The sequence below is a fragment of the Streptomyces sp. NPDC088812 genome, from assembly GCF_044750285.1.
Classification (GTDB): domain Bacteria; phylum Actinomycetota; class Actinomycetes; order Streptomycetales; family Streptomycetaceae; genus Streptomyces.
Map to the genome: position 1 here is coordinate 78955 of NZ_JBIVJP010000007.1, position 57671 is coordinate 136625.

Annotated in this window: 41 protein-coding genes, 1 pseudogene and 1 riboswitch; of the genes and pseudogenes, 18 read left to right on the forward strand and 24 right to left on the reverse strand. The window is 73.6% G+C overall.

What is annotated here, in order from left to right:
- Positions 1–693 precede the first annotated feature (693 nt).
- Positions 694–1374, reverse strand: coding sequence for a phosphatase PAP2 family protein (locus ACIP67_RS14345; protein ID WP_401691696.1), 681 nt, complete (start codon positions 1372–1374; stop codon positions 694–696).
- A gap of 476 nt (positions 1375–1850) precedes the next feature.
- Entirely contained in the window at positions 1851–3185 is a 1335-nt protein-coding gene (gabT, locus tag ACIP67_RS14350; protein ID WP_401691698.1) for a 4-aminobutyrate--2-oxoglutarate transaminase, read from the reverse strand.
- A gap of 337 nt (positions 3186–3522) precedes the next feature.
- On the opposite strand from gabT, the gene ACIP67_RS14355 reads away from it, so the two are divergent.
- The 4 genes from ACIP67_RS14355 (at position 3523) to ACIP67_RS14370 (ending at position 14413) form a co-directional block, all read left to right on the forward strand.
- Positions 3523–8736, forward strand: coding sequence for an NB-ARC domain-containing protein (locus ACIP67_RS14355; protein ID WP_401691699.1), 5214 nt, complete (start codon positions 3523–3525; stop codon positions 8734–8736).
- A 117-nt stretch (positions 8737–8853) separates the two neighbouring features.
- Positions 8854–9909, forward strand: coding sequence for a hypothetical protein (locus ACIP67_RS14360; RefSeq protein ID WP_401691701.1), 1056 nt, complete (start codon positions 8854–8856; stop codon positions 9907–9909).
- Positions 9910–10071: 162 nt separating this feature from the next.
- Positions 10072–12702: an ATP/GTP-binding protein gene (locus tag ACIP67_RS14365; RefSeq protein ID WP_401691703.1), complete on the forward strand. Its 2631-nt coding sequence runs from the start codon at positions 10072–10074 to the stop codon at positions 12700–12702.
- A 112-nt stretch (positions 12703–12814) separates the two neighbouring features.
- A complete protein-coding gene (locus ACIP67_RS14370) occupies positions 12815–14413 on the forward strand; it encodes a PucR family transcriptional regulator (RefSeq protein WP_401691704.1) in 1599 nt (532 codons plus the stop codon).
- A 579-nt stretch (positions 14414–14992) separates the two neighbouring features.
- On the opposite strand, the gene ACIP67_RS14375 is transcribed toward ACIP67_RS14370, so the two are convergent.
- The 7 genes from ACIP67_RS14375 to ACIP67_RS14405 form a co-directional block, all read right to left on the reverse strand.
- A complete protein-coding gene (locus ACIP67_RS14375; protein ID WP_401691705.1) occupies positions 14993–15487 on the reverse strand; it encodes a hypothetical protein in 495 nt (164 codons plus the stop codon).
- A 192-nt stretch (positions 15488–15679) separates the two neighbouring features.
- A complete protein-coding gene (locus ACIP67_RS14380) occupies positions 15680–17113 on the reverse strand; it encodes an NAD(P)/FAD-dependent oxidoreductase (protein WP_401691707.1) in 1434 nt (477 codons plus the stop codon).
- A gap of 22 nt (positions 17114–17135) precedes the next feature.
- Positions 17136–17936: an ABC transporter permease gene (locus ACIP67_RS14385; protein WP_401691709.1), complete on the reverse strand. Its 801-nt coding sequence runs from the start codon at positions 17934–17936 to the stop codon at positions 17136–17138.
- Positions 17936–18865: an ABC transporter permease gene (locus tag ACIP67_RS14390; protein WP_401691711.1), complete on the reverse strand. Its 930-nt coding sequence runs from the start codon at positions 18863–18865 to the stop codon at positions 17936–17938. Before ACIP67_RS14390 ends, ACIP67_RS14385 begins: the two co-directional genes overlap by 1 nt.
- Positions 18865–20022, reverse strand: a complete 1158-nt coding sequence (locus tag ACIP67_RS14395; RefSeq protein WP_401691713.1) for an ABC transporter ATP-binding protein — start codon at positions 20020–20022, stop codon at positions 18865–18867. Before ACIP67_RS14395 ends, ACIP67_RS14390 begins: the two co-directional genes overlap by 1 nt.
- Complete coding sequence (locus ACIP67_RS14400) at positions 20019–21266, reverse strand: PotD/PotF family extracellular solute-binding protein (RefSeq protein WP_401691715.1); 1248 nt, start codon at positions 21264–21266, stop codon at positions 20019–20021. The genes ACIP67_RS14395 and ACIP67_RS14400 overlap by 4 nt, the downstream gene beginning before the upstream one ends.
- A gap of 50 nt (positions 21267–21316) precedes the next feature.
- Positions 21317–22861, reverse strand: coding sequence for a gamma-aminobutyraldehyde dehydrogenase (locus ACIP67_RS14405; RefSeq protein ID WP_401691717.1), 1545 nt, complete (start codon positions 22859–22861; stop codon positions 21317–21319).
- 211 nt (positions 22862–23072) lie between these two features.
- Here ACIP67_RS14405 and ACIP67_RS14410 point away from each other — a divergent pair, with 211 nt between their 5' ends.
- Positions 23073–23630, forward strand: coding sequence for an NADAR family protein (locus tag ACIP67_RS14410; RefSeq protein WP_401691719.1), 558 nt, complete (start codon positions 23073–23075; stop codon positions 23628–23630).
- A gap of 10 nt (positions 23631–23640) precedes the next feature.
- On the opposite strand, the gene ACIP67_RS14415 is transcribed toward ACIP67_RS14410, so the two are convergent.
- On the reverse strand, positions 23641–24513 hold the full coding sequence (locus tag ACIP67_RS14415; RefSeq protein WP_401691721.1) for a DUF4190 domain-containing protein: 873 nt from the start codon (positions 24511–24513) through the stop codon (positions 23641–23643).
- 354 nt (positions 24514–24867) lie between these two features.
- On the opposite strand from ACIP67_RS14415, the gene ACIP67_RS14420 reads away from it, so the two are divergent.
- From ACIP67_RS14420 to ACIP67_RS14430, 3 genes are all read left to right on the forward strand, one after another.
- A complete protein-coding gene (locus ACIP67_RS14420; RefSeq protein WP_401691723.1) occupies positions 24868–25902 on the forward strand; it encodes an adenosine deaminase in 1035 nt (344 codons plus the stop codon).
- A gap of 14 nt (positions 25903–25916) precedes the next feature.
- Entirely contained in the window at positions 25917–26606 is a 690-nt protein-coding gene (locus ACIP67_RS14425) for a glycerophosphodiester phosphodiesterase (protein WP_401691725.1), read from the forward strand.
- Between the two features lie 218 nt (positions 26607–26824).
- Positions 26825–27997: a serine hydrolase domain-containing protein gene (locus ACIP67_RS14430; RefSeq protein WP_401691727.1), complete on the forward strand. Its 1173-nt coding sequence runs from the start codon at positions 26825–26827 to the stop codon at positions 27995–27997.
- Here the strand turns inward: ACIP67_RS14430 and ACIP67_RS14435 are convergent.
- Together ACIP67_RS14435 and ACIP67_RS14440 are read right to left on the reverse strand one after the other, a co-directional pair.
- The gene (locus tag ACIP67_RS14435) at positions 27990–28523 is read right to left on the reverse strand and encodes a hypothetical protein (protein WP_401691729.1); all 534 of its coding nucleotides are present in this window, start codon (positions 28521–28523) and stop codon (positions 27990–27992) included. The genes ACIP67_RS14430 and ACIP67_RS14435 overlap by 8 nt on opposite strands.
- Before the next feature lie 76 nt (positions 28524–28599).
- On the reverse strand, positions 28600–34413 hold the full coding sequence (locus ACIP67_RS14440) for a TIR domain-containing protein (protein WP_401691731.1): 5814 nt from the start codon (positions 34411–34413) through the stop codon (positions 28600–28602).
- 149 nt (positions 34414–34562) lie between these two features.
- On the opposite strand from ACIP67_RS14440, the gene ACIP67_RS14445 reads away from it, so the two are divergent.
- Positions 34563–35945 (forward strand): SLC13 family permease, encoded by a 1383-nt coding sequence (locus ACIP67_RS14445; RefSeq protein WP_401691733.1) that lies wholly within the window; start codon positions 34563–34565, stop codon positions 35943–35945.
- Here ACIP67_RS14445 and ACIP67_RS14450 read toward each other — a convergent pair.
- From ACIP67_RS14450 to ACIP67_RS14460, 3 genes are read right to left on the reverse strand one after another with little or no spacing between them, the layout of a single operon-like run.
- Positions 35908–36843, reverse strand: a complete 936-nt coding sequence (locus ACIP67_RS14450; protein ID WP_401691735.1) for an inositol monophosphatase family protein — start codon at positions 36841–36843, stop codon at positions 35908–35910. The genes ACIP67_RS14445 and ACIP67_RS14450 overlap by 38 nt on opposite strands.
- Complete coding sequence (locus ACIP67_RS14455; protein ID WP_401691737.1) at positions 36815–37477, reverse strand: hypothetical protein; 663 nt, start codon at positions 37475–37477, stop codon at positions 36815–36817. The genes ACIP67_RS14450 and ACIP67_RS14455 overlap by 29 nt, the downstream gene beginning before the upstream one ends.
- Positions 37478–37505: 28 nt before the next feature.
- Entirely contained in the window at positions 37506–38474 is a 969-nt protein-coding gene (locus tag ACIP67_RS14460; RefSeq protein ID WP_401691739.1) for a hypothetical protein, read from the reverse strand.
- A gap of 218 nt (positions 38475–38692) precedes the next feature.
- Between ACIP67_RS14460 and ACIP67_RS14465 the strand changes: the two genes are divergently transcribed.
- The 3 genes and pseudogenes from ACIP67_RS14465 to ACIP67_RS14475 all read left to right on the forward strand — a co-directional run.
- Complete coding sequence (locus tag ACIP67_RS14465; RefSeq protein WP_401691741.1) at positions 38693–39643, forward strand: 5'-nucleotidase; 951 nt, start codon at positions 38693–38695, stop codon at positions 39641–39643.
- A 213-nt stretch (positions 39644–39856) separates the two neighbouring features.
- Positions 39857–40057 carry a hypothetical protein gene (locus ACIP67_RS14470; protein WP_401691743.1) on the forward strand — a complete coding sequence of 67 codons (201 nt, stop codon included), beginning with the start codon at positions 39857–39859 and terminating at the stop codon, positions 40055–40057.
- A 186-nt stretch (positions 40058–40243) separates the two neighbouring features.
- A pseudogene (locus tag ACIP67_RS14475) lies at positions 40244–40396 on the forward strand (transcriptional regulator); the annotation flags it as partial.
- 38 nt (positions 40397–40434) lie between these two features.
- Here ACIP67_RS14475 and ACIP67_RS14480 read toward each other — a convergent pair.
- Positions 40435–41637, reverse strand: coding sequence for a spermidine/putrescine ABC transporter substrate-binding protein (locus ACIP67_RS14480; protein ID WP_401691745.1), 1203 nt, complete (start codon positions 41635–41637; stop codon positions 40435–40437).
- A gap of 225 nt (positions 41638–41862) precedes the next feature.
- A complete protein-coding gene (locus ACIP67_RS14485; protein ID WP_401691747.1) occupies positions 41863–43302 on the reverse strand; it encodes a gamma-aminobutyraldehyde dehydrogenase in 1440 nt (479 codons plus the stop codon).
- Positions 43303–43470: 168 nt separating this feature from the next.
- Here ACIP67_RS14485 and ACIP67_RS14490 point away from each other — a divergent pair, with 168 nt between their 5' ends.
- The 6 genes from ACIP67_RS14490 (at position 43471) to ACIP67_RS14515 (ending at position 49376) form a co-directional block, all read left to right on the forward strand.
- A complete protein-coding gene (locus tag ACIP67_RS14490) occupies positions 43471–43986 on the forward strand; it encodes an Lrp/AsnC family transcriptional regulator (protein WP_389520219.1) in 516 nt (171 codons plus the stop codon).
- 19 nt (positions 43987–44005) lie between these two features.
- Entirely contained in the window at positions 44006–45370 is a 1365-nt protein-coding gene (locus ACIP67_RS14495; RefSeq protein ID WP_401691750.1) for an aspartate aminotransferase family protein, read from the forward strand.
- Between the two features lie 217 nt (positions 45371–45587).
- The gene (locus ACIP67_RS14500; RefSeq protein WP_401691752.1) at positions 45588–46331 is read left to right on the forward strand and encodes an ABC transporter ATP-binding protein; all 744 of its coding nucleotides are present in this window, start codon (positions 45588–45590) and stop codon (positions 46329–46331) included.
- On the forward strand, positions 46313–47827 hold the full coding sequence (locus tag ACIP67_RS14505) for a hypothetical protein (RefSeq protein ID WP_401691754.1): 1515 nt from the start codon (positions 46313–46315) through the stop codon (positions 47825–47827). The genes ACIP67_RS14500 and ACIP67_RS14505 overlap by 19 nt, the downstream gene beginning before the upstream one ends.
- 167 nt (positions 47828–47994) lie before the next feature.
- Positions 47995–48414, forward strand: a complete 420-nt coding sequence (locus tag ACIP67_RS14510; RefSeq protein WP_401691756.1) for a VOC family protein — start codon at positions 47995–47997, stop codon at positions 48412–48414.
- Between the two features lie 242 nt (positions 48415–48656).
- Positions 48657–49376, forward strand: coding sequence for an LAETG motif-containing sortase-dependent surface protein (locus tag ACIP67_RS14515; RefSeq protein ID WP_401691758.1), 720 nt, complete (start codon positions 48657–48659; stop codon positions 49374–49376).
- A 77-nt stretch (positions 49377–49453) separates the two neighbouring features.
- On the opposite strand, the gene ACIP67_RS14520 is transcribed toward ACIP67_RS14515, so the two are convergent.
- The 7 genes from ACIP67_RS14520 to pyrH all read right to left on the reverse strand — a co-directional run bounded on the left by ACIP67_RS14520 (position 49454) and on the right by pyrH (position 57492).
- On the reverse strand, positions 49454–50476 hold the full coding sequence (locus ACIP67_RS14520; protein ID WP_401691760.1) for an ABC transporter ATP-binding protein: 1023 nt from the start codon (positions 50474–50476) through the stop codon (positions 49454–49456).
- Complete coding sequence (locus tag ACIP67_RS14525) at positions 50477–52078, reverse strand: ABC transporter permease (RefSeq protein WP_401692137.1); 1602 nt, start codon at positions 52076–52078, stop codon at positions 50477–50479.
- Positions 52079–52140: 62 nt separating this feature from the next.
- Positions 52141–53217, reverse strand: a complete 1077-nt coding sequence (locus ACIP67_RS14530; RefSeq protein WP_401691762.1) for a thiamine ABC transporter substrate binding subunit — start codon at positions 53215–53217, stop codon at positions 52141–52143.
- 70 nt (positions 53218–53287) lie between these two features.
- Positions 53288–53394, reverse strand: a riboswitch (TPP riboswitch).
- Positions 53395–53450: 56 nt separating this feature from the next.
- Positions 53451–54557: a 23S rRNA (adenine(2503)-C(2))-methyltransferase RlmN gene (gene rlmN, locus ACIP67_RS14535; RefSeq protein ID WP_401691764.1), complete on the reverse strand. Its 1107-nt coding sequence runs from the start codon at positions 54555–54557 to the stop codon at positions 53451–53453.
- 134 nt (positions 54558–54691) lie between these two features.
- Positions 54692–55981 carry a phosphatidate cytidylyltransferase gene (locus ACIP67_RS14540; RefSeq protein ID WP_401691766.1) on the reverse strand — a complete coding sequence of 430 codons (1290 nt, stop codon included), beginning with the start codon at positions 55979–55981 and terminating at the stop codon, positions 54692–54694.
- Positions 55981–56538, reverse strand: coding sequence for a ribosome recycling factor (frr, locus tag ACIP67_RS14545; RefSeq protein WP_389520238.1), 558 nt, complete (start codon positions 56536–56538; stop codon positions 55981–55983). Before frr ends, ACIP67_RS14540 begins: the two co-directional genes overlap by 1 nt.
- A 195-nt stretch (positions 56539–56733) precedes the next feature.
- Positions 56734–57492 carry a UMP kinase gene (pyrH, locus tag ACIP67_RS14550; protein WP_385073410.1) on the reverse strand — a complete coding sequence of 253 codons (759 nt, stop codon included), beginning with the start codon at positions 57490–57492 and terminating at the stop codon, positions 56734–56736.
- Between the last annotated feature and the right edge of the window lie 179 nt (positions 57493–57671).

Here is a 57671-nt window from a genome sequence, read left to right on the forward strand (position 1 = left end):
CGCGACGCGGACACCGCCCCGTCCCCGCACCAGGTGCCGAGCCCCCCTGCGCCGGGACTGCACCGCCTCGACGCGGCCGTGGGAGGCGCTGCCGGACACGGTCCGCCCACGGCTCGACGCGGTCGGTCGCCCGGCACCCGGACGGCCGCGGAGGCCCGCCGCGGCCCGGCACCGGGGCCCGGCGCACGGCTCGACGCGGACACACACCCCGCGCCCGGCTCGGCCGGCGGCTCGGCGCGGCCGCTCGCCCACCGGTGGGCGGAGCGCCCCGGACGGGCCGGGGTGCTCGCCCGACCGGGCCGAGGCGCTCGCCCGACGGAACCGGGGTGCTCGCCCGACCGGACCAAGACGCTCCCCCGACGGAACCGGGGTGCTCGCCCGACCGGACCGAGGCGCTCACCCGACCGGACCGAGGCGCTCACCCGACGGAACCGGGCCCGGACCGAGGCGCTCGCCCGACCGGACCGGGGTGCTCGCCCGACCGGACCGAGGCGCTCGCCCGACCGGACCAAGACGCTCCCCCGGCCGGACCGAGGCGCTCCCCCGGCCGGATCGAGGCGCTCCCCCGGCCGGACCGAGGCGCTCGCCCGACCGGACCGGGGTGCTCGCCCGACCGGCGGGCGCACCGCCCGGCGCGCCGCTCACCGCGGGCACCGCGGACGGTGGTCCGGCGTGCGGGCACCCGGCCCGCGGCTACCGTGCGAGGCGGCGCAGCAGCAGCCACAGTGCGCCCAGCAGCGCCGCGCCGAGGCACCAGCTGGCCACCACGTCCAACGGCCAGTGGTAGCCCTGGCGGACCAGCCCGATGGAGACGGCGGCGACGAGGGCGGCGGCCGTGGCGGCGACCGCGCGGCGCGCCAGTGCGGTGACCAGCCAGGGCAGCAGGACCAGGGCGGCGGAGCCGTAGGCGAGGGCCGCCGTCGCCGTGTGCCCGGAGGGGTAGTAGCCGGTGGCCGGCGGCACGGCGGGCGTGCCCGGCCGGTCCGTCCACTCCTTCAGCGGAAGGACGATCAGCGGCATCAGCGCCATCAGCACCGCCACGGCGACGGGCGGCAGCCACCAGCGCCCGACGCCCGCGGCCCTCCCCCTCCGGGCGGTGTACCAGACGACCAGGACCAGCACGGGCACCGCGACCGACACGTTGCCCAGGTCGGCGAGGAGCTCGCAGACCCGGTCCCGGTGGACGAGCGCCCGGCTGAGGCGTTCGTCCGCCCGCAGCAGCGGGCCGTCGGCGACGACCTGCCAGGTGAGCAGCGTGAAAAGGAGGGCGGGCAGACCGAACAGGAGGGCGAGGAGGCCGGGGCGCGGAGCCGGAGTCCCGGCGTCCGGCGACGCGGACGCGTGCTCGGTCCGCCGGCGGAGGCGGGTCGACATGGAGCCCAGCTTGCCAGGCGGGGGCGGGGAGGGCTGCCGGGAGCCGCGGGCGCGACCGGAGGCACGACGAAGACCCCGGAGCGCGTCCGGGGTCCGTCTTCCGTGGTCTGTACCTGAGAAGGAGGTCGGCCACCCCGGAACAGGGGGGATGGTTCCGGGGTGGCCGTCCGGACCGGGGCGCCGGCCGCCCCGGGGGGTCTGGGGCGGACGACTGTCCGATCGGTGAGGAGATCCGGAGCCGAGGCTCCGTTCGTGTGCGCGAGGCACGACCAGGTCGAAGCTGGGGAGGCTCCGGCCCGGGTTCACCCGCGGTCGCCCGCGGGTGGGGGTGTATCTCTCATCTGGGGAGAACCTACGGCAGTGACTGCCGGGACGACAGGGCGATCCGTCTCCCGCCATCCACCTCGCACACCTTCTTCACACGCTCTGCCCGGCCCGGAATTCCGTGGCTCCCGGACCGGGCGCACAGGGCCCGCTCAGATCCGGGCGAAGGCCTGCTCGATGAGGTCGAGCCCCTCGCCCAGCAGGTCGTCGCCGATCACCAGCGGCGGCAGGAAGCGCAGCACGTTGCCGTAGGTGCCACAGGTCAGGACCAGCAGGCCCTCCTGGTGGCAGGCCTTGGCGAGCGCGGCGGTCGCCTCGGGGTTCGGCTCCTTGGTCGTACGGTCCTTGACCAGCTCGATGGCGATCATCGCGCCGCGGCCGCGCACGTCGCCGATGACGTCGAACTTCTCGGCCATGGCGGTCAGGCGGCCCTTCATGATCGCCTCGATGTTCTTCGCCCGGGCGTTGAGGTCCAGCTCCTTCATCGTCTCGATCGAGCCGAGCGCGCCCGCGCAGGCCACCGGGTTGCCGCCGTAGGTGCCGCCCAGGCCACCCGCGTGGGCGGCGTCCATGATCTCGGCGCGGCCGGTGACGGCGGCGAGCGGCAGGCCGCCCGCGATGCCCTTGGCCGTGGTGATCAGGTCGGGGACGATGCCCTCGTCCTCGCAGGCGAACCACTGGCCGGTGCGGCAGAAGCCGGACTGGATCTCGTCGGCGACGAAGACGATGCCGTTGTCCGCGGCGAACTGCCGGATCGCCGGCAGGAAGCCCTTGGCCGGCTCGATGAAGCCGCCCTCGCCGAGCACCGGCTCGATGATGATCGCGGCCACGTTGTCCGCGCCGACCTGCTTGGTGATCTGGTCGATGGCCTGCGCGGCGGCCTCGGGGCCGGCGTTCTCGGCACCGGTCGGCCAGCGGTAGCCGTAGGCGACCGGGACGCGGTAGACCTCGGGCGCGAACGGGCCGAAGCCGTGCTTGTACGGCATGTTCTTCGCCGTCAGCGCCATGGTGAGGTTGGTCCGGCCGTGGTAGCCGTGGTCGAAGACGACGACCGCCTGCCGCTTGGTGTACGCGCGGGCGATCTTCACGGCGTTCTCGACGGCCTCGGCGCCGCTGTTGAACAGCGCGGACTTCTTGGCGTGGTCACCCGGGGTGAGCTCGGCGAGGGCCTCGGCGACCTCCACGTAGCCCTCGTAGGGGGTGACCATGAAACAGGTGTGGGTGAAGTCGGCGAGCTGCGCGGAGGCACGGCGCACGACGGCCTCGGCGGACGCGCCCACGCTGGTCACCGCGATGCCGGAGCCGAAGTCGATGAGGCGGTTGCCGTCGACGTCCTCGATGATGCCGCCGCCCGCGCGCGCGGTGAACACCGGCAGCACGGAACCCACGCCCTGCGCGACCACGGCGGTACGGCGGGCCTGGAGTTCCCGCGACTTCGGGCCGGGGATGGCGGTGACGACGCGGCGCTCCTGCGGAAGTGCGGTCATGGGGTGCTCCCTGATGGTCTTGCGTACCGGGTGGTCCGGCGGGGTGCGCGGTCCGGGGTTCTCCGGAGGTGCGTCCGGCGGACACAGTGCTTCTCTTCCCGCAGGCTAGGGCGACGGACGGAGGGTCGGCATGCTCCATGTGGGCGTTGTCGGCGCCACCGGTTGTCCGCGGTGGACATAGCCGGTCGACGGGCTCCGGACCCGGCCCGCTCCGCCGGTACCGACGCGCGTGTTCTGGACGCGGCACGGACACGCGACAATGCAGACGTGTTCTGGCACGCGGGGCCCAGCCGTCGCACGACGACGCGCGGGCCGACGGAACGGGGGTGCGTGAGGCTTGACGGCGGAGGTCGACTACCCGGGGCAGGTCAAGCTGGACTTCTGCAGGAGGCTGGGCGACGACTGGAGGGACCTCGCCGACCTGCTGGAAGTCCCCCCGCACGTGGCACGCGGCTTCGTCCGGGGCGACGAGGCACGGGGCGTCTGGGAGTGGCTGCTCGCCCGGGGCGGCCTGGGCGGGCTTCCGTCCGCCCTCCACGGCATCGGCCGGGAGGACCTGGCCCACGTCTTCGACGGCCGGGCCCGCACCGTCGCCGCGGCCCCGTCGCCCGGGAACCGCGCGAACGTTCCCGGCCTGCCCTCCCGCTACCTCGAACGCGGTGAGTTGATCGCCCGGTTGCGGGACCGTCTGCTCGCCTCCGGCCCGGGCGGCCCGTCCAACGCGCCGCTGATCATGATCACGGGCATGGCCGGCGTGGGCAAGTCGGTGACCGCGCGGGCGCTCGCCCGGGACCCGGCCGTCGTCGAGCACTTCGGCGACGGCGTCGCCTGGCTCGAACTCGGCAAGAGACCCGACATCCAGACCCGGCAGAACCAGCTCATCGAGGCCCTCGGCGGCGTGGCCGGCACCTCCGTCGACCAGCAGCAGGCCAACGTCCGCCTGAACGACCTGGTGCGCGGCAAGTCCTTCCTGCTGGTGCTCGACGACGCGTGGGACCCGGAGCACCTGCGGGCCTTCGAGATACACCACCCCACCGTCACCCTCCTGGTGACCACCCGCGACCGCGAGCTGCTGCACACGGAGAACACCGAGGAACTCGTCGACGCCCTGGACGAGCGGTCGGCGCTGAGCCTGTTCGCACGGCATCTGGACGTCGCGCCCGGGGACCTCACCGAGGACGAGCTGGGCATCGTCGAGGAGTGCGCGGGACTGCCCCTGGCCCTGGCGGTGGCCGGCGGCATCGTGGCGGGGCGCCGGTGGTACGCGGAGGGCCTGCTGCACAGACTGCGTTTCGGCCGTGTGGACCAGTTCGACATCCGTCTGCGGGACTACCCGTACCCGAGCCTGCTGAAGGCGCTGGACGCCAGCATCGTGGAACTGAGCCCGGCGCAGCTCGCCTGCTGTCTGAGCCTCGCGGTGTTCCGGAACGCCGGCAGTGTTCCGCGCGCCGCCTTCGGCCACCTCTGGGCGAGCCAGGGCCTGTCGCGGTACGAGGTCCAGGACATGCTGGTCGCCCTCGACCGCAGATCCCTGCTGTCCCTGGACCCGGACACCGACCGGGTGAGCGTCCACGGCCTGCTGTACGACTACATCGCCCTGTGCGTCGATCCGGCCGAGCTGCGGCGGCACCACCGGGACCTCGCGCACAGCTACCTCGGCCACTGGGGAGGACTCCAGGAGTTCCTCAAGGACCTCCGGGCCGACGGCGAGCCGGACGAGGGGCAGCGCTACGGCATCGCGCACATCGTCTTCCACCTGGCCGAAGGGGGGTGCGCGCAGGAGATGCACCGCCTCCTCGCCCTCTCCGTACCGCCCGGCGCGGCGGGCGGGACGGGCGCGGACGGCGCGAACCTCTGGTACTCCCTGCGCAACGCGCTGCACCAGGGCGAGGGGTACCTCGACGACGTCCGGATCGCCTGGGACTCCGTCGGGAGCGGACCTGTCGCCCCGGGCGCGGACGCGGAGTCCGGTGCCCCGGCCTTCGAGCCGAACGTGGCGCTCCGGCTGCGGTACGCGCTCATCACCGCCTCGATCCGGAGCATCGCGGCGCAGATCTCCCCCCGGCTGCTGTCCCGCATGGCGGACACCGGCGCCTGGCCCGGCGACAGATGCCTGCACCACGCGCTGCGGATCCCTCAGGCGGACGCCAGGACGGAGGCGCTCGCGACCCTCCTGCCCCACCTCTGCGAACCGGACGTGAAGGGCGCGGTCACCGAGATCGTCGCGGGACTCCCCCATGTGAAGAAGACCCACCGCGCGCGGACCCTGGCCCTCGTCGCCGCCCGCCTGTCCCCGGAACACACCCCGGTCGTCCTCGGCCTGCTGGACGACATGCGGTCGCCGCCGCACTTCGCCGACGTCGTCGAGGCGCTCCTCCCCGCGCTGACGGAACCGCTGGCGAGGAAGGCGCTGGAGGGCTCCGAGAGATTCCGCCACAAGCCGTACGGCGCCTGGGCGCGGGCTCTCCTCGCCACCTGCCTCCCGGCGGCGGAGCGCGTCGGTCTCCAGCTCCAGTGCCTTTTCGAGAGCTCCTTCGGCGGAGCCCAGCAGCACCGGGAGACCGCCGGGAAGGCGATCCGCGACGTCCTGGGCGAGGGGGTGGACGAAGAACGCGTCCTCGACGTCTTCGCCCGTGTGTCGGCCGACGCCAAACCGGTCAAGAAGGTCGTGCTGGCCGGTGTCGCGCTGCCGCTGCTGTCGGGAAGCCGTCACCGGACGCTCCTGGAGCAGGCCCGGACCTGGGCCGCCGCCGTTCCGGGCCCGGCGGACCGCTGCCTCGGCCTGTCGCTGCTGGCCGGCGTGGCGAGCGGCGACGCCCGCGCCGCCCTGGCCGATGCCGCGCTCGCGGCGGCAGCCGAGGTGCGCGATCCCACGGCAGGGAGCAGCGCACTGGTCGCGGCGGCCCTCGCCGGTACGGACCCCACCGCCGTCGAAGCGGCGTTGGAGGCGTCGATCGACGCCGCGAAACGGTCGAGGAACAGGCCGCCCACCGCGTTCCTCACCCTGTGCCCCCGTCTCCCGGACGCCTTGCTGGACCGGGCGCTGGAGGCGGCGGGCGCCATGGGGTTCTGGCGCGGCAGGGCGTACGCCGCCCTCGCGCCCCGGCTCACCGCCGACCGGCTCGGCGCGGTCCTGCGGCTCGCCCGGAGGAACACCTGGTCGGCCAAGCAGCTGATTCCGGCCGTCTTCGCGTTCCTGCCTCCGCCGCTCCGCCTGGAGGCGGTCTCCGTCATCGCGGAGCTCGACCCGCCCGCCGACCGGGCCGAGCTGCTCCAGACGGTGGCCGCGCACCTGGACCCGGCCACGGCACAGTCCGCGCTGCCGTCGGCGCTGGCACTGCGGGACCGGTCGCTGCGGTTCGCCACGCTCGCGGCCCTGGTTCCGCAGGCGCCTCCCGCCGTGCGGCACGCGGCCATGGAGGACGTCGTCGGGGAGTGGGAGGCCGGTGCGGGCGACGGGCAGACCCGTTGGATCGACCTGCTCTGCGAGCATCTCGACAAGCGACAGCTGGAGCGGATGTCGGCCCGGATCGAGACGCTCCGCGACATCCATCTCGCGGTGTCGGCGGTCACGGCCCTCCTGCCCTACGGGGACCTGGGCGAACGGCGGTCGCTGATCCGGTCCGCCACGGGTCCGGCACGCCGGGTGTCCGACCCCGGAGCCCGGGTTCGCGCCCTGATCGGGCTGGCCAGGAGGGTCCCCCGCAAGGACCGGGACGACCTGCTGACGCAGGCCCTGGAGGCCCTCGGGCACGTCACCTCCCCCGCGGCACGGCTGGAGCACGTCTTCGCCGTCCTGTCGGCCGCGCCGCCGGCCCACGGACCGGCAGCCGCGCGTCTGGCGCTCTCCGCGCTGCCGCTCACGGACGACGCCGAGGTGCGCGGCCAGGCCGCGGCGGCGCTCGTCTCACCGGCCCTGCGGGAGTCCGGCCTCGTGCCGGAGGAGGATCTCCCGGCCCTGACGGCGTACACCGAGCGGGCGGCCACCCGGCCCACCGCGTCCGTCCGGTCGTACACCAGGGTGTTCACGCTCTCCGGCCCTCCGCTCGGGAAGCTCGCCTTCGCCCTGGCGGCCGAGGAGGAGGACGCCAGGTCCGCGAGCCTGGTCGCGGTCGCGCCGCACCTGCCGCCCGCCCTCCGGGAGGAGGCGGTGGCGGGGGCGAGACTCCTGACGGACAAGGCGCTGCGGGCGCACACGCTCGACGGGATCGCCGATGCCGCTGAGGGGGAGCACCGGAGGGCCCTGCTGAGCGAGGCCTGGGACGTCCGTCTCTCCGTGGAGGACCGCAGCGCCGACGTCCGGGTGGCCGCCGCCTTCCTGCCGCTGGCGCCCCACGACGCCCTGCTGCCGGTGGGCCACTGCCTGGTGCAGGAGGCCCACGCGCTCGACGGCTCCCTGGCCAGGTGCAGGGCCGTCACGGCCCTCGCCGAGGTCCTTCCGCCGACCCTGGCCGGACGGGCCGCCGCCGTCGCCCACCGCGTGTCCGATCCCGTCATGCGGACGAGCGCGGTCACCGCGGTCTGCAAGCGGCTCCCGGCCGGTGTGGCCCGTCGCACGGTCGCCGGCGTCGTCACCGCCGTCGTCGAGACGTACGACGCCACCGTCGCGGCACGCGCCCTGGCCTCCGCGTCGGCGGTCCTGGACGAGGAGGACCGGACCCGGCTCGGGCTCGGGGTCCTGGAGGCGGTCTCCCGTCTCGGCAGCGGCGCGCTTCGGGCCGTGTCCTACCGCGAGCTGGCGAGGGTCCGGTCGGAGCCCGTCACCCAAGCGCTGCTGGAGAGGTCGCGGAAGCTCGACCCGCCGGACCGGGCGGTGGTCGTCGCGGCGCTCGCCGAGCACTGCGGCCCGGCCGAGCGGAGGTTCGCGCTGTCGCAGCTCGGCGGTGTCGCCGACGCGCGGGGGCGGGCGGCCGCGGCCAGAGCCCTGATCGCGCACATCGGGGACGAGGACGCCGGGGACGGTGCCGGGTTCTTCGACGTGATCGCCGGACTCGGCGACTGGTCCTACCTCCAGGCGACGCTGCTCGGAGCGCTGGCCTCCCATGGATCGCCGCAGGTCCGGACGCGGGCGCTGGAGGCGGCCCTCGGCCTGCCGAGGATCGCGCCGCGGGTCTCCGCGGTCATGACCATCGCGCCGCTGATGTGCGAGGAGGCCGAACTCGCGCGGTGGGAGTCGGAGTTCCTGTCCCTGTGCGCGCGGACGAAGAACCACGGGGAGAGGGCCGGCGCCCTGGTGGAGCTGAGCCGCTTCGCGCGCGGGCGGGACCGGGAGCGGATCGTCGTGGAGGCCGTCGTGACGTGCCTGACCCTGGCCGGTGCCCGGCGGCGGGCGGACCTGGCCAGGACCGTGGGCAGGGTGCTGGCCGGCCTGCGGACCGAGGACAAGGGCTCCCTGCTGGACCGGTGCCTGCGCGCGGCGACCGCCGAAGGACGCTCGGCGATCGTGTCGTGCCTTCCGGTCCTCGTCCCGCTGCTGCTGTCGGCGCACGCCGACGGAACCGTCCGGGGCGGTCACGAGGCGGTGGAAGACGTCTTCCGCTGGTGGACTTAGCACCACGGCCGCTGGTGGACTCAGCAGTACGGCCGCTGGTGGACTCAGCACCACGGCCGCTGGTGGACTCAGCAGTACGGCCTACGCGGCCGCCCAGTCGTCCGGATACTCTCCAGCATGGTCTCCCCACACGCCGAGGACGACTCCGCGGGCGTCGACGTCGTCATCCTCACGGCCCTCCCGCTGGAGGAACAGGCCGTCGTCAGGGCCCTGGGCGACTGCTCGGCGCACCCGTGGCGGGGGCGTACGCTGCGCATCGGCCGGGTCGACGGCCTGCGCGTGCTGGTGTTCCCCATGAACGGCATGGGCAACGTCGGATCGGCCGAGACCGCCACCCGTGTCATCGGGGTCTGGAACCCCGCGCACCTCCTGGTCGTCGGCATCGCGGGCGGTGCCCGTCGAGCGGGGGACGGCCCGCAGCTGGGTGACGTCCTCGTGGCCGACCAGGTCGTCGGCCACGAGCTGGGCAAAGCGCGCCCGGACGGGGTGGAACGGCGCTACGAGGTCTACCGCCCCGACCCTCGGCTGCTGGCGGCGGCACACGGGCTCGCACCCCGCGACTGGGCACTGGAGGCCGCCGTGCCCCGGCCCGACGGCGAGACCGGCCGTGTCATCCCGCGGGCCCTGTTCGGCCCGGTGTTCGCCGGTGAGAAGGTCCTGGCGGACGAGGCGACCCTGGAGGGCCTGCGGTCGCACTGGCCGAAAGCGGTCGGTGCCGAGATGGAGGGCCTGGGCGTCGCCGTCGCCTCCCACCGCGGCGGCCCCGGCTTCCTCATGGCGAAGGCCGTCAGCGACTTCGCCGACACGGCCAAGGACGACGACTGGCAGCCGTACGCCGCGGAGACGGCCGCGCGATTCGCCGTGGCGGTGCTGCGGAACGCCTCGCTCCAGGCGCGGCCGGAACGTCCGCAGGCGCTGCCCACCACCGTGCCGGTGCTGTTCCCCGGGCCGGTGAAGGTCCAGGTCTGCCGGCGCCTGCACGACGACTGGGAAGAGGTCGCCGACCTCTTCGACGTCCCACGGCACCACAGGGCACGCTTCCGGCCGGGGAACGAGCCGCGCGACCTCTGGGAGTGGCTCGAAGCGCGCGAGAAGCTGGCCACGCTGCCGGACCTGCTGGCCGGGATCGGCCGCGACGACCTCGTCCGGATCATGCGGCCCCCGACGCCGTGACCGTCGCCGCCCGCTCACCGTCCCCGGCGGGCGGGCCGAACGCGGACGGTGATCGCCCCGCGCGGAACCCGCACCGGCCGCGCAATCGGTGAATTCACCCTGCCGGGGCGTTAGATTGACTCGGCGATGACGGACGGAGCGGCTGCTCAGGGGGCAAGGGCGATGGACAGCGACGGGACGCAGGACGCACGGGGCACGCACGCGAATCCCGTGCCGCGCCCGGCGGGGCCGCCACAGCGCCCCGCGGGAGCGCCGCCGGAGCCACCGGCCAGGCCGACGGGACCCCCGGCGACGCCACCGGGACCTCCGGCAGTACCTCCGGGAACGCCGCCGGGACCTGCGGGGACGCGGCCGCAGCCGCCCGTGGTGCCGCCGCGGCCGGCCGGCGCACCGGGTGCGGCACCGCACCCGGCCGGGTGGACCGGAGGGGCCGGGCCGGACCGGCGGAGCCCACGGGGCCAGGAGACCGAGCGGGCGGCACAGGCCGCGCACGCCGGCCGGCCCCCCTCACCCCCCGCGTCGCCCCCCTCGTCCGCCGTGGCCGCCTGGCTGAACGAGGCGCGTCCGGCCGCGCGGCCGGGCGTCTGGCGGTTCGGGTACCGGTTGCCGAAGGCCGCGCGGGCGGCGGAGCGGCTGGCGCCCGTCACGGTCGTCGGCATGCTGATCCCACTGGTGGTCGCCCTGGTGCTGTGGTCGCTGTGGCGGCGCGGCGCCGTCCCGTACCAGTTCTCGCTGCTGCGCGTGTTCACCCCGGACGACTGGTGGTGGGGCGGCACGATCGCCTCCGCGCGCACCATGGAGGGCGCCGAGGCCCGGGTGGTCTACGACGGGGTGTTCTTCGCCGTCCTGCTGTGGGTGACGGGCCGGCTGGGCGGCTGGGCGGCCGCCGCGCGCCACGTCGTCGGACGGCGGCCGCAGCCGGTCCGGGCCCTGCTCGGCCTGCTGTGCGCGCTGGCCGCGCTGAGCCTCGTCTTCCCCGACGCGTTCCCCGGGGTCGGCTGGGACGCCCTGCCGGTCGTCGAGCCGCTGTTCTCGCTGATCGTCCTGGTCTCCGGCAGCTACGAGCTGTTCGCCTCCCCCACCTTCACCGACTTCCTGTACACGGTGATCACTGCGCTGGTGGTGTGGCCGTTCGCGCTGCTCGGCGGCTGGTGGCCGTACCTGAAGGAACGACTCGCCGCCCGCCGCACGAAGCCCGGCGGCACCGCGCCCGCGGGCGTGGAGCGGCCGCGCGCGCAGTGGCCCGAGCTGCGGGACGCCGGCGAGTACGAGGCGGCGGACGTGCTGACCGCCGAGGTCGCGGCCGGGCGGATGAACGACGTGGACTGCGCGCGCGTCACGCGCGCGTGGGCGGCACGGCGGCCGGACTTCCGGCAGACGGTGCTGCGGGAGGCGGGCGCCGCCTGGACGCACCCCTCCGGCGACCGCGACCTGCCCCGGCGCGGCGCCCGCCACGACCTGCTGGCCGGCCAGGTGCGCATCGGCCGCTGGGTCGCCGCCGAGCGCGCCCCCCTCGCCTACCACGACGCGGGCGCCGCGCTCGGGCCGGAGGCGCTGGGCACCTCGCTGCTGGCGGTCGGGCCGTCCGGCTCGGGCAAGACGCGCACGCTCGTCGAGCCGCTGACCGAGGCGCTGGCCCTCCAGGCGCTGACCGGGAGCTGCGCGCTCGTCGTGGTCTCCTCCCCGGGGAGCCCGCTCGGCTCCGACTCCGCGTTCGACGTGATCGTACGGATCGGGGACCCCTCGTCCGTCCACGACCTGGACCCGTACGCGGAGTGCGACGACCCCGACGAGGCGGCCGCCGTGCTCGCCGAGGCGCTGGTGGGAGACCTCGGCACGGTGAACGGCCAGAGCGCGGCCACCGCGCTCGCCCAGCTGCTCGGCCCCTACCGGGCCGCGCACGGCCGCTTCCCCGCCCTGCCGGTCCTGCGCGAGCTGCTGGAGGGCGATCCGGCGGCGCTGTCGGCACTGCGGGAGGCCGTGGCCGGGGACGAGGTCATGCGCCGCGAACTGGACGCGCGGGTACGGCAGACCGGCGTGCCCGGCGACGCGGGCCGCGCGCTCGCCGACCGGCTCGCGCTGCTGAACCGGCCGGTGTTCGCCGGCTTCTTCGGCGGCGGGGCCGACGCTCAGGGCGGGGCAGGGGCCGGCGCGCACCGGCCCTTCTCGCTGCGCGCCGTCGCCCACCACCCGCTGCGGGTCCGGATCGACCTGCCCGAGCGCGGCCACGAGGAGGCCGCCCGGCTGGTCACCCGGCTCGTCCTAGCCCAGTTCCAGGCCGTCGTACGGGAGGGGCGGCGGGCGCACTTCGCCTGTCTGGTCCTCGACGACGCGACGGGGACGGTCACCGCGGACTCGGTGCGCCGGATCCAGCGGCTGCGCGCGCGGAACGCGGGCGTGGTGCTCGCGCTGCGGACCGTCGCCGACGTCCCCGAGGCGCTGCACGGGCCGCTGTACGCGGCGGTGGGCTGCCGGATGGCGTTCTCCGGCATCACCACCTGGGACGGCAGCCGGTTCGCGCAGACCTGGGGCACCGAGTGGGTGGAGACGACGGAGGTCGCCCGGCACACCGTCTTCGCGGACCAGCCGATGACCCGCGCGATCCACGCCCTGCGCAAGCTGGTCACCGGCAAGGCCGTGACCACGGACGCGGTGACGGTGCGCCAGGTCGAGCGGGAGCGGTGGTCGGCGTCGCAGCTGGCGCACGAGGTGCCACCGGGGCACGCGGTGCTGTCCCTGACGACCGTCGGGGGCGAGCACGCGCCGCCGCTGCTGGTGGACCTGCGGGGCTGAGCCCGGGGGCCTGCGGGGACGTGAGGGAGCGCGGAGAACTCCGCCGGTGAGGCAGAATCGACCTGGGCCCTTCATACGAAGCGGCCAAGAGAGATCACCACGTGAAGGCACCATGCCCCCGACGCTCGCCTCGCTCGTCCACCACTCCGCGCTGAAACTGACCGTGCGGGCGGGCGAGGACCGCCTGGACGTCCCGGTGCGCTGGGCCCACGTCAGTGAGCTCGCCGATCCCGTGCCGTACATGGAGGGCGGGGAGCTGCTGCTGATCACCGCGCTGAAGCTGGACGCGGAGGACCCCCAGGCCATGCGGCGCTACGTGAAGCGCCTGGCCGGGGCGGGCGTGGTGGGGCTCGGTTTCGCCGTCGGCGTCGCCTACGAGGAGACCCCGAAGGCGCTCGTGGACGCCGCCGAGGAGGTGGGCATGCCCCTGCTGGAGGTGCCCCGCCGCACGCCCTTCCTCGCGATCAGCAAGGCGGTGTCGGCGGCGATCGCGGCCGACCAGTACCGGGCGGTGACGGCGGGGTTCGCGGCCCAGCGCGAGCTGACCAGGCAGGCGCTGACGGACGGGCCCGAGGGGCTGCTGGCCTCGCTCGCCACCCACGTCGACGGGTGGGCCGCGCTGTACGACGCCTCGGGAGCCGTCGTCGCGGCCGCGCCCGAGTGGGCGGGGCGGCGCGCGGGGCGGCTCACGGCCGAGGTGGAACGGCTGCGGGAGCGTCCGGCGCCCGCCTCGGTGGTGGCCGGCGGGCCGGAGTTCTCCGACCACGACGACCGGGTCGAACTGCACTCCCTGGGCACCGGCCGCCGGCCGCGCGCGGCCCTCGCGGTCGGGACGGCGTCGGCGCTCGGCACGGCGGAGCGGTACGCCGTGCACTCGGCGATCGCCCTGCTCACCCTCACCACGGAACGCTCCCGCTCGCTGCACGCGGCCGAGCAGCGCATCGGCGCGGCGGTGCTGCGCATGCTCCTGGCGGGCGAGCCGGACCACGCCCGGGCGGTCGCCGGGGACCTGTACGGCCGTCTGCTCGACGCCCCCTTCCGGGTGATCGTGGCCGAGCCGGCGCACGCGCGCGTGGCGGCCGGCGCCGGGGAGACGGCCGGGGACCTCACGGAGGCCGTGGAGTCGGCGGCCGCCCGGTCCGGGGAGGCGGTGCTGGTGGTGCCCGAGGGCGACCGGCTGGTGGCGCTGGCCGCGGACGGCGGCGCGGCCGTGGCGGCGTGCCTGCGGTACGCGGCCGCCTTGGAGAACGCCCGGTCCTCGGCGGGCGGACGCGACGGCGACGACGACGAACCGGTCGTCGGCCTGTCCGCGCCGTCCGGTCCGATCGCCGCGGCCGGGGCGTACAAGCAGGCCGAGCAGGCGCTGTCCGTGGCCCGCCGCCGCGGCCGGGTCCTCGTCGAGCACGAGCAGCTCGCGGCGGGCTCGGTCCTCCCCCTCCTCGCGGACGACGCGGTGCGGGCCTTCGCGGACGGTCTGCTGCGCTCCCTCCACGAACACGACGCGACCGGCCGGGGCGACCTGGTCGCCTCCCTGCGCGCCTGGCTCTCCCGCCACGGCCAGTGGGACGCCGCGGCGGCCGACCTGGGCGTCCACCGCCACACCCTCCGCTACCGCATGCGCCGCGTGGAGGAGATCCTCGGCCGCTCCCTGGACGACCCGGACGTACGGATGGAACTGTGGCTGGCCCTGAAGGCGACGGCCACGGATTGACTTGCTCCTCGGGCTGAAGCCCGGGGACCGGGCCGGAACAGACAGCCCGACCGACGGCCCCCGACCGACGGCCCCCGACCGACAGCCCGGGCAACCACCCAGAGGACAGACCACCCCAAGGCCGGACGAGGGCCGACGGCCCAGACAACCGGCCCGGGTCGACGACCCGAGCGACAGCCCCCGACCGACAGCCCAGGCAACCACCCAGAGCACAGACCACCCCAAGGCCGGACAAGGGCCGACGGCCCAGACAACCGGCCCGGATCGACGACCCGAGCGACAGCCCCCGACCGACAGCCCAGGCAACCACCCACAGCACAGACCACCCCAAGGCCGGACAAGGGCCGACGGCCCAGACAACCGGCCCGGATCGACGACCCGAGCGACAGCCCCCGACCGACAGCCCAGGCAACCACCCACAGCACAGACCACCCCAAGGCCGGACAAGGGCCGACGGCCCAGACAACCGGCCCGGGTCGACGACCCAGGCAACGGGCCGGACGATGGGCCGGGGCAGGCCGCCCAGGCGACCGGCCGGGCGACGGCCCGGGGACGGCCCGGGGACGGCCCGGGGACGGCTCAGCTGCCCGGGTTCCCCGGCGGTGGACCCGCCGTGCGGCCCCCCGGCCTCGGGTCCCCCGTCGGGCCCGCCGCCGCCTCGTGCATGGCCAGTTCGAGGAGGGTCGGGTCGGTCAGGGTGCCGGAGGCGTCCGGGGGGACGAGCCAGCGGACGGTGCCGGTCGTGCGGCCCGGGTGGGGCACGACGATCCAGGTGCCGGCCCCGGCCGTACGGACACCGGTGCCGATCCAGCGGGCGGCCGTCCCCGGCGGGACGAGGAAGCCCAGCCGGTCGTCGCCGAAGCCGGCCAGGACCGGGCCGGGCCGGCCGAGGAGGCGGGTGAGCACGTCGAGCGTGGGACGGCCCAGTGCGCCCGCCAGGATGAGTACGTCCCAGGCCTTGCCCGCGGGCAGCAGGGCGACCCCCCGGGGGTTGCGCTCCCATTCCCGGCGGCAGGCCCCGGGATCCGGTGCGACGGATGCCAGCCATGCGACGGCCGTCTTCGCCCCAGCCATGAGGAGACCTCCCTTGTCTGTCGTGGACGCGTTCGCGTCACGAGGGAGAGGGAGGTCCCCCGGTGGGCATTACGCGGCTTGCGGCCACCCGTTGGGGTGAACCGGCTCACCGCGCGGCGGCGCCCGAAGCCGTACCCGCGGCGCCCGAAGCCGTACCCGCGGCGCCCGGAGCCGTACCCGCGGCGGCGGCCGTCAGCTGTCGAAGCCGAGCCCCAGCCGGTCCATCGTCCGCAGCCACAGGTTGCGCCGCCCGCCGTGCGCGTCCGCCCTCGCCAGCGACCACTTGGTGAGGGCGATGCCGGTCCAGGCGAAGGGCTCGGGCGGGAAGGGCAGCGGCTTCTTGCGGACCATCTCCAGGGAGGTGCGCTCGGTGCTCTCCCCCGCCAGCAGGTCCAGCATCACCTCGGCGCCGAACCGGGTCGCGCCGACGCCCAGCCCGGTGTACCCGGCGGCGTAGGCGACCCTGCCCTGGTGGGCCGTGCCGAAGAACGCCGAGAAGCGCGAGCAGGTGTCGATCGCGCCGCCCCACGCGTGCGTGAAGCGGACGCCCTCCAGCTGCGGGAAGCAGGTGAAGAAGTGCCCGGCGAGCTTGGCGTACGTCTCCGGCCGGTCGTCGTACTCGGCGCGCACCCGGCCCCCGTAGGGGTAGATCGCGTCGTAGCCGCCCCACAGGATCCGGTTGTCGGCGGACAGCCGGAAGTAGTGGAACTGGTTGGCCGAGTCCCCGAGCCCCTGCCGGTTCTTCCAGCCGATCGACGCGAGCTGACCGTCCGTCAGCGGCTCGGTCATCAGGGCGTAGTCGTAGACCGGGACGGTGTACGACCGCACCCGCCGGACCAGACTGGGGAAGATGTTCGTGCCGAGCGCGACCTGGCGGGCGCGGACCCGGCCGTAGGGGGTGCGCACGGCCAGGCCGGCACCGTAGGGCTTCAGCGTCAGCGCGGGCGTGTGCTCGTGGACGCGGACGCCGAGGCGGACGCAGGCCCGCTTGAGGCCCCAGGCGAGTTTCGCGGGGTGCAGCATGGCCACGCCCCGGCGGTCGTACAGGCCGGCCTCGAAGGTCGGGGAGTTCACCTGCTCGCGGACGGCGTCGGCGTCGAGGAACTCGACCCCGCCGGCGAGGCCCCGGCGTTCGAGGTCCTCGTACCAGTCCCGCAGTTCCCACGCCTGGTAGGTCTCGGTGGCGACGTCGATCTCGCCGGTGCGCTCGAAGTCGCAGTCGATGCCGTGCCGGGCGATCGCCGCCTCGATCTCGTCGAGGTTGCGCTCGCCGAGTTCCTGGAGCCGGTGGATCTCGTCCGGCCAGCGGGCGAGCCCGTTGGCCAGACCGTGGGTGAGGGAGGCCGCGCAGAAGCCTCCGTTGCGGCCCGAGGCGGCCCAGCCCACCTCGCGGCCCTCCAGCAGCACCACGTCCCGCTGGGGCTCGCGCTCCTTGGCGATCAGCGCGGTCCACAGGCCGCTGTAGCCGCCGCCCACGACCAGCAGGTCGCAGGTCTCGGCGCCGGTGAGCGCGGGCTCCGGGCGGGGCCTGCCGGGGTCTTCCAGCCAGTACGGGACCGGCTGGGCTTCGGAGAGGGACTTCGTCCAGTGGGTGTTTTTGCCACTGCTCATGGCGCTCGGGGCCATGATTTCAACTCCCTACGAGGGTCTATGCCTTCTGCTTGTCGCGGCGGTTGCCGACGACCATGGAGGCCAGCACCAGCAGGACGGCGACGAGGAACATCGCCGTGCCGATGACGTTGATCTGGACGGGCGTTCCGCGCTGTGCCGAGCCCCAGACGAACATGGGGAAGGTGACGGTCGAGCCCGCGTTGAAGTTGGTGATGATGAAATCGTCGAAGGACAGCGCGAAGGCGAGCAGCGCGCCCGCGGCGATCCCGGGGGCCGCGATCGGCAGGGTGACGCGCCAGAACGTCTGGAACGGTCCGGCGTACAGGTCCTGCGCCGCCTGCTCCAGCCTCGGGTCCATGGACATGACGCGCGCCTTGACCGCCGTCACGACGAAGCTGAGGCAGAACATGATGTGGGCGATCAGGATCGTCCAGAAGCCGAGCTGCGCGCCCATGTTGAGGAAGAGGGTGAGCAGCGAGGCCGCCATGACGACCTCGGGCATCGCCATGGGCAGGAAGATCAGCGAGTTCACGGCGCCGCGCGCGCGGAAGCGGTAGCGGACGAGCGCGAAGGCGATCATCGCGCCGAGGGCGGTGGCGCCGAGCGTCGCCCAGAAGGCGATCTGGAGGCTGAGCGACAGCGAGCCGCACATCCCGGCGACGCCGCAGGGGTCCTGCCAGGCGTCCGTGGAGAACTGCTGCCACGCGTAGTTGAAGCGCCCCTTCGGCTTGTTGAAGGAGAACACGGTGACGACGAGGTTCGGCAGCAGGAGGTAGGCGAGTGTCAGGAGTCCCGCGAGGACGACGAGGTTCCTTCTGAGCCAGGTGACGAAGGGCATCAGACCAGGTCCTCCGTCCCGGACCGGCGGATGTAGAAGGTGACCATGAGCAGGATCGCCGCCATGAGGATGAACGACAGGGCGGCCGCGGTGGGATAGTCCAGGATCCGCAGGAACTGGGTCTGGATGACGTTTCCGATCATGCGGGTGTCGGTGGAGCCGAGGAGTTCGGCGTTGACGTAGTCGCCGGCCGCCGGGATGAAGGTCAGCAGCGTGCCGGAGACCACGCCCGGCATCGACAGCGGGAAGGTGACCTTCCGGAAGGTCGTGAGGGGTTTGGCGTACAGGTCGCCGGCCGCCTCGTGCAGCCGTCCGTCGATGCGCTCCAGCGAGGTGTACAGCGGCAGGATCATGAACGGCAGGAAGTTGTACGTCAGACCGCACACCACCGCCAGCGGGGTGGCCAGCACCCGGTCGCCGGAGGTCCAGCCGAGCCAGCCGGTGACGTCCAGGACGTGCAGCGCGTCGAGCGCGCCGACCACCGGGCCGCCGTCCGACAGGATCGTCTTCCAGGCGAGGGTGCGGATCAGGAAGCTGGTGAAGAACGGCGCGATCACCAGGATCATGATCAGGTTCCGCCAGCGTCCCGCACGGAAGGCGATCAGGTAGGCCAGCGGGTAGCCGAGCACCAGGCACAGCACGGTCGCGGCGGCCGCGTAGGCCACCGAGCGCAGGAACTGCGGCCAGTACTCGCCGAGCGCGTCCCAGTAGGTCGCGAAGTGCCAGGTGACCCGGGATCCCTCCTCCAGGGAGCCCGTCTGCACGGACGTGGAGGCCTGGTAGATCATCGGCAGCGCGAAGAACACGACCAGCCAGAGCAGGCCGGGCAGCAGCAGCCAGTACGGCGTCCAGCGCCCGCGCCGGCGGGGCGGCTTCGCCTTCGCGGGTGTCGGGGAGAGGGGCGGGGGCGCCTCGGTGAGCGTCGCCATCACAGAGCCGCCTCTTCCTCGGTGCCGGCGTCCATGTCCTGGGCGGCGTCCAGACCGAAGGTGTGGGCGGGGTTCCAGTGCAGGACGACCTCGGCGCCGGGGGCGAGGCGGGCGTCGCGGTCGACGTTCTGGACGTAGACCTCGAACGCGGGGCAGACCGAGCTGTCGACGACGTACTGCGTGGAGACGCCGATGAACGACGTGGCGGCGATGGTGCCGGTGATGCGGTTGCGGCCCTCGGGGACCTCGCCCGCGTCGTCGGCGGGGGTGAGGGAGATCTTCTCGGGGCGGACGCCGACAAGGACCTTGCCGCCGGTCGTCGTGGGCGCGGAACATCGCGCCTCGGGCAGCACCAGCTTGCCGTCCCCCGCCTTGAGCACGAGGTCGTCGCCGCTGCGGGAGTCGACCTCGGCCTCGATGAGGTTGGAGGTGCCGAGGAAGTTGGCGACGAACGTCGTCCCGGGGTTCTCGTAGAGGTCGGCGGGCGAGCCGAGCTGCTCGACGCGGCCCGCGTTCATCACGGCGACCGTGTCGGCCATGGTCATGGCCTCCTCCTGGTCGTGCGTGACGTGGACGAAGGTGATGCCGACCTCGGTCTGGATGCGCTTGAGCTCCAGCTGCATCTGGCGGCGCAGCTTGAGGTCGAGGGCGCCGAGGGGCTCGTCGAGGAGGAGCACCTTGGGGTGGTTGATGAGCGCGCGGGCGACGGCCACCCGCTGCTGCTGGCCGCCGGAGAGCTGGTGCGGCTTCTTGCGCGCCTGCTCGCCGAGCTGCACCAGGTCGAGCATCTCCTCGACCTGCTTCTTCACCGACTTGATGCCGCGCCGGCGCAGTCCGAAGGCGACGTTCTCGAAGATGTCGAGGTGCGGGAAGAGGGCGTAGGACTGGAAGACGGTGTTCACCGGCCGCTTGTACGGCGGCAGCGCCGTCACGTCCTGGTCGCCGAGGTGCACGGTGCCGGAGGAAGGTTCCTCCAGTCCGGCGATCATGCGCAGGGTGGTGGTCTTGCCGCAGCCGGAGGCGCCGAGCAGGGCGAAGAAGGAGCCCTGCGGGACGGTCAGGTCGAGCGGGTGGACGGCGGTGAAGGCGCCGTAGGTCTTGCTGATGCCGGAGAGGCGGACGTCGCCGCCGCTGTCTGTGGTCTTCATCGTCGTCACGCCCCAGTGAGCTTCGCGAACTTCGCCTCGTAGGCCGTCTCTTCCTTCGAGCTCAGGGAGCGGAAGGCGTGGGACTTGGCCTGCATGGCCTGGTCGGGGATGATCAGCGGATTGTTCGCCGCGTCCTCGTCGATCTTCGCGAGCTCGGCCTGCACACCGTCGACGGGACAGACGTAGTTGATGTAGGCGGCGAGCTCGGCGGCGGGCTGCGGCTCGTAGTAGTAGTCGATGAGCCGCTCGGCGTTGGTCTTGTGCCGCGCCTTGTTGGGGACCAGCAGGTTGTCGCTGGACGTCAGGTAGCCGCTGTCGGGGATGACGAAGTCGACGTCGGGGCTGTCCGCCTTGAGCTGGACGACGTCGCCGGCCCAGGCGATGCAGGCGGCGAAGTCGCCGCTGGAGATGTCCGAGGTGTAGTCGTTGCCGGTGAAGCGGCGGATCTGGCCGCTGTCCACGGCCTTCTGGAGGCGGGCGATGGCCGCGTCGTAGTCGTCGTCGGTGAACTTCGCCGGGTCCTTGCCCATGTCGAGCAGCGTCATGCCGACGCTGTCGCGCATCTCGGTGAGGAAGCCGACGCGGCCCTTGAGCTTCGGGTTGTCGAGCAGGTCGGAGACCGACGTCACCTCGACGCCGTCGAGGGCCTTCTTGTTGTAGGCGATCACGGTCGAGATGCCCTGCCAGGGGTACGAGTAGGCGCGTCCCGGGTCCCAGTCGGGGCTGCGGAACTGGCTCGAGAGGTTGGCGTAGGCGTGCGGCAGGTTCGAGGGGTCCAGTTTCTGCACCCAGCCCAGGCGGATGAGGCGGGCGGCGAGCCAGTCGGTGAGGACGACGAGGTCGCGGCCGGTGTCCTGGCCCGCGGCGAGCTGCGGCTTGATCTTGCCGAAGAACTCGTTGTTGTCGTTGACGTCCTCGGTGTACGTGACCTCGATGCCGGTCCTCTTGGTGAACGCCTCCAGCGTGGGGTGGTGCTTGCCGCTGTCGTCGACGTCCATGTACTCGGTCCAGTTGGAGAAGCTGACGGTCTTCTCCTGCGCCGAGTGGTCCTCGGCGGACGTGCCGCCCTCGGTCTTCCCGGCCGCGGGGATGCCGCAGGCGCCGAGCGCGCCGGCGCCGCCCAGTGCCAGGGCACCGCCCGCGGAGGCGCGCAGCAGGGACCGGCGGGTCAGGGCCGCCCTGCCGTTGCGGAGGCTGCGCCGTATCGCGGCCGCTTGGACCGGTGTGAGGCGGTCGGGCTCGTACTGCTCCATGCGCGTGGTGCCCTTTCGGGAGGTCGGCCGTGGTCGGCGGCCGGTCGTGGCTAACAGTCCCCGAAGACGGTGCGGTGCCAGGACTTCCGGGCCACCGCGGTGTTGTCGAACATAACGTGCTTGATCTGCGTGTACTCCTCGAACGAATACGCCGACATGTCCTTGCCGAAGCCGGACGCCTGGTATCCGCCGTGGGGCATCTCGCTGATGATCGGAATGTGGTCGTTGACCCACACGCACCCGGCCTTGATCTCGCGCGTGGCCCGGTTCGCCCGGTAGACGTCCCGGCTCCACGCGGAGGCGGCCAGACCGTACGGCGTGTCGTTGGCCAGCCGGATCCCCTCGTCGTCGCTGTCGAAGGGGAGGACGACCAGGACCGGACCGAAGATCTCGGCCTGCACGACCTCGCTGTCCTGCGCCGCGTCCGCGATGAGAGTGGGGAGATAGTACGCGCCGTTCCGGAGCTCTCCCCGGGGGGCCTCACCGCCGGTCACCACGCGCGCGTAGGCGCGCGCCCGGTCGACGACGGCGGCCACCCGGTCGCGCTGCACGTGCGAGATCAGCGGCCCGAGGTCGGTGCCCGGGGCGAACGGGTCGCCGAGCCGGACGGTCTCCATGAGCGCGGCGGTCCGCTCCACGAACTCCTCGTAGAGGGGCCGCTGCACGTACGCGCGCGTGGCGGCCGTGCAGTCCTGCCCGGTGTTGATGAGGGCGCCCGCGACGGCACCCTGGACGGCGGCCTCCAGGTCGGCGTCGTCGAAGACGACGAACGGGGCCTTCCCGCCGAGTTCCAGGTGCAGCCGCTTGACCGAGGCGGTGGCGATCTCGGCGACGCGCCGGCCGACGGCGGTGGACCCGGTGAACGACGTCATAGCCACGTCGGGATGGCCGACGAGGTGCTCACCGGCCTCCTTCCCGGTGCCGGTGACGATGTTGACGACCCCGTCCGGGATGCCGGCGTCGGTGGCGGCCCGTGCGAACAGCAGCGAGGTCAGCGGGGTCAGCTCGGCGGGCTTGAGCACGACGGTGTTGCCCGCGGCGATCGCCGGCAGGATCTTCCAGGCGGCCATCTGGAGCGGGTAGTTCCAGGGCGCGATGGAGCCGACGACCCCGATGGGCTCGCGCCGTACGTACGAGGTGTGGTCCCCGGAGTACTCCCCCGCGGACTGCCCCGCGAGGTGCCGGGCCGCGCCCGCGAAGAAGGCCGTGTTGTCGATGGTGCCCGGGACGTCGAACTCCCGGGTCAGCTTCAGCGGCTTGCCGCACTGGAGGGACTCGGCGCGGGCGAAGTCCTCGGCGCGCTCGGCGAGCACGGCGGCGAAGCGGTGCAGGGCGTCGGAGCGCTCGCCCGGCGTGGCGCCCGCCCACGCGGGGAAGGCGGCGCGGGCGGCCGCGACGGCCTCGTCGACATCCGCGGTGGAGGCCAGTTCATAGGAGTGGACCGCTTCCCCGGTGGCCGGGTCGACCACGGCGTGGGTGCGTCCGGACGTTCCCTTCCTGAGGCTTCCCGCGATGTACTGGGCGCCCTCCGCGAAGCGTTCCTGCGCGGGGAACCGGTCGGACCGGTCCGGGGTGGCGGTGCCCGGGTTCTGCATGTCGCTCTCCTCCGCCTTCGCCCCGCTTCTCGCGAGGCCGGGTGGCGTAGCTCCAGCTCGATGTGAGTGCCGATCCTGACAGAGCCACCCCATGCCAACAAGTGATTCCGTTGTTGCCTTTTGGTTACGCGACGGAATCTGTCGACCAGGTGTCGAGTCGAGCCGAAAAAGGAGGGACGGACTGTCCGTGGCGCGTGCCACAGTGGCGTGCATGACGGAGATCGATTCCTGGGAGTCCCTGGTCAGCGAGGTCCGTGCGGGGGCGCACATCAAGTACGTCCACTTCTGGGGCCACCGGCCGCAGCCCGACGGCCGGGTCGGCGCGAGCTGCCTGAGCCAGTGGTGGCCGTCCCCCTTCACCGTGGACGGGACGGCCTACGCGACGGCCGAGCACTGGATGATGGCCGGCAAGGCCCGTCTCTTCGGGGACCCGGAGGCGGAGCGGCGGGCGCTGGCCGCCGAGCACCCCGCCGAGGCCAAGAAGGCCGGGCGTCTGGTCCGCGGCTTCGACGAGGCGACCTGGGAGCGGGAGCGGTTCCGGATCGTCGTCGAGGGCAGCGTCCACAAGTTCTCGGCCCACCCCGAGCTGCGCGCTTACCTGCTGCGCACGGGCGGGAGGGTCCTGGTGGAGGCGAGCCCCGTCGACCGGGTGTGGGGCATCGGCCTCGCCGCGGACGACGAGGCCGCCGCCGATCCGCGGCGGTGGCGGGGCCCGAACCTGCTGGGGTTCGCGCTGATGGAGGCGCGCCGGCGCCTGCGGGGCGCGTGAGGCGTCCGCCTCAGGGAGCCACGAACAGCAGGACCAGCATCCCGATCCCCAGGACGACTCCGGCCGCGCCGCAGATGATGCCGGCCAGGGCCTGACCGCCGTTCGAGGCCTGGCCGCGGTTCGCCTTGCCCCGCCCGATCGCACCGAAGACGACCGCGAGGACCCCCATCACGATGGCGGCCGGCCACATGCAGAAGCCGCCGGCCGCCACGATGCCCAGCACCATGGCGGCGACGCCCATCCCGTTCTCCATCGGGCGCATCGCGGACCAGCCGTAGTAGCCCGGCACACCGCCGTGACCGCCCGGCACGCCGTACCCGGCCGGCACACCGCCGTACCCCGCGGCCGGCCCGCCGCCGTAACCGGCCGGGGAACCCGCGTGACCACCCGGGGAGCCGCCGTAGCCGCCCGGTGCGCCGCCGTACGCGGCGGGGCCGGGGTGGCCGAGGTGACCGGGATACCCGTACGGGACCTGCCCCGGACCGTCCGGCGCGATCGGCGGCGGGGGCACGGCCCCGTCCTGGGGAACGGCGAAGGGGTTCGGCGGCGGCGGAGGCACCACAGCAGCGGCCTGGGCGTCCTGGGGGACGGCGAAGGGGTTCGGCGGCGGGCCGGAGGGCTGGGGTTCCGCGGGCAGCGAGGTGACCGTGAGCCGGTCGTGCACCGACGGGGACGGCGTCCGGCCGTCGCCCTTGCCCAGCGACACCTCGGCTGGCACGTCCTGCGGCACCTCGGTCCGCGCGTCCTGCGGCACCTCGGCCGGCGCGCCCGGCGACACCTCGGTCCGCGCGCCCGGCGGCACCTCGGTCCGCGCGCCCGGCGGCACCTCGGCCGGCACGTCCTGCGGCACTTCGGCCGGCACGTCCTGCGGGCCGGCGTCCACGGGGCCCGCGTACTGCGGCCCCTCCACCCCTTCGGGGACGGACCCGGGCGCGGCCCACGGATCCCGTCCCGTGTCCCGGTCCGTACCGTCTCCCCCCGTACCCTCTCCGCCCGTACCCCATCCGCCCGTACCCTCCGGCACGTGCGGCCTCGACGCGTCGTCGGACATGGCGCGGCCCCCTCTGTCGTACGTGCCGCCATGCTAAGGCCCCGGAGCGGGCGGCCGGGGCGGTCCGCGCGGCCGCACCGGACGGCCGGGCCGCACGCGCCCCACGCCCCCGCGTCCCCTCCGCCCGCGCCGAGTCCGCCTACGATGACGTAGACCCACCGATCAGCCGATCACGGGAAGGCCCCGTTGACCACCCACCTGCACACCTTCATCGCCGGTCTGCCCAAGGCCGAACTGCACGTCCACCACGTCGGCTCCGCGTCCCCGCGGATCGTCTCCGAACTGGCCGCCCGGCACCCGGACTCCAAGGTCCCCACCGACCCCGAGGCCCTGGTCGACTACTTCACCTTCACGGACTTCGCGCACTTCATCGAGGTGTACCTGTCCGTGGTGGACCTCGTCCGCACCCCGGAGGACGTCCGGCTCCTCACCTACGAGGTGGCCCGTGACCTGGCCCGCCAGCAGGTCAGGTACGCCGAGCTCACGATCACCCCCTTCTCGTCCACCCGGCGGGGCATCGACGAACGCGCCTTCATGGACGCGATCGAGGACGCCCGCAAGGCGGCGGAGGCCGAGTTCGGCACCCTGCTGCGCTGGTGCTTCGACATCCCCGGCGAGGCCGGCGGCCAGGCCGCCGAGGAGACCACGCGCCTCGCCACCGACGACCGCGTCCGCCCCGAGGGGCTGGTCTCCTTCGGCCTCGGCGGGCCGGAGATCGGCGTGGCGCGCCCCCAGTTCAAGCCGTACTTCGACCGGGCGATCGCCGCGGGCCTGCACTCGGTGCCGCACGCCGGGGAGACCACCGGCCCGCAGACCGTCTGGGACGCCCTCACCCACCTGCGCGCCGAGCGCATCGGGCACGGCACCAGCTCCGCCCAGGACGACAAGCTCCTCGCCCACCTCGCCGAGCACCGCATCGCACTGGAGGTGTGCCCGACCTCCAACATCGCCACGCGCGCGGTCCGCACCCTCGACGAGCACCCCGTCAGGGAGTTCGTCAAGGCGGGCGTCCTGGTCACCATCAACTCCGACGACCCGCCCATGTTCGGCACCGACCTCAACAACGAGTACGCGGTCGCGGCCGGCCTGCTCGACCTGGACGAGCGGGGTCTGGCCGAGCTGGCGAAGAACGCGGTGGAGGCGTCGTTCCTGGACGAGCCGGGCAAGGCACGGCTCAGGGCGGAGATCGACACCTACACCACCGGGTGGCTCGCCCGCTGACGACAATGGCCCCCATGCGCTCCGATTCCGTGACGGCCGTGGCTCACCGCGGCGCCCCCTACCGCTTCCGCGAGAACACCCTCGACTCTCTGCGTTCCGCCCTCTCGCTGGGCGCGGACGCGGTCGAGATCGACGTACGCCTCACCAGGGACGGCGTGCCCGTGCTGCTGCACGACGAGACGCTGAAGCGGTTGTGGGAGCGGGAGCGGCCGTTGCTGTCGCTGACGGCGGCGGAGGTGCGTGAGCTGACGGGGGGCGGGGTGCCGACCCTGGTGGAGGCGCTGGCGGCGACCGGGGACCGCAGGGTGATGCTCGATCTGCCGGGCACGCGGGACGTGCGGACGGCGCGCCGGGTCGTGGACGTCGTGCGGGAGGCGGGGGCTGCGGACCGCGTGTACTACTGCGCGGACGCCGCCGCGATGCTGGCCGTGCGCGCCGCCGACCCGGCGGCCGAGATCGCCCTGACCCGCGCGACCCTGGCGCCCGCGCGCCCGGCGCTGCTGGAGGCGGTGCGGCCGCGCTGGCTCAACTACCGCTTCTCCCTGGTCGGCCGCGACCTGGTCGCCCGGGTGCACGACGACGGCTACCTGCTGTCGGTCTGGACCCCCGACACCCGCCGTTCCCTGCGGCGCCTGCTGGACCTGGGCGTCGACTCCATCACGACGAACCGGGTCGACCTGCTCTGCGGACTGCGCGGAACCTGACCGGCGAACACCGGCCCCGGCAGGCACGGCATCGGCACACGCGTCAGGCACCGCACCGGAGCGTCAGGGTCCGACCCTGACGACTCCCCCACCGGCGAGGGCGGTCGGCACAGGGTTCCTCCAGGGTCGGCCGCCCTCCTCGGTGACGATCCGGCCGGACGGCGACCGCCCGAGGATGATCACGTCCGTGTCCTTCCGCATCCCTCGGGAGCCTCCGTATGCGTGCCCGTCGCCGCACCACCGTCCGCACCACGGCCCTGGCGGCCGCCCTCGTCCTCGCTCTCGGCGCGGGCCCGCTCGCCGCCCCCGCGTTCGCCTCGCCCGCCTCGTCCGCGCCGGCCGCCGTCTCGTCCGGGGCGCACGGCCCGGACGCGCAAGCCCTGCGGGCCGCGCTGGAGGGCCTTCCCGACCAGGACGCGACGGCCGCGCTGGTGCGGGTGGGCGGAACCGACGGCCGCTGGCGGGGCAGCGCGGGCGTGCACGACCTGGCGAGCGGCCGCCCGGCGGACCCGGACGTCCGGTTCCGGGCCGGTTCGACGACGAAGGTGGTCACGGCGGCGGCGGTCCTGAGACTGGCGGCGCGGGGCGAGATCGACCTGAACCGGCCGGTCCAGCGGTATCTGCCCGGCCTCCTCGGCGCGGACTTCCGGCCGGTCACCGTACGGCAGTTGCTGAACCACACCAGCGGCATCCCGGCAGGCGACGGCCTCGGGTCCACGTTCGAGGAGCTGTACGCGCACCGCTACGAGACGCTCTCCCCGCGGGAGGTGGTGGCGTCGGCGGCGGCGAAGGGGCCGGAGTTCCGTCCCGGCAGCGCGCAGCACTACCTGAACATCAACTACACGGTCCTCGGCCTGCTGATCGAGAAGGTGACCGGGCGGCCGTACGCCACGGCGGCCGGCGAGCTGGTCCTGGCGCCCGCCGGCCTGCGGGACACGTACTTCCCCGGCGCCGACCCGCGCATCCTCGGCCCGCACAACCACGGTTACCAGGCGGTGGAGAAGGCGGACGGGACGACCGGACTGGTCGACGTCACCGACTGGGTGCCGGCCGACGAGGCGGCGGGCGGCATGATCTCGACGACGGCCGACCTGGAGCGGCTGCTGACACGGCTGTTCCGTGGGGAGCTGGTGCCCGCCCCGCAGTTGGAGGAGATGTTCACCGTGCCGGCGGGGGTCGCCGGGGCGACCTACACCGCGGGCCTCCAGCGCTTCGAGTACGAGGGCACGGTGTACTGGCTCAAGACGGGTGCCCGGTACGGCTACAGCACCGTGATCGCCGGGACCCGCGACCTGAGCCGCACTCTCGTGCAGTCCGTCAACTCGACGGACGCGAAGGGCGAGGGCATGAATCCGGTGGTGCAGCGGATCGCGCTGGCCGCCCTCAAGTAGGGGGCAGGGCACGGGCGTCGGGGGTGGGGAGCGCCTCCAGCGCCTCCAGCCGCTTGATCCGCCGGCGGACGGCGTACAGCGGGATCACCCCGAACACCCCGAACGACAGGTCGATGACGGTCCACCAGAAGGGGATGCCCCTCACCGGTCCGCAGATCAGGGCGAGCGGGACGACACCGGCGCAGGCGATCATGCCGAACTCGACGACCCAGACGTTGCGGACGGGGTCGCGGTACGGGCCGTAGAAGGCGACGGCGATGACGAGGTGGGCGAAGGCCAGCCAGTCGGTGCCGTAGAGGACGAAGGGGTACTCGGCGTCGACGGTGTCGAGTCCCCGCCGTACGCGCTCGATCCAGTCCATGAGGGCGGGCAGGTGGTCGGGGACGGACAGGGCGCGCAACGCGTCCTCGGTCCAGCGCAGTTCGTGCACCAGGGGGAAGGCCGTGGCGCCGCTGAGCACCAGGCACACGACGAAGAAGACCAGCCAGGCGCGGATGCCCCTCACAAGGGCGGCTCTGTCGCTCATGGCGGCAGCGTACGCCCGTGTTTGAACATGTTCAAAACGTGTTTCGGGCTCCGGCGGGCGGACGCCGAGGGGACGTTCAGCCCAAGGGCTCCTCCAGCGGCACGTGCCGCACCCCGGGCAGGTGCCCGTCCAGTTCGCCGGGCTCGAACCGGCACATGCCCACCGCGTGCCAGAACTCGCCCGTGACGTCGCCCTCGTACTTGTAGCCGCCGGACGGCGACAGCGCCGCCCAGCCGCCCGGCAGTCCGACGAGAGTGGCGCGCAGGGAGGCCGGGGCGCCGGCGGGGACGTTCCACAGCCGTACCGTGCCGTCCTCGCCGCCGCTGGCGAGCAGGGAGCCGTCGGGGCTGAACGCGACCGCCAGCACCCGGCCGGTGTGGCCGGTCAGGACGGCGGTGGCGCGTCCGGTGCCCGGGTCCCACAGACGGACCGTCCGGTCGTCGCCGGCGGTCGCCAGCAGGGGGCGCAGCGGATGCGCGGCGGCCGTCCACACCTTGCCGGTGTGCCCGGTCAGCCGGTGGGCGACCGTCCCGTCCCGCCAGATCACCGCCTGCCCGTCCCAGGATGCGCTGGCCAGCCAGGAGCCGTCGGGCGCGAACGCGACCGCGTACACCCGGTCGGCGTGCCCGTCGAGGACGGCGGTGACGCGGCGGGCGGCCAGGTCCCAGATCCGCACCTTGCGGTCGTCGCAGCCGGTGGCGAGGACCGCCCCGTCGGGCCGGAAGGCGATGGAGCGGACCCGGCCGTAGTGCTCGGTGACGGTGACGACGTGGGCGCCGGTGCCCCGGTACCAGAGCCGTACGGTGTCGTCGTCGTTGGCGGTGGCCACCAGCCTGCCGTCCGCGCTGAACGCCTCGGCCCACACGTGGTCCGTCTCGACGTCCATCTCGCGCTGGTACTCGCCGGTCCCGGCGTTCCACAGGTACAGGTCGCCGTCGCTGCTCGCGGTGGCCAGCAGGGCGGGATCGGCCGGGCTGAACGCGGCGGAGACCAGGCGGTCGCTGTGCCCGGTCAGTTCCCGCAGCCGCCGCCCGGTGCCGGCGTGCCAGATCCGGACGTGGCCGTCGTTGCCGCCGGCCGCCAGCAGGGAGCCGTCGGCGTTGAAGGAGAGGCCGCCGATCCGCCGCCCGTGGCCGCGCAGGATGCGCCGGCCCTGGCCGGTGGCCGGGTCCCACAGGCGTACGACGCCGTCGTTGGCGCCGGTCACCAGCAGGGAGGCGGTCTCCGGGGCGGGTGCGTCGCCGCGCGGGCGGAACTTGCACACCCAGACCGAGCCCCGGTGCTCGGCGGGCTGCCGGCCGAGGGGCACGGCGACCGGGTCGGCGTCCGGCGCGACGCGCCACAGCCGGACGACGCCCTGGCTGTCGCCGGCGGCGAGCAGCGTCCCGTCGGGGTCGAACAGCACCTGGTACACCGCGCCGCGGCAGCCGCCGAGCAGCCCCGCGCCGGCCCCGGCGGCCAGGTCCCACAGCCGCACCTCGCCCTCGGTGTCGCCGCTCACCAGGAACCGGCCGCCGGGATGGAAGTCCAGCGTGTAGACGCGCCCCGCGTGCCCGGTGAAGGTGTGCAGCACCCGCCGCCCGGCCACGTCCCACACCCGCACCGTGCCGGCCCGCCCGGTACCCATGTCGCCGGTGGCGAGCAGGGTGCCGTCCGGGCTGAACCGGGCCCGGAACACCGCGCCCCGGTGGCCGGGCAGTTCCCCGGCCGGCCGCCCGTCGGCGAGGTTCCACAGCCGTACGGTGGCGGAGGCGTCGCCGGTGACCAGGGTGGCGCCGTCCGGCCCGAAGGCGACCGTGTAGACGGGCGCGGCGTGCCCGGGCAGCCGGTGCAGCGGTTCGCCGGTGGCCGTGTCCCACAGGGTGACCACGCCGTCGGCGTCGCCGGTCGCCAGCAGCGCCCCCTCGGCGTCGAGGACGACCGGCCAGACGCCCGCCGGATGGATCCCCAGCCGGTGCCGGCACACACCGGACACCGGGTCCCAGAGCCGTACGGTCCCGTCGGCGCTGCCGGTGGCCAGCACCCGCTCGCGGAACTTGACGGCGTAGACGCGGTCGGTGTGGCCCTTCAGGGTGCGCAGGGCGGTGCCGGTGACGGCGTCGCAGACCAGCACTCCGCCGTCCTCGCTGCCGACCGCGAGGAGTTCGCCGTCGGGGCTGTAGGAGATGGGCTCCGGCAGCCGGCTGGTGCGCATGTCGAAGCCGTACGGCACGCCGACCGCGGAGGGCCGGAAGCCGGAGTCGACGGCCATGCCGGGGGCGAGGGCGGCGACCGCCAGTTCGGGTGTGCCGGGCAGCTCGGGGCCGCAGGTCGCCGCGACGAGCGCCGCCCGACGCCACCGGCCGCCCTCGACCCGGGCACCGGTCAGCTCGGTGCGGATCAGCCGGGCCCGCCGCAGGTCGGCGCCGCGCAGATCGGCGCCGGTGAGGTCGGCGCCGTCGAGGCGGGCGCCGGTCAGCCGGGCGTCGCGCAGCACGGCGCCGGAGAGGTTGGCGCCGACCAGGCGGGCGTCGGTGAGGTCGGCGCGGGTGAGGTCGACGCCGGAGAAGTCGCGGTACGACAGGTCCTCGCCGGCGAGGGCGGCGCCGCGCAGGTCGGTGTGGGCGGGGACGCGCAGCCGGGCGAGGATCTTCACCGCGTTGGCGCGGGCGGTCTCCTCGCCCTCGTCGCCGCCCAGGGCGTGCTCGGCCCACTCCTGGCAGGCGCGGTGGTCGGCGAGGTCGCACAGGAACTCCACGGCCAGCCGGCTCAGCGGCCGCCTCGCCAGCAGCGCGGGGTCCCCGGCGGCCAGCCGCAGGGCGCAGGCGCGGGCGACGAGCCACTCCGTCACCGAGCCGTGGATGAACCGGAACACCCCGTCGTCGCTGCGCACCAGCAGGCTCCCGGAGCCGACCGCGTGGGCGGCCTGCGGAACGGACAGCCGGCTGTCGGTGAGCCCGCCGAGGGTCTCGGCGACATCGGTGAGCTCGTCCAGGCGCAGTGAGTCCTGGCCGCTCTCCCACAGCCGCAGGGCGAGCGCGGTGACCGCGCTCCACAGCTGGTCCAGGCCGAGTCCGGGGCCCCGGCCGGGGCCTCCTGCGCGCTGGGCCTCGAAGCCGAGCCAGGCGGTGAGGACCTCCTCGTACAGGCCGGCGGGGCTGAGCGCCCGGCCGGCTCCGGCGACCGCGCGCAGCTGGTCGTCGTCGAGGTCGGCGACGAAGCCGAGCAGCCGGGGGTTGCGGCACAGGGCGAGCAGGTCGGGGATGGCGTCGAGGAGCCGCACCCGGCGGTCGGCGGCGCGTTCGTCGCCGTCGTAGCGGTTGACCAGGTAGGCGTGGATCTGGCGCGGGGTGAACTCCTGGACGGCCAGCACCCTGCGGTGCGGGAGGAGGCCGACGCGTTCGCCGAGGGCGGTCAGCACCTGGCCCTGGGAGCGGAAGTGCTGGGTGCGGCTGCTGACGACGATCTTCGCGCTGTCGACGGCGGAGTCCAGCAGGACCTGGAGCCGTTCGGCGGCGCGGTCGTAGGTGACCTGGGTGACCAGTTCGTCGAAGCCGTCGAAGAGCAGCACGATCCGGCCCTGCTGGAGCATGTAGCGGAAGGCGCGCAGGTCGATGGTGTCGACGCCGTGGGCGGCGAGGTGGGCTGCGACCAGGCCCTCGAAGGAGTAGGCCCGGTCCAGCGCGTTCAGCTCCACCAGCAGCGGGACCAGGTGGGGCAGTTCGGCCGGGACGCGGCGGGCCAGCTCGCGCAGCGCGAAGGTCTTGCCGTGTCCGAAGTCGCCGAGGAGCAGCAGGAAGCGGCCCTGGTCGGAGTCGAGGAGGCGGAGCATGGCGTCGACCAGGCCGTCGTGCTCCTCGGAGCCGAGGCGCTCCACCTCCCGGTACCGCTGCGGCAGGTACATGCCCGGGGGGTAGCGGGGGTCGGTGCGCAGCCGCTCGCTCTGGGCGGCGACGTAGCCGCGCAGGTCGAGCAGGCCCTGGAACTCGGTGAAGCTGCGCACCCGGACGCCTCTGCGGCGGGCCTGGTCGCGCAGTTCGCGGGCGGGCGGCGGGCCGTCGTGGACGAGTTCGGCCTCGGTCTCGGAGTCCGCCGCGTGGACCAGGGCGACGACCCGGTCGACGTCCTCGGCGGTCGGGGTGCCGGTGTGCACGGCGACCCGCTGCTGACGGACGAAGCCCGACTGTTCCCAGGTGACGAGGAGTTGCGGCACGGCTCCGGCCACCGGGCGGATCTGGGCGCCCTCGTGCCGGGTGCGGCAGACCTCGGCGACGCGGTCGAGCAGCAGTTCGGCCGGGGACGGGACGGCGCGCGGCTCGGGGTCCGCGGGGAGGCCCGGGTCCGCCGGGAGGTCCGGTCCCGGTACCTGGCCGTCGGGGCTCGGCCGGTCCGGTCCGGCGCCGAACACGCCGTGGGCCCGCCGCCACCGTGCCGCGCGCCGTTCCGGCTCCCGGGGCCCGTCCCAGAGCACCAGCGCGTCGCCGCCTATGTGCAGCAGCCGGTGCCGGCCGGGTCCGGCGGCGCCGAGGAGCGGCAGTTCGCCGGAGGAGGTGGTGAGGCCGGGGCGGGTGCCGGGGTCCGCCGGGCCGTGCAGGAGCAGGTGCAGCCGGGGCGCGGTGAGCCGGGCGAGGACGTCGGTGTCGCGCAGCGGCCCGTCCCCGTCGGCGGCGCCGCCCCGCGCCGTTCCGGGCGGATGCCGCAGCGCCCCGATGCGCAGCCACCCCTCCTCCTCGTACGGGCGCAGCGCCTGGGCGAACCAGGCGGCCTGCTCGGGTCCGACCAGGCCGTACCGGTCGTCGAGGCGGTGGCTGTGGGCCATGGACGAGTTGAGCCCGGCGACGACGGCGCGCAGTTCGGGCACGGGGAACAGGGTCCAGGGCTGGTCGCTGTCGAAGACGGCGTCGAGGCCCTGGTACAGCTCCTGGAAGAGCCGGGCGAAGTGCCGCCACTTGGGCCAGTACGGCGGCCGGGGCGGCATCTCGTCGGCCTCGCAGGTGCTGAAGTAGGCCTGGCAGGCGGCCTGGTTGACGTCCCGGCCGCCGGGGACGACGGCGACCCGGTGCGGTTCGAGGCCGAGGAGCGCGCGCAGTCCGGTGAGGAAGGCGAGTGCCTGGTCGACCTCGCGGGGGCTGCCGGAGGCGGTCAGGTCGCCGGTCACCACCAGCAGGTCGGGGGCGGGGGCACCGGCGTCGGTCAGCTCGACGAGGTCGCCCCAGATCGCCGCCTGGAGTTCGGCCGGGTCCTGGCCGCGTCCGAAGGCGGGGCCGGCCAGGTGGAGCACGGTGACCGCCTCGCGCCCCCGGGCACCCGCGGCCGCCGGCGGGTACGCCGGTGGCGCCGCCGGTCTGCGCCGGCCGGCCCAGCCGGGCCGCCCGAGGGGCCGGGGCGGCGGCGGGGCGGGCGGCACCGGGGCGGACGGGGACGACGGCGCGTTCCCGCCCGGGTAGTCCGGCCGCAGGCTGGGCCGGGCGCGGCCGTCGAGGGCCTGGCGGACCCGGGTGAGGAGCAGGTCGCGGGCGGCCGCCGGATCGGTGACGGGCACCAGGTCGACGTAGGTGATGGTGGCGAGCAGGCCCTCCACCGGGATGTCCTCGACCCGTACGGTGAGCAGCCGGCGCTCGGGGACGTCCGGGTCGGCGCGCAGGGCCGCCTGCCACTCCATCCGGCCGTAGCGGGACCGCTCGTAGTTGCGCGAGAGGACGGCGATGACGGCGGCCGACTCGCTCACGCCCCGGTCCATGAAGTCCACGAAGTTGGTGCCGGGAACGAAGTCCCACGCCTGGAGGACCGTGCGGTAGCCGGCCTCCTCCAGGGTCCAGGCGATCCAGGACGCCCAGCGTTCGTCGGCGGGTGAATAGCTGACGAAGAAGTCCAACGGCGCTGTCGGTGCGATGCTCTGACGCTCCCCCATGTATTCATAGTGCAGTGAGCGAGCATCGATATGCACCGGTTTCCCGGCCGGAATACCGGCCGGAGTGCCGGCCGGAGGACTCCGGTGGCGAAACCGCCGGGGAGGGGGCCCCGGTCACAGGGGGGCACGAGTGTGCGAACCTGTCCCCCGTGCGTGGTCTTCGACGTCTGCATGCGCTGGACCGGCTGGCGATCGGCCTGCTCGCGACCGGACTGGTGTGCCTGGCCACAGGGCTGCTGCCCACCACCTCGGCGGCCGACGCGACGGCCCGTGTCGCCCCGCTGCTGGCGTTCCTCGGCACGGTGATCGTGCTGGCCGAACTGACCAGCAGGGCCGAGGTGTTCGACGTGGTGGCGGCCCGCGTCGCGCGCGCCGGCCGGGGCAGCTACCCGCTGCTCTTCCTGCTCTGCGTGGCCTTCGCTTCGCTCACCACGATCGCCCTGAACCTGGACACCACGGCGGTCCTGCTGACCCCGGTGATGCTGGCCCTCGCCTCCCGCGTCGGCATCGCGGCCGTCCCCCTGGCGATGACGACGGTCTGGCTGGCCAACACGGCGAGCCTGCTGCTGCCGGTCTCCAACCTGACGAACCTGCTCGCCGCCGACCGGGTGGCGCTGTCCCCGCTGGGCCTGGCGGGCCGCATGTGGGCGCCGCAGCTGGCGGCGATCGCGGTGACCATGGCCTGTCTGTGGGTCTTCTACTGGCGCCGGGGACGGAGGGGCGCCGGACGGTCCGCCCCGGCGGGCCCGCACGGCGCGGGCGGCGGCCCGGGGGCGGCGCGCGAGGGGGACCTGCGGGGGCCGGTGGACCTGCGGGGGCCGGTGGACCTGCGGGGGCCGGTGGACCTGCGGGACCGGGGCGCCGTACGGGCGCCGCAGGACGGTCCGGCGGGGAAGGACGTCCGGACGGTGGACGCCGACCGCTACGTGCCGCCCGGTCCGCACCGGCCCGCCGATCCGGTGCTGTTCCGGGCCTGCGCCCTGGCCTGCGGCGGGTTCCTGCTGGCGATCCTGGTCGCGGACGTCGAGCTGTGGATCGCGTCCGCGACGGCCACGGCGGTGGTGGTCGCCGCGTTCGCGGTCCGCGACCGCTCCGCGCTGCGGCTCTCGCTCGTGCCGTGGCGGCTGCTGGTCATGGTCCCCGGCATGTTCCTGGTGGTCGAGACGGTCAACGCCAACGGCCTGCACGACCTGCTGGCCGCCGCGGTCGGCAACGACGACGGCCTCGGGGGCATGCTCCGCGCGGCGGGGGTGGGCGCCGGCCTGTCGAACGTCCTGAACAACCTCCCCGTCTACCTGGCCGGCGAGTCCGCCGTCCCGCTCGGCCACCACGACCAGCTGCTCGCGCTCCTGGTGGGCACCAACGTCGGCCCGGTGGTCACCCCGTGGGCCTCCCTGGCCACGCTGCTGTGGTACGAGCGGTGCCACGCGTACGGGGTACGGGTGCCGGTGGCCCGGCTGGCGGCGACGGGCGCCGTCCTCGCGGTGACGGCGGTCACGGCGTCGGTGGCGGCGCTGGCGGTGACGGGCTGAGGCCGGTCGCGGTCACCGGCCCGCCCTGACCGGCGCCCGCGTCCGCCGCCAGTTCCAGCAGGTACGGCAGGGTCTCCGGCCGTCCCGCGACGAAGGAGCGCTCCGTGTCCGGCGCCCGGAAGTCCCCGCCGAACTCCCGCCCGTCGAGGTGCCGTACGGCGACCCCGGCCTCGCGGGCCAGGAGCGCCCCCGCCGGCAGGTCGATCGCCTCGGCGCGGTAGCCGACGAAGCCGTCGATGTCCCCGCGGGCCAGCAGGGTCCAGGCCAGCAGCGGTGCCCAGAGCTGGAGCAGCCGCCGGGAGCCGCGTTCCAGGGTGTGCCGCAGGGTGCGCGCGGCGCGGTCGTCGCGGCGGACCGCGTGTCCCTGGGTCCAGGCCAGTACCGGCCCGGCGGCGGACGGCGGGCGGCCGCGGCCGTCCGGCGCGAGCCGTCCGCGGGGCCCGTACGCGCCGCACCCCAGCCGCGCCGACCAGGTCTGCCCGCTCACCGGTTCGTGCACCACCCCCACCACCGGCGCCCCGTCGACGCACAGGGCGACGCCGACCACGTAGACGGGCAGCCCGATCACCACGTTGTTGCTGCCGTCGAGCGGGTCCACCAGCCAGGTGCGGTCGCCGCCGTCGCCGCCCGGCTCCCCGGCGGCGGCCTCCCCCGACTCCTCGGCGAGGATCCGGTCGTGCGGGAACCGCTCCCGGATGCGGCCCACCACGATCCGCTCGGCCAGCAGGTCCAGGTCGGTGACGACGTCGCCGAGTCCGCCCTTGGGGCGGGCGGCGAAACCGTCCGGGAAGCGGGACCGCAGCAGCGTCCCGGCCTCCTCGGCGGCCGCCACCGCCGTACGGCACTCGCGGGCGTAGGGGGCCGCGGGGTCAGTCGGGCGGGTCGGGTTCTGGCTCATGGATCCTCCTGAGGGCGGCCCGGGCGATCCGGGCGGTCTGGGCCGCGTCGCAGGTCCTGCGGACCATGCGGCGGCCCGGGGCCCGCAGCGGGCCCAGGGAGAGGTCCGCCCGGCCGGGCAGTGTCCGCCCCAGCACCAGGGTGGCGGCCGGACGTCCGTCCGGCACCACGGTGGTGTGGAACTCGCCCGCCGGAAGGTCGTACGTCTGGCCGCGCGCGCTGGTCTGCTCGACGCCCGGCAGACAGCGCACCAGCCGCTCGGTGGGCCGCAGTTCGTCCACGCCCGAGGGGTCGCTGCGCACCTCGAACACCCGGTGGGTGGGGTGCGCGGTCTCGTCGTGGACGCGCATCCGCCGGTTGCCCAGCCGCCCATACAGCACGGTGCTCGTCAGGTTCCAGCTGTGCGAATGCACCTGATGGTCCGTCAGGACCGGTTCGGCCGGGCCGAAGACGTGCACGCACACGCCGTCCGCGCCGTCCCGCAGGACGGGCAGGCAGACGAAGCCCAGCGGATGGCACACCGCGCGCAGCGCCCGCCGGCCGGCGACGACCTCTTCCAGCTCCGCCGCGGCCTGCCGCGTCACCTCGCCGGCGGCGCCCCGCCGGGCGGCCCGTTCCAGGGCCGGGTAGTCCATCGTTCCCCCCTCGCCCACAACAGCGGCGCTACCGTCGGTACGGGTCCTCCGCCCGCAGCGCCTTGTCGATGATGTCGCCGACGTCACGGTCGGTGAAACTCGCCGGCAGCGGCAGTCCGAGCCGGTCGAGCAGACGTCTGACCTCGTCGACGGTCGGCTCGTCGCTCAGCGCGGTGGCCTCCCGCAGATCCAGCTTGACCGCCTGTTCCCGGCTCTGGTGCAGCTCGGTGACGTAGTAGTCGTACAGCGGCCGTCCCCGCTCCACACAGAGGCTGACGCGGCGCGGGTCGTCCTGGGTGATGATCAGGCAGGTGTCGGACAGGTCGAAGCGCAGGGTCGGCGCCACCGACGACAGGTGGACGTCTATCTCCAGCGTGTCCAGCCGCTGCCGGTGCCAGGCGGCGGCGACCACGGTGGCGCAGGACTCCTTCCGGGTGCGCTCGGGGGTCCACGCCGTGTACGCGCCGCCCTCCTGCCGGTGGCCGAAGGTGCGCCGGAATCGGGCGTAGGCCGCGCAGACCCGGTCGTCGGCCGGGTTCACGATGTCGATCTTGACGCTGAGGGAGCGCCGCTGCCGCCGCGCCTCCAGCACGCACTCCGGCAGGGTGACGGCGCGCAGATAGGTGCCCGTGCCGCCCTTGAACACCCAGCGGGCGGTGGAGCGCCGGGCCTGCTCGTGCGCGAGCGCCACCTCGGGACCGGCCAGGGTGCGCACCATGGAGAGGTCCTCGATCGCCCGGCTCGTGCCCGCGGTCGCGTCCCTGATGTCGGCCAGCCGCCGCCGTCGCTCCGCCAGCGAGCCGTAGACCAGCGCCGCGAGGACCAGCAGGATGGAGCCGGTGACGATGTTGTTCTCGAAGTCCTTGTCCAGGATGTCCATCAGGCCGACGACCAGGGCGACCCCGATGGCCACCACGCCGTCGGCGTTTCTGACCGCCCAGGCGATCGACTGCTCCAGGCGGCGCCCGGACGGCTGTTGCGGTGCGGTGCGGCTCACGTCCACCCTCCCCCGACGGCGGCTTCCAGAGTAGGAGCAACGGGCCTTCCGCAGCTACGGGGCGAGATCCGGCCTGATGGCCGCCGGCGCCGGTGCGGTCGCAAAGGGAAGGCAAAGGGTGCACGGGCAGGGGCTACAGTCGGCGCCGCACACGCCGCCGACCCGCGGCGCCGCACGTGGCCGGCCGGGAGCGGGCCGACCGTACGAGGGGAGCCACCATGCCGCCGTACAGCCTCGAGAACCGCCTGGTCATCGGGATCGCCTCCAGCGCGCTGTTCGACCTGGCGGAGTCCGACGCCGTGTTCCGGCGGGAGGGCGAGGAGAGTTACCGCACCTACCAGCGCGACAACGTGGACAACACCCTGCGTCCCGGCGTCGCGTTCCCCTTCATCCGCCGCATCCTGTCCCTGAACGACCTGGCCCCCGAGGGCGACCCGCTGGTCGAGGTGATCATCCTCTCCCGCAACGACCCGGACACCGGCCTGCGGGTCATGCGGTCCATCAAGACGCACGAACTGCCCATCAGCCGGGCCGTCTTCATGCAGGGGCGGGCGCCGCACCGGTTCATGCGGGCGCTGCACATGTCCCTGTTCCTGTCGGCGGACGAGAACGACGTCCGGGAGGCCGTGGCGTCGGGGCTGCCGGCGGGCCGGGTCCTCGGCTCCGCCGTGGCCGACGACCCCGACGACAAGGACCTGCGGATCGCGTTCGACTTCGACGGCGTCCTCGCGAGCGACGAGTCGGAGCGCGTCTTCCAGCAGGACGGCCTGGAGGGCTTCCGCGCCCACGAGTCCCTGAACGTCGCCACCCCGCACGACGCGGGCCCCCTGCGGGACTTCCTGCGCGAGATCAACACACTCCAGCGCAGGGAGGAGGAACGGCGCCGGGAGGACGCGGACTACGCGATCCGCGTGCACGTCTCCATCGTCACCGCCCGCAACGCCCCCGCGCACGAACGCGCCGTCCTGAGCCTGAACAACTGGGGGGTGACCGTCAACGACGCCTTCTTCCTCGGCGGTGTCGACAAAAGCTCGGTCATGGACGTGCTGCGCCCGCACATCTTCTTCGACGACCAGGTGAGCCATCTGGAGGGCACCTCCCGGACCACCCCGAGCGTCCACATCCCGTTCGGGGTCGTCAACCAGGGGGAGCTGCCGGGCACTCCGTAGGGGACACGCCTGAGGTGGCCCGGGGCACGCGGTCGTACAGAAGCCTGACCGGCTCGGACAATGTCCCGGACAAGGCCGGACAGGGTCGGCCGTTGACGCCTCCACCGCGGTCGACGACGCTGGCTGCCACCCCGACAGCGCCCCGGGCGACACGGCTCGCCCGGCCACCGGGGTGCTCTTCCGACCCCCTCCACGCGATCACGAAGGAGACCTGTGCGCATCCGCAGAACAGCCATCGGCGCCGCACTCGGCGCAGCCCTCGCCCTCGGCATCGCCGCCTCCCCCGTACAAGCCGACCCGGTCAACCGGGTGCAGCCGGTCAGTGCCGCCCCGGGCTCCTGGGCGTCAGCGGCCGGCATCGGCCCGTCGAACGGGTCGACGCCGTCCACCGCCGCCGAGCCCTCGTGCTGCTGAGCGCCGGTCCGGTCGATGGACGGCCGCCCGTCCACGCCGGCCCGGCGGGTTCCGGGAGTTGAACCCGGTCACAGCCCGCACCACGAACGTCACAGCCCGCACCGCGAACGTCACGGCGCGGGCATCGGCGTCACCCTGGACTTCGACGCGCCCGGCCATCCGGCGCGTCGGCCGAACCCGACCCGGATGCTCTTCCTGGACGAGCGCCACCGCGACCTCCACCCGCGCCGGCACGACGAGGCCCAGCACGCGATGGCGTCGCTGCGGCTCGTCACCGGCCGCTGCCCGCACGGCCAGCAGTTCGCCGCACTGGTCGGCGAACTGGTCGGCGAACTGGTCTGCGAACCTCGCGACGACCGCCGACCGGCGCCCCACCGTCACAACCCCACGATCCCGTTCCACCGCCTGGCGAACTCCAGCCGCTCCGTCGACGTGATGTCCCGCGCGATCGCCAGCCGCCGCCGCATACCGGCGTCGGGGAAGATCAGCGGGTTCTCCGCGAGCGCGGCGGTCTCCTCGTCGTCGGAGTCGGCCAGGACGGCCTGCGCGGCGGGCACCGGGCAGACGTAGTTGACCCAGGCGGCGAGTTCGGCGGCGGCCTCGGGCTCGTAGTAGTAGTCGATCAGCCGCTCGGCGTTGGCCTTGTGCCCGGCGAGGTCGGGGACCATCAGGGAGTCCGACCACAGCTCCGCGCCCTCCTCGGGCACGACGAAGCGGATGTCGGGGTTGTCCGCCTGGAGCTGGATGACATCGCCGGAGTACGCCTGGCACGCCAGGACATCGCCGCTGACCAGGTCCTTGGTGTAGTCGTTGCCGGTGAAGCGGCGGATGTGGCCGGAGTGGACCTGCCGCTCCACCTGGTCGCACACGGTGTGGAAGTCGTCCGCCGTCCAGCGGGTGATGTCGACGCCGTTGCCCTGCATCAGCAGCGCGAACGCCTCGTCCAGGCCCGACAGGAGGGTGACGCGCCCCTTCAGGTCGTCGGCCCACAGCTCGGAGACGTGCCGTATCTCGCGGCCCAGCCGGCGCCGGTCGTAGGCGATGCCGGTGATGCCGGACTGCCAGGGCACGGTGTACCGGCGGCCCGGGTCGAAGGCGGGCGAACGCAGCAGCGGGTCCAGGTACTCCGCCACGTGGGGCTGGCGGGCCCGGTCCATCTCCTGCACCCAGCCGAGGCGCACGAACCGGGCGCACATCCAGTCGCTGATGACGATCAGATCGCGGCCGGTCGGCTGGTGGTTCATCAGCGCGGGGCTGATCTTGCCGAAGAACTCGTCGTTGTCGTTGATCTCCTCGGTGTAGCCGACGGAGATGCCGGTGCTCTTCGCGAAGGCGTCCAGCGTCGGCCGCCGTGTCGGGTCGTCGTCGTCCGTGTCGATGTAGAGCGGCCAGTTCGCCCAGGTCAGCCGTTTGTCGGAGGCGGAGAGGTCGGTGGCGGCGCGGTCGCCGGGCTGGACGTAGGCGGGTTTCACCCCGCACCCGGCGAGCACGCCGAGCACGGCGCCGAGACCGGACGCGCGCAGCACGGAGCGACGGGACGGCGAGGGGGTCTTCGCGGGGAGCGGGACGGGGAGGGGCATGGGCGCAGCCTGCCCCGCCCCTCCGTGCGCGGGCAATCGACGTCACGTCGAGCGTGACGGGCCGCCCGCGACACCCTGTCGACCTCCGCCGCGAACACCGGCCCCCTGTCGACCTCCGCGCGAACACCGGCCCCCCTGTCGCCCTCCGCGCGGACGTCGACACCCGATCGGCCTCCGCGCGGACGGCCGGCCCTCCGGCGCCAACCGTCCGCGCCCACCGGGTGGTTACGCGTCCAGCGACGTCATCACGTGCTTGATCCGCGTGTAGTCGTCGAAGCCGTACGCCGAGAGGTCCTTGCCGTAGCCGGACTTCTTGAAGCCGCCGTGGGGCATCTCGGCGACCAGCGGGATGTGGGTGTTGATCCACACGCAGCCGAAGTCGAGCTTCTTGGACATGCGCATCGCGCGGCCGTGGTCCTTGGTCCACACCGAGGAGGCGAGGGCGTACTCGACGCCGTTGGCCCACTCCACCGCCTGGTCCTCGTCGGTGAAGGACTGCACCGTGATGACCGGGCCGAAGACCTCCTTCTGGACGATCTCGTCGTCCTGCTTCAGGCCGGAGACGACGGTCGGGGCGTAGAAGTAGCCCTTGTCGCCGACCCGGTGGCCGCCCGCCTCGACCTTGGCGTGGGCGGGGAGGCGCTCGATGAAGCCGGAGACCTGCCGAAGCTGGTTGGGGTTGTTCAGGGGGCCGAACAGCACGTCCTCGTCGTCGGGCTGACCCGTCTTCGTCTCGGACGCGGCCTTGGCGAGCGCCGCCACGAACTCGTCGTGGACGGCCTCCTGGACGAGGACGCGGGTGGCGGCCGTACAGTCCTGGCCGGCGTTGAAGAAGCCCGCGACGGAGATGTCCTCGACGGCCTTGGCGATGTCGGTGTCGTCGAAGACCACGACCGGGGCCTTGCCGCCCAGCTCCAGGTGGACGCGCTTGAGGTCCTTGGACGCCGACTCGGCGACCGACATGCCGGCGCGTACCGAACCGGTGATGGAGGCCATCGCGGGGACGGGGTGCTCGACCATCAGGCGGCCGGTGTCGCGGTCGCCGGTGACGACGTTGAAGACGCCCTTGGGCAGGATCGAGCCGACGATCTCGGCGATCAGGACCGTGGAGGCGGGGGTGGTGTCCGACGGCTTGAGGACCACCGTGTTGCCCGCCGCGATCGCCGGGGCGAACTTCCACACGGCCATCATCATCGGGTAGTTCCACGGCGCGACTTGCGCGCAGACGCCGACCGGCTCACGGCGCACGATCGAGGTCAGCCCCTCCATGTACTCGCCGGCGCTGCGCCCCTCCAGCATCCGGGCCGCGCCCGCGAAGAAGCGGATCTGGTCGACCATCGGAGGGATCTCCTCGGTGCGGGTCAGCCCGACCGGCTTGCCCGTGTTCTCCACCTCCGCGGCGATCAGGTCCTCGGCGCGCTCCTCGAACGCGTCCGCGATCTTCAGCAGGGCCTTCTGACGCTCGGCCGGGGTGGTGTCCCGCCAGCCCGGGAAGGCCGCGGCGGCGGCCCGCATGGCGGCGTCGACGTCCGCCTGCCCGGACAGCGGCGCGGTCGCGTACGGCTCGCCGGTCGCGGGGTTGACCACCTCGGTGGTCCGTCCGTCGGCGGCGTCCCGGAACTCACCGTCGATGTAATTGCGCAGACGACGCAGCTCGGTGCTCACTGCCGGCCTCCTGTCAAGGTCGAACTGTCCAATGGCTGAGACACCCACCCTAATCGGCAGCGCGACGTTTTCAACCCCCCGGTCGCACCATTACTGCGAAATCCGCAGGATGCGATCACATAAACAACGGATTTCATTGCACCGGCCTTGCGGAACCACCGATCCGTCGTGCACAGTGAGGCCGTGGCCAGTCGAAGCGCAGAGCACCGGGACTCCCGCGAGTCCAAGAACGGCACCCCGCACCTGGATGCCGTCAGCCTCGCCATCATCGAGCAGCTCCAGGAGGACGGCCGCCGGCCGTACGCCGCGATCGGCAAGGCCGTCGGCCTGTCCGAGGCGGCCGTGCGCCAGCGCGTCCAGAAGCTGCTCGACCAGGGCGTGATGCAGATCGTCGCCGTCACGGACCCGCTCACCGTGGGCTTCCGCCGGCAGGCGATGGTCGGGATCAACGTCGAGGGCGATGTGGAGTCCATAGCGGACGCGCTCACCGACATGCCGGAGGTCGAGTACGTGGTGATGACCGCGGGCTCGTTCGACGTCCTCGCCGAGATCGTCTGCGAGGACGACGACCACCTGCTGGACGTCATCAACAAACGCATCCGTGCCCTGCCCGGCGTGCGCTCCACCGAGAGCTTCGTCTACCTGAAGCTGAAGAAGCAGACCTACATGTGGGGAACCCGATAACCGTGAGGACCCGATAACCGTGAGCACCAAGGACCTCAGCCGCAGCGCGTACGACCACCTGTGGATGCACTTCACCCGCATGTCGTCGTACGAGAACTCCCCGGTCCCCACCATCGTCCGGGGCGAGGGCACCTACATATACGACGACAAGGGCAAGCGCTACCTCGACGGTCTCGCCGGCCTGTTCGTGGTCCAGGCCGGCCACGGCCGCACGGAACTGGCGGAGACGGCCTTCAAGCAAGCCCAGGAGCTGGCGTTCTTCCCCGTCTGGTCCTACGCCCACCCCAAGGCCGTCGAGCTGGCGGAGCGCCTCGCGCACCACGCCCCGGGCGACCTGAACAAGGTCTTCTTCACCACCGGCGGCGGCGAGGCGGTCGAGACCGCTTGGAAGCTCGCCAAGCAGTACTTCAAGCTGGTCGGCAAGCCCACCAAGTACAAGGTCATCTCCCGCGCGGTCGCCTACCACGGCACCCCGCAGGGCGCCCTGTCCATCACCGGCCTGCCGGGACTGAAGGCCCCCTTCGAGCCGCTGGTCCCGGGCGCGCACAAGGTCCCGAACACCAACATCTACCGCGCCCCGATCCACGGCGACGACCCCGAGGCCTTCGGCCGCTGGGCCGCCGACCAGATCGAGCAGCAGATCCTCTTCGAGGGCCCGGACACGGTCGCCGCGGTGTTCCTGGAGCCGGTGCAGAACGCCGGCGGCTGCTTCCCGCCCCCGCCCGGCTACTTCCAGCGGGTCCGCGAGATCTGCGACCAGTACGACGTGCTGCTCGTGTCGGACGAGGTCATCTGCGCCTTCGGCCGCCTGGGCACGATGTTCGCCTGCGACAAGTTCGACTACGTGCCGGACATGATCACCTGCGCCAAGGGCATGACCTCGGGCTACTCCCCGATCGGCGCCTGCATCGTCTCCGACCGCCTGGCCGAGCCGTTCTACAAGGGCGACAACACCTTCCTGCACGGCTACACCTTCGGCGGCCACCCGGTCTCGGCGGCCGTGGGCCTCGCCAACCTCGACCTGTTCGAGCGCGAGAACCTCACCCAGCACGTCCTGGACAACGAGGGCGCCTTCCTGTCCACGCTCCAGAAGCTGCACGACCTGCCGATCGTCGGCGACGTCCGCGGCAACGGCTTCTTCTACGGCATCGAGCTGGTCAAGGACAAGGCCACGAAGGAGTCCTTCAACGACGAGGAGACCGAGCGCGTCCTGTACGGCTTCCTGTCCAAGGCCCTCTTCGACAACGGCCTGTACTGCCGTGCGGACGACAGGGGTGACCCGGTCGTCCAGCTCGCCCCGCCGCTGATCTCCGACCAGAAGACGTTCGACGAGATCGAGCAGATCCTGCGCGCGACCCTGACGGAGGCGTGGACGAAGCTGTGACCTCCGGGCGGACCCCTCCCGCGGTCCGCCCCCCGCAGTGATCGACACCGGCCCCGGCGCCGCCCGTTCGAGTGAGAAACGGGCGCCCGGGGCCGTGTGCTGTCCGGATGCCCGTCCTGAGCTGCCTAGCGTGCCAGTGACCGATCGGCCCTGCCTTCGTTCCCCCGGACGGGGGAAAGCGCACGGGAACCACAGATCTGAACCGAGGTGTACGCCCATGGAGGCCCCGCCGGACAACGACGTGCTGTGGGCACGGTCCCTGCACTTCACGCACCACGACGGCTCCCCCGCACTGGGCGGTGTCTCGCTCGGCGTGCGGGAGGGCGAGATCCTCGCCGTGACCGGCCCGCGCGGCAGCGGCAAGACGACCCTGCTGCACTGTCTGTCCGGCCTCGCGCCCGCCCAGCGCGGCGAGGTGTGGTTCAACAGCGTCCCCGTGCACACAATGGGCCCGATGGCCCGGGAACGGCTGCGCCGCGACCGCTTCTCCTGGATCGACCCGGCGCCCGTGCTCGTCCCCGAGCTCACCGTCTGGGAGAACACGGCCCTCCCCCTGATGCTGCGCGGCACCAGCCGCCGCCGCGCCAAGGCCTCCGCCCTGGAGTGGCTGGACCGTCTCGACGTGGGCGAGCGGGCCGGCCGCCGGCCGCACGAGCTGACCCAGGCCGAACGCCAGCGCGTCTGCATCACCCGCGCCCTGGCCCCCGCCCCCTCGGTCCTCTTCGCCGACGAGCCGACCGCCCCCCTGCACCGCGCGGACCGCTCCCACGTCCTGCGCACCCTGACGACGGCGGCCCGCTCGCACGGCATCACCGTCGTCCTGGCCACCCACGACGCGGACACGGCGGCCCTCGCCGACCGCACGGTGTCCCTCCTGGACGGCCGGCGGGTGAACACGGTCCACCTGCCGCCCGTCACCGCCGAGACGGAAGGCCGGGCGGCGTGCTCGCTCTCCGCCTGACCCGCAGCGCCCACCCCGCCGTCCAACTGCGCCGCCTGCTGGTGGCGGCGGCCTCGGCGGGCACGGGCTTCCTCCTGCTGTGCACCCTCGGCAACGCCCTCGTCCACCCCGGCACCCCGGCCGCCTCCACCCTCCGTCTCGCCTGGTGCGTGGTCCCCGTCGCGGCGACGGTCCAGCTCGCCCTGGCGGTGGCCCGCACGGACCCCGGCACCCGCCCCCGCCCCGGTCTCGCGGCCGCCGGCCTCGGTCCCGCCCGGCTGATGGCCGTCTGCGCGACGACTACCGCCCTGTCCACCACCGTCGGCTCCCTGCTGGCCCTGCTGGTCTTCCTCCACCTCCGCGGCGACCTCACCGGCATGCCCTTCGACAGGGCGGCCGCGGGCTTCCTGGCCGCGGGGGTCCCTCTCCCGCTCCCGGCGGCCCTGACCCTGCTGGCCCTGGTGCCGGCGACGGCCTCCTTGTCGGTGGCGTGGTCCCTGCGTCCCCGGGAGGCCCGGCCGGCGGCGAACCCCCGGGGCGCGGCCCGCGCGCTGCGGCGGTTCGCGACGGGCACGCGCACGCCCGGCGAGACGTTCGGGGCCTACGGACGGTTCCGGGGGCGGGCGACGGCCCGCCCCGCCGCCGACGGCCGGCCGTCCCGCCCGGCCACCCCCGCCGCCACGGTCACCCCGGGCGGCCGCGCCGCCGCCGTGACGGCGATCCCCCCGCTCCGGCTGAACCGGACGCCGGCGACGACGCACGGCCCGCACGACGGCCCCCCGGCGCCGGGCACCGCCCCCTCGGCACCGGACGGCACGGCCGGCGCCCCGCCGGTACCGGACGAGGCCACCCCCGCCCCGGCCGGAGCCGACGACCCGGCCGAAGCACCCGTCCAGGCCCCCGAGCCCCCGGCTCCCCACCCCACCGCCCTGCCCTGGGGCGCGGCCCTCCTCGCCGCCGGCCTCGCCGTGGAGGCCTACACCACCCACACCACGGACGGCACCCGCCTCACCCTCCCCGGCGGCCCCACCGGCCCCGCCGCAGTCCTCGTCGGCTGGGCCCTCACCGCCGTCGGCCTCGCCCTCGCCGGCCCCGGCCTCACCCACCTCTGCGGCCGTCTCCTGCAAGCCGTCCGCCCCGGCGCCCTGCGCCTGCTGGCCGGGCGCGGTCTGATGCAGGAGGCCTCCCGCATCGGCCGGCCGCTGGGCATCGTCAGCGCGGTGGCCTCGGGCGCGTACGCCCTGGCCGCCCTGGACGACCCGGCCGATCCGGCCGCCGGACCGCTCACCACGCTCGGCGCGCTCCTGGTCGCCGGCTGCACCCTCGCCACCCTGCTCACCGCGGCCGTGGAGGCACGTCAGGCGCGCGCCGACACCACCGCGGCCCTGCTCCGCCTCGGCGCCCCGACGACGGTGCTGCGCAGCGCGGCCGCCCTGCGCGCCGGCGCCCTCGCCGTGCTCTTCGTCCCCCTCACCCTGCTCGTGGCCGCGCTCGCGTCCCTCCCCCTGGGGCACTGAGCCCTCCCGCGGCGGGGAACGCGCGCGAGAAAAAAGATCTCCGGGCTCCGATGAGTTCCGCGCGGCCCGCCGGTCTACCCCCACGAACATCACGCACACCCCGCACGAGCCGCGCGCGGGCCCCGCACGGGCCGCGCACGGACCGCCCGCACCGATGGGAGAGACCGATGACCGCCTCCGCCTACCAGCAGATGATCTTCGTCAACCTGCCCGTGGACGACCTCGAGGCCTCGAAGAAGTTCTTCACCGAGCTGGGCTACTCGATCAACCCCCGGTTCAGTGACGAGAACGCGGCCTCCGTGGTGATCAGCGACACGATCGTCGCGATGCTGCTCACCAAGCCGTTCTACGCGACGTTCACCAAGAAGGAGATCGCGGACGCCACGAGGACCAGCGAGGTCCTGGTCGCGCTGAGCGCCGAGAGCCGCGAGAAGGTCGACGAACTGGTCGACCGCGCGCTGGCGTCGGGCGGCACGCCCAGCGGAGACACCCAGGACCTCGGTTTCATGTACGGCCGTTCCTTCGACGACCTGGACGGCCACACCTGGGAAATCGTCTGGATGGACCCGGCGTCGCTCGAGGGCTGACCGTCCGTCGGACGGCGGGCGCGGGACCGTACATGAGGGGAACGAGGGGGAACGGGAGGCGCTGAAACGTATCGCCGGTTAATAAGCGGGCAAAGCCAGAAGTGCTGAACCATCAGCACGTTGACAGTGCTTATGAAACGCTTATAGACCTGTGAGCCTCCCGGGGATGCCGTCGCCCGCCATGTCAGGGGCGTCAACTCCCCGGTCACCCCCCCTCAGTTGCGCATCACGTAAGGACAAACGTGTCCCCATCCCGCCGTACCGCCGCCCGTCCGGTGCGCATGCTCGGTGTCGCCGCCGCCTCGGCCGCCCTCGTCCTCGGGGCGTCCGCCTCCGCCTCGGCCTTCGACATCGGGACGTTCTCCGCCGCGGCCTCCTGCGACGGCGCCAAGGGCGTCATCACGGTCGTCGACAAGGACCCGACGGCGACCCCCGCCGTCGTCACCGTCTACCTCCAGAACAACAACGCCGACCTGAGGCAGGTCGGCGAACAGGAGGTCACCGGCTCGGCCGCGGGCGTCACCGTCACCTTCCCCGAGGACTGGCAGCCGAACGCGAAGTACCGGATCCACGTCAAGGCCGGGGATGACGTGAACACCGACATCCCCACCCTGACGACCCCGGCGAAGGCCTGCGCGGCCGACGACGCCACCCCCGCCACCACCCCGACGCCCTCGCCGTCGGACTCCTCCCCCGCCCCGGCCGCGTCCGGGTCCGCCACGCCGGCCCCGTCGTCCCCGTCGTCCCCGTCGGCCTCGGCCTCGGTCTCCGGGAGCGAGAGCACCGCGGCCGCGGACTCCGGCGCGAGCAACGCCCCCTCGCCCGCCGTCGGCGAGTCCCACCTCGCCGAGACCGGCGCCGACTCCCACACCGGGCTGATCGTCGGCCTCGCCGTCGTCCTGGTCGCCGTGGGCGGCGGAGCGGTGTTCCTCGGCATGCGCCGCCGGGGCACGAGCCGCTGAACCCGCACGGCCCGCCTGCTCCGAAGACCCCGGCGCAGGCGGGCCGTCGGCGTCCGCGGCCCCGGAGACCGGCCCGGTCAGTCGAGCACGACGACGTCGGCCGGGTCGAACACCACCCCCACCACGTCCCCGACCTCCGGCGCCAGCCGCAGCGCGCACGCGGCCTCCAGGCGCGGCGCGTCCTCCGGCTGGAGGTGGACGGCGACATGCGTGCCCTTGAAGGTGCGGGCGGCGACCGTGCAGCGCAGGCCCTCGCCCGCGTCGGCCAGCCGCACCCCGGCCGGCCGGACCAGCAGGGTGCGCGTGCCCTGCGGGGAGCCGGCCGGCACCGGCACCTTGCCCCACGGGGTGACCGCGGCCTCCCCGGCGACGCCCGCCTCCACCACGTTGTCGAAGCCGAGGAAGCGGGCGACGAACGCGTCCGCCGGCCGCTGCCACACCTCCAGCGGCGTACCGGACTGGGCGATGTGCCCCTCCCGCATCACCACGACCCGGTCGGCCAGCGCGAACGCCTCGCCCTGGTCGTGGGTGACCGCCAGCACGGTGGTGCCCAACCGCCCGAACAGCTCGCGCAGTTCGACGACCAGCCGCTCCCGCAGCGACCGGTCGAGCTGCCCGAGCGGCTCGTCCAGCATCAGCAGCCGGGGCCGGGGCGCGAGCGCGCGGGCCAACGCGACCCGCTGCTGCTCACCGCCGGAGAGGGCGGCGACGGCCCGGCGGGCGGCCCCCGGCAGCCCCACGAGATCGAGCAGCTCCGCCACCCGTTCCCGCTGCCGCCGCCCGGGAACGCCGTGCATCCGCAGCCCGAAGGCCACATTGCCGCCCACGTCCCGCTGCGGGAAGAGCTGGTGGTCCTGGAACATCAGCCCGAGCTCCCGCCGGTGCGCGGGCACACCCGCCTGGTCGCGCCCGTCGAGCAGCACCCGCCCGGCGTCGAGGGGCTGGAGCCCGGCCACCGCCCGCAGCAGGGTCGACTTGCCGCTGCCGCTCGGCCCCAGCACACACACCACCTCGTGCTCGGCGACGGCGAGGTCGACGGCGTCCAGCACCGGCCGCCCGCCGCCGAACCGCACGGTCGCACCCTCGAGCCGCAGCAGCATCTAGAACTCCCCCGTCCGGTCGGTCCGCAGCCGCTCCAGCACCAGCAGGGCCACCGCGCACACCAGCATCAGAATCGTCGAAAGGGCCATCGCCTGGCCGTAGTTGAGCTCACCGGCCCGGCCCAGCAGCCGCGCCACGGCGACCGGCAGCGTCGGGTTGTCGGGCCGCGCGATGAACACCGTCGCCCCGAACTCCCCGAGCGACACCGCGAAGGCGAACCCGGCCGCGACGAGCAGCGCCCGCCGCACCATCGGCAGGTCCACCTCCCGCCACACCCGCCACGGCGACGCGCCCAGCACCGCCGCCGCCTCCCGCAGCCGCACGTCCACCGCGCGCAGCACCGGCAGCATGGTCCGTACGACGAAGGGGACACCGACCAGCGCCTGCGCCAGCGGCACCAGGATCCAGGTGCCGCGCAGGTCCAGCGGGGGCTCGTCCAGCGCGATCAGGAACCCGAAGCCGACCGTCACCGCGGAGACGCCGAGCGGCAGCATCAGCAGCGCGTCGAACCCACGGACGAGGCGTCCGGCGTCCCGGCGGGTCAGCGCGGCGGCCGCCAGAGCGCCGATCACCACGGCGATCGCGGTGGCGGCGAGCGCGTACTCCAGGGAGTTGCCGATCGCGTCGATCGGCGGGACGAGGAAGACATGGCCGTCGTCGCCGGTCAGCGCCCGGTAGTAGGCGAAGTCCGGCGCGTCCAGCGAGCGCTGGACCAGGACCGCCAGGGGCAGCAGGATCAGCACGACGACGGTGGCCAGGACGCCGGCCAGCAGCGTCCACTGCCCGGCCCCGCGGGGCCGCCGCGCCGTCAGGGAGGCGTCCACCAGCCGCAGCGCGCTCTCCCGCCGCCGTACGGTCCAGGCGTGCACGGCGAGGACCGCGCCGACGGCCGTGAACTGGACGATCGTGAGGACGGCCGCCGTGGACAGGTCGAACAGCTCCGACGTCTGCCGGTAGATCTCGACCTCCAGGGTCGAGAAGGTGGGCCCGCCGAGGATCTGCACCACGCCGAAGGAGGTGAAGGTGAACAGGAACACCATGAGCGCGGCCGCGGCCACGGCCGGCGCGAGGGCCGGGAGGGTCACCCGGCGCCACGCCCGCCACGGCGACGCGCCCAGCATCCGCGCCACCTCCTCCTGCCGCGGATCGAGCTGCGCCCAGAGCCCGCCCACCGTCCGCACCACGACCGCGTAGTTGAAGAAGACGTGCGCGGCCAGGATCGCCCACACCGTGGTGTCCAGCCGTACGCCCCACAGCTCGTCGAGCAGTCCGCCGCGCCCGACGAGCGCCAGGAAGGCCGTCCCGACGACGACCGTCGGCAGCACGAACGGGACGGTGACGACGGCCCGCAGGACCTGCTTGCCGGGGAAGGAGAGGCGGGCGAAGACGTAGGCGGCGGGCAGGGCGACCAGCAGGGTGAGCGCGGTGGAGGCGAGCGCCTGCCAGGTGGTGAACCACAGCACGTGCCGGATGCCGGGGTCGCCGAGCACGTCGAGCAGGCGCCCGGCGTGCCACGTCCCGTCGGAGCCGAGCCCGCGCGCGACGATCGCGGCGACGGGGTAGGCGAAGAAGACCCCGAAGAACGCGACGGGCAGGGCCATGAGCCCGAGCCGCGCCGCGCTCCCGGAACGGCCCGTGCGGGCCGCCGCGCCGCCCGCCTTCGTCACTTCAGTACGAGCGAGGTCCACGACTTGACCCACTGGTCGCGGTGCGCGGCGATGTCCGCCGGGGCCATGGTCTCGGGGTCCTCGGCGGCGGGCCCGTACGCGGTGAACTCGGCGGGCACGGCCGCGCCCTTCAGCACCGGGTAGACGAACATGTTGAGCGGCATGTCCTCCTGGAAGCGCTGGGAGATCAGGAAGTCGATCAGCGCCTTGCCGCCCGCGCTGTTCTTCGCGTTGCTCAGCAGCCCCGCGAACTCGACCTGCCGGAAGCAGGTGCCGGTCGCGACACCGGTCGGGGCGGTGGTGGGCTTGGGGTCCGCGTAGATCACCTCGGCGGGCGGCGAGGAGGCGTAGGAGACGACGAGCGGCCGGTCGCCGCCGGCCTTCTTCCCTCCGGCCGAACCGGAGAACTCCTCGTTGTAGGCCTGCTCCCAGCCGTCGACCACCTTCACGCCGTTGGCCTTCAGCTTCTTCCAGTACCCCTCCCACCCGTCGTCGCCGTACCGGGCGGCGGTGCCGAGGAGGAAGCCGAGGCCGGGCGAGGAGGTGGAGGCGTTCTCGGTGACGAGGAGGTTCTTGTAGGCGGGCTTCGTCAGGTCGTCGAAGGAGGTGGGCGGGGCCAGCTTGTGGTCGGCGAAGTACTCCTTGTCGTAGTTGACGCAGATGTCGCCGTAGTCGACGGGCGTGACCCGGTGCTTGTCCCCGTCGAGCCGGTAGGCGGCGTCGACCTGGTCGAGCCCCTTCGCCTCGTACGACTGGAAGAGGCCGTTGTCGAGGGCGCGGGACAGGAGCGTGTTGTCGACGCCGAAGAAGACGTCGCCCTGGGGGTTGTCCTTGGTGAGGACGGCCTTGTTCACGGCCTGCCCGGCGTCGCCGTCCGTGAGGACCTTCACCTGGTAGCCGGACTGCTTCTCGAACTCCGCGAGCACGTCCTCGGAGACGGCCCACGAGTCGTGGCTGATCAGGGTGACGGTGGTGGAGCCGGAGCCGGACGCGGAATCGTCCGACGATCCGCACGCCGACAGCGTGACGAGGCCGAGGCCGACGGCCGCGGCCACGAACGTCCTGGTGTGCACTGGTTTTCCTCCTGGGGTTGACCAGGAAGAGACGCGGCCCCGCCCGGCGGACCCGGGCGGGGCACAACAGCTTGAGCGGTGACCGAACTTCCTACCCAGAATGACCTGGGCGAGGTTCAGAGGGTCTGCGGCCTGGTGCCGCACTCTCAGCGCTGTGGCGCTCCCCTGTCGGAATATGAAGATGTCATCAGACGGACAGATGTCGGATATGAAGATGTCGTACGGCGCTCAGACTACCGCTCGGTGGCCGCGAGCTGACCGCAGGCCCCGTCGATCTCCTGGCCGCGGGTGTCCCGGACGGTCACCGGCACCCCGTGCGCGGCAATGGCCTCCACGAACGCCTTCTCGTCCTCGGGCCGGGACGCGGTCCACTTCGAGCCGGGCGTCGGGTTGAGGGGGATCAGGTTGACGTGCACCGGTCGGCCCCTGAGGAGGCGTCCGAGGCGGTCACCGCGCCAGGCCTGGTCGTTGATGTCGCGGATCAGGGCGTACTCGATGGACAGCCGCCGACCGGACTTCTCGGCGTACTCGAACCCGGCGTCGAGCACCTCGCGCACCTTCCACCGGGTGTTCACCGGGACGAGGGTGTCGCGCAGCTCGTCGTCCGGGGCGTGCAGCGAGATGGCGAGCCGGCACTTGAAGCCCTCGTCGGCGAACCGGTGGATGGCCGGCACCAGCCCTACGGTCGACACGGTGATCCCGCGCTGCGACAGCCCGAGCCCGTCCGGTGTGGGGTCGGTCAGGGCGCGGACGGCGCCGACGACCCGCTTGTAGTTGGCGAGGGGCTCGCCCATGCCCATGAAGACGATGTTGGACAGCCGGGCCGGCCCTCCGGGGACCTCTCCGTCCCGCAGGGCCCGCATCCCGTCGACGATCTGGTGCACGATCTCGGCGGTCGACAGGTTCCGGTCCAGCCCCGCCTGCCCGGTCGCGCAGAACGGGCAGTTCATCCCGCACCCCGCCTGGGAGCTGATGCACATGGTCACCCGGTCCGGGTAGCGCATCAGCACCGACTCCACGAGCGTGCCGTCGAAGAGCCGCCACAGGGTCTTGCGGGTGGTGCCCTGGTCGGTCGACAGGTGCCGCACGACCGTCATCAGCTCCGGCAGCAGCGCCTCGCGCAGCTTGTCGCGGGCCCCGGCGGGGATGTCGGTCCACTCCGCCGGGTCGTGCGCGTACCGCGCGAAGTAGTGCTGCGACAGCTGCTTCGCCCGGAACGGCTTCTCACCGATCCCCGCCACCGCCTCCTTCCGCTCGGCGGGCGAGAGGTCGGCGAGGTGCCGCGGCGGCTTCTTGGCTCCGCGGGGGGCGACGAAAGTGAGTTCTCCGGGCTTAGGCATGGCCTTACCAGTGTCGCAGATCGACTCGGGTGCCCCGGCTCGCCGTCGTGGCACCCCGCCCCGGGCCGTGACGACGGCGAGCCCCCGTCCGCCGGGGACGGGGGCTCGCTCGACGCGGGTGGGGCGGGTCCCGGTCAGGACGATCCCACGAAGAGCACCAGCAGCAGCCACACCACCGGAGCCGTGGGCAGCAGCGAGTCGAGACGGTCCATGATGCCGCCGTGACCCGGGAGCAGGGTGCCCATGTCCTTGATGCCGAGGTCCCGCTTGATCATCGACTCGCCGAGGTCACCGAGCGTGGCGCTGGCGGCGACCGCGAGGCCGAGCAGCAGGCCCTGCCACCACGTGCCGCCGTCGATGAGGAACTGCATGCACAGCGCGCCCGCGACCATCGCGAACGACACCGCGCCCAGCAGGCCCTCACGGGTCTTGCCGGGGCTGATGCGCGGGGCGAGCTTGTGCCTGCCGAAGCGCCAGCCGACGGCGTACGCGCCGGTGTCGCTGACCACCGTCAGGAGCAGGAACGTCAGCACGCGCTGCGCGCCGTCCTCGGCCGTGAGCATCATGGCGACGAAGGTGGCCAGGAACGGGACGTAGAAGGCCGCGAAGAGACCGGCCGTGACGTCCTTGAGGTAGCCCTCCGGCGGTTCCGTCATCCGCCAGACGAGGACCGCGAGCGCGGTCAGGGCCATGGCAAGCCAGGCGCCCTCGGCCCCCCGGACGTACCCGGCGACGACCATCGCCGCGCCGCCGAGCGCCAGTGGCACCAGGGGCGCCTTGATGCCCTTGCGCTCCTGGAGCCGGCTGGTGAGCTCCCACAGGCCCACCACGACGGCGATCGCTATGACACCGATGAAGACGGCCTTCACCACGAACAGCGAGACGACGATCACCGCGCCGAGCCCGACGCCCACCCCTATCGCCGCACCCAGGTCCCGGCCCGCGCTCTTCTTCTGCGGGGCGGGCGCCGGCTGCGGGGCGTCGGGCATGGGATCCGGATTCTGCGGCGCCGCCGCAGGGGGCAGCGCCGACGGGGTCTCGTCGCGGAACGGCTCGTTGCGGAACGCCTCCTCGCGGAACCCCCCGCCGGGGGGCATCCCGCCGGGGAACGTCCCGCCCGGGGGCGGCGTCCCCCCGCGGTACGGCTCACCGTGAGTCGCCTCACCGGGAGCCGCCCCGCCGCGGAACGTCTCGTCCCGGAACAGGGGGCCGCCCCTGCGAGCGGCCCCCCGGTCGTCATCCTGGTGTCCGTCGTCGGCGGGGACGTCGGGGACGATGGGCATGGGGCGAGTCTGCTGCGCCTCAGGCGCATCGTACGCGGGACCCGCCGGGGAAGCCCCCTGGACAGGCCCCTGGTCGGTGGGCCCCCAGTACCCGGTCGGTGAACCGGCGTGCGGCGGAGCGCCCCAGGAAGAGTCGTTCATCAGACCTCGAGCAGCTCCGATTCCTTGTGCTTGAGGAGTTCGTCCACCTGGGCGACGTACTTCGCGGTGGTGTCGTCGAGCTCCTTCTCCGCACGGCGGCCCTCGTCCTCGCCGACCTCGCCGTCCTTGACGAGCTTGTCGATCGCGTCCTTGGCCTTGCGGCGGACGGAGCGGATGGACACCTTGGCATCCTCGCCCTTGCCCTTGGCGACCTTGATGTAGTCGCGGCGGCGCTCCTCGGTGAGCTCGGGGAACACCACTCGGATGATGTTGCCGTCGTTGCTCGGGTTGACGCCCAGGTCGGAGTCGCGGATCGCCTGCTCGATGTTGCGCAGCGCGCTCTTGTCGAACGGGGTCACGACCGCCATGCGCGGCTCCGGCACGGAGAACGAAGCCAGCTGGTTGATCGGCGTCGGCGCGCCGTAGTAGTCGGCCACGATCTTGTTGAACATCGCCGGGTGCGCACGGCCGGTGCGGATCGCGGCGAAGTCCTCCTTGGCGACCACGACGGCCTTCTCCATCTTCTCCTCGGCCTCGAGGAGGGTCTCTTCGATCACCACTTGCTCCTGCGTGTCTTGAGTAGGCCCGGCTGCGGTTCCCTGTCGGTGGCGGCGGCCGGCTGCGTCGCGTCTTCTTCCTGCACGGTTCCCGACCGGCAGGACATTGTCCATCCCCCGGCCAGGCTCCGTCCCCCGGTCAGGTGTTGTCGTACGAACCGGGGTCCTCGACCGTGGGACCGGGGGGTCCTGCGGTCAGGCCCGGCTGCCTTCGTCACCCACCAGCGTGCCGATCTTCTCACCCTTGACGGCCCGCGCGATATTGCCCTCGGCGAGAAGCTCGAAGACGACGATCGGGAGCTTGTTGTCGCGGCACAGCGTGACCGCGGTGGCGTCGGCGACCTTCAGCTCGCGGGTGATGACCTCGCCGTAACCGAGGGCGTCGAACTTGACCGCCTCCGGGTTGGTCTTCGGGTCGGAGTCGTAGACGCCGTCCACGCCGTTCTTGCCCATCAGCAGCGCCTCGGCGTCGATCTCCAGGGCGCGCTGCGCGGCGGTGGTGTCGGTGGAGAAGTACGGCATGCCCATGCCCGCGCCGAAGATGACCACGCGGCCCTTCTCCAGGTGGCGCACGGCCCGCAACGGGATGTACGGCTCGGCGACCTGGCCCATCGTGATCGCGGTCTGGACCCGGCTGTCGATGCCCTCCTTCTCCAGGAAGTCCTGGAGGGCGAGGCAGTTCATCACGGTGCCGAGCATGCCCATGTAGTCCGAGCGGGCCCGGTCCATGCCGCGCACCTGGAGTTCGGCGCCGCGGAAGAAGTTGCCACCGCCGATGACGACCGCGATCTGCGCTCCGTCGCGCACGACGGCCGCGATCTCGCGGGCGATCTTGTGCACCACGTCGGGATCCACGCCCAGGCCGCCACCGCCGGAGAATGCCTCTCCGGACAGCTTCAGCAGGAACCGGCCGCGTACCTTGCCGTCGTCGCTCTTCTGGGCCTTGGTGGTCATGGGAGATCCCGCCTCTTTCACATGGTGCACATACGAAGAAGGCCATTGCCGGTGGGGTGTTCGCAACCCGTGCGCGGCAATGGCCTCCTCGTCAGATCTGCTGTCGTCCGTCACACGTCCCGTGACGACGCACGCGGACGACTGCTGCCGACCCTATCGGGGCCGGGCGTCCGTCGCGG

Coding starts and splice junctions, on each gene's coding strand:
- ACIP67_RS14510 (WP_401691756.1), top strand. CDS start 47,995: ATGACCGCCTCCGCCTACCAGCAGATGATCTTCGTCAACCTGCCCGTG.
- rlmN (WP_401691764.1), bottom strand. CDS start 54,557: ATGCCTAAGCCCGGAGAACTCACTTTCGTCGCCCCCCGCGGAGCCAAG.
- pyrH (WP_385073410.1), bottom strand. CDS start 57,492: ATGACCACCAAGGCCCAGAAGAGCGACGACGGCAAGGTACGCGGCCGG.
- ACIP67_RS14365 (WP_401691703.1), top strand. CDS start 10,072: ATGGACAGCGACGGGACGCAGGACGCACGGGGCACGCACGCGAATCCC.
- ACIP67_RS14440 (WP_401691731.1), bottom strand. CDS start 34,413: ATGGGGGAGCGTCAGAGCATCGCACCGACAGCGCCGTTGGACTTCTTC.
- ACIP67_RS14380 (WP_401691707.1), bottom strand. CDS start 17,113: ATGGCCCCGAGCGCCATGAGCAGTGGCAAAAACACCCACTGGACGAAG.
- ACIP67_RS14465 (WP_401691741.1), top strand. CDS start 38,693: ATGCCGCCGTACAGCCTCGAGAACCGCCTGGTCATCGGGATCGCCTCC.
- ACIP67_RS14430 (WP_401691727.1), top strand. CDS start 26,825: ATGCGTGCCCGTCGCCGCACCACCGTCCGCACCACGGCCCTGGCGGCC.
- ACIP67_RS14500 (WP_401691752.1), top strand. CDS start 45,588: ATGGAGGCCCCGCCGGACAACGACGTGCTGTGGGCACGGTCCCTGCAC.
- gabT (WP_401691698.1), bottom strand. CDS start 3,185: ATGACCGCACTTCCGCAGGAGCGCCGCGTCGTCACCGCCATCCCCGGC.
- ACIP67_RS14405 (WP_401691717.1), bottom strand. CDS start 22,861: ATGCAGAACCCGGGCACCGCCACCCCGGACCGGTCCGACCGGTTCCCC.
- ACIP67_RS14480 (WP_401691745.1), bottom strand. CDS start 41,637: ATGCCCCTCCCCGTCCCGCTCCCCGCGAAGACCCCCTCGCCGTCCCGT.
- ACIP67_RS14390 (WP_401691711.1), bottom strand. CDS start 18,865: ATGGCGACGCTCACCGAGGCGCCCCCGCCCCTCTCCCCGACACCCGCG.
- ACIP67_RS14370 (WP_401691704.1), top strand. CDS start 12,815: ATGCCCCCGACGCTCGCCTCGCTCGTCCACCACTCCGCGCTGAAACTG.
- ACIP67_RS14520 (WP_401691760.1), bottom strand. CDS start 50,476: ATGCTGCTGCGGCTCGAGGGTGCGACCGTGCGGTTCGGCGGCGGGCGG.
- ACIP67_RS14410 (WP_401691719.1), top strand. CDS start 23,073: ATGACGGAGATCGATTCCTGGGAGTCCCTGGTCAGCGAGGTCCGTGCG.
- ACIP67_RS14455 (WP_401691737.1), bottom strand. CDS start 37,477: ATGGACTACCCGGCCCTGGAACGGGCCGCCCGGCGGGGCGCCGCCGGC.
- ACIP67_RS14375 (WP_401691705.1), bottom strand. CDS start 15,487: ATGGCTGGGGCGAAGACGGCCGTCGCATGGCTGGCATCCGTCGCACCG.
- ACIP67_RS14360 (WP_401691701.1), top strand. CDS start 8,854: ATGGTCTCCCCACACGCCGAGGACGACTCCGCGGGCGTCGACGTCGTC.
- ACIP67_RS14400 (WP_401691715.1), bottom strand. CDS start 21,266: ATGGAGCAGTACGAGCCCGACCGCCTCACACCGGTCCAAGCGGCCGCG.
- ACIP67_RS14540 (WP_401691766.1), bottom strand. CDS start 55,981: ATGAACGACTCTTCCTGGGGCGCTCCGCCGCACGCCGGTTCACCGACC.
- ACIP67_RS14385 (WP_401691709.1), bottom strand. CDS start 17,936: ATGCCCTTCGTCACCTGGCTCAGAAGGAACCTCGTCGTCCTCGCGGGA.
- ACIP67_RS14345 (WP_401691696.1), bottom strand. CDS start 1,374: ATGTCGACCCGCCTCCGCCGGCGGACCGAGCACGCGTCCGCGTCGCCG.
- ACIP67_RS14525 (WP_401692137.1), bottom strand. CDS start 52,078: ATGGCCCTGCCCGTCGCGTTCTTCGGGGTCTTCTTCGCCTACCCCGTC.
- ACIP67_RS14435 (WP_401691729.1), bottom strand. CDS start 28,523: ATGAGCGACAGAGCCGCCCTTGTGAGGGGCATCCGCGCCTGGCTGGTC.
- ACIP67_RS14450 (WP_401691735.1), bottom strand. CDS start 36,843: ATGAGCCAGAACCCGACCCGCCCGACTGACCCCGCGGCCCCCTACGCC.
- ACIP67_RS14425 (WP_401691725.1), top strand. CDS start 25,917: ATGCGCTCCGATTCCGTGACGGCCGTGGCTCACCGCGGCGCCCCCTAC.